The sequence below is a fragment of the Allolucifera butyrica genome, assembly GCF_900476375.1.
GTDB classification, from domain to species: Bacteria; Bacillota; Negativicutes; order Sporomusales; family UPPP01; genus Lucifera; species Lucifera butyrica.
Genome location: NZ_UPPP01000053.1, coordinates 57,672 through 115,342, shown reverse-complemented (window position 1 = coordinate 115,342; position 57,671 = coordinate 57,672). Strand labels below are relative to the sequence as shown.

The 57,671-nt window shown below is 45.2% G+C and carries 55 protein-coding genes and 1 riboswitch (2 of these 56 cut by a window edge); of the genes, 43 read left to right on the top strand and 12 right to left on the bottom strand.

Translation table 11 applies throughout. The features are described 5' to 3' along the window. The 3 genes from LUCIF_RS01905 to LUCIF_RS01895 all read left to right on the top strand — a co-directional run. Positions 1 to 127: the final stretch of a glycosyltransferase family 4 protein gene (locus LUCIF_RS01905; RefSeq protein ID WP_165865848.1), read on the top strand. Its footprint begins 2,891 nt before the window's first position; only the last 127 of its 3,018 coding nucleotides appear in the window; its start codon lies beyond the left edge, outside the window; the stop codon is at positions 125 to 127. 197 nt (positions 128 to 324) lie between these two features. After that, positions 325 to 1,041, top strand: a complete 717-nt coding sequence (locus LUCIF_RS01900; protein ID WP_243638646.1) for a class I SAM-dependent methyltransferase — start codon at positions 325 to 327, stop codon at positions 1,039 to 1,041. Between the two features lie 125 nt (positions 1,042 to 1,166). Beyond that, positions 1,167 to 2,081, top strand: coding sequence for a DMT family transporter (locus LUCIF_RS01895; protein WP_207856839.1), 915 nt, complete (start codon positions 1,167 to 1,169; stop codon positions 2,079 to 2,081). Positions 2,082 to 2,179: 98 nt separating this feature from the next. Here LUCIF_RS01895 and hcp read toward each other — a convergent pair whose 3' ends face one another. Both hcp and LUCIF_RS01885 read right to left on the bottom strand, forming a co-directional pair. Then, the gene (hcp, locus tag LUCIF_RS01890; RefSeq protein ID WP_122626179.1) at positions 2,180 to 3,745 is read right to left on the bottom strand and encodes a hydroxylamine reductase; all 1,566 of its coding nucleotides are present in this window, start codon (positions 3,743 to 3,745) and stop codon (positions 2,180 to 2,182) included. 56 nt (positions 3,746 to 3,801) lie between these two features. Continuing rightward, positions 3,802 to 4,518 carry an ATP-binding protein gene (locus tag LUCIF_RS01885; RefSeq protein ID WP_122626178.1) on the bottom strand — a complete coding sequence of 239 codons (717 nt, stop codon included), beginning with the start codon at positions 4,516 to 4,518 and terminating at the stop codon, positions 3,802 to 3,804. A 103-nt stretch (positions 4,519 to 4,621) separates the two neighbouring features. Here LUCIF_RS01885 and LUCIF_RS01880 point away from each other — a divergent pair, with 103 nt between their 5' ends. Beyond that, positions 4,622 to 5,314: a Crp/Fnr family transcriptional regulator gene (locus LUCIF_RS01880; protein ID WP_122626177.1), complete on the top strand. Its 693-nt coding sequence runs from the start codon at positions 4,622 to 4,624 to the stop codon at positions 5,312 to 5,314. A gap of 1 nt (position 5,315) precedes the next feature. Here the strand turns inward: LUCIF_RS01880 and LUCIF_RS01875 are convergent, their stop codons facing one another. Further along, positions 5,316 to 6,464: a GGDEF domain-containing protein gene (locus tag LUCIF_RS01875; protein WP_165865847.1), complete on the bottom strand. Its 1,149-nt coding sequence runs from the start codon at positions 6,462 to 6,464 to the stop codon at positions 5,316 to 5,318. A gap of 429 nt (positions 6,465 to 6,893) precedes the next feature. Between LUCIF_RS01875 and LUCIF_RS01870 the strand changes: the two genes are divergently transcribed. The 16 genes from LUCIF_RS01870 (at position 6,894) to LUCIF_RS01795 (ending at position 25,858) form a co-directional block, all read left to right on the top strand. Continuing rightward, positions 6,894 to 8,720: a cation:proton antiporter domain-containing protein gene (locus LUCIF_RS01870; RefSeq protein ID WP_122626175.1), complete on the top strand. Its 1,827-nt coding sequence runs from the start codon at positions 6,894 to 6,896 to the stop codon at positions 8,718 to 8,720. A gap of 186 nt (positions 8,721 to 8,906) precedes the next feature. Further along, positions 8,907 to 10,961 carry a urocanate hydratase gene (gene hutU, locus LUCIF_RS01865; RefSeq protein ID WP_122626174.1) on the top strand — a complete coding sequence of 685 codons (2,055 nt, stop codon included), beginning with the start codon at positions 8,907 to 8,909 and terminating at the stop codon, positions 10,959 to 10,961. Position 10,962: 1 nt separating this feature from the next. Then, positions 10,963 to 11,871, top strand: coding sequence for a glutamate formimidoyltransferase (gene ftcD, locus LUCIF_RS01860; protein WP_122626173.1), 909 nt, complete (start codon positions 10,963 to 10,965; stop codon positions 11,869 to 11,871). Positions 11,872 to 11,883: 12 nt separating this feature from the next. Then, on the top strand, positions 11,884 to 13,122 hold the full coding sequence (gene hutI, locus LUCIF_RS01855) for an imidazolonepropionase (protein ID WP_122626172.1): 1,239 nt from the start codon (positions 11,884 to 11,886) through the stop codon (positions 13,120 to 13,122). Positions 13,123 to 13,159: 37 nt separating this feature from the next. After that, entirely contained in the window at positions 13,160 to 13,786 is a 627-nt protein-coding gene (locus LUCIF_RS01850; RefSeq protein WP_122626171.1) for a cyclodeaminase/cyclohydrolase family protein, read from the top strand. Between the two features lie 66 nt (positions 13,787 to 13,852). Beyond that, complete coding sequence (locus LUCIF_RS01845; protein WP_207856837.1) at positions 13,853 to 14,965, top strand: nucleoid-associated protein; 1,113 nt, start codon at positions 13,853 to 13,855, stop codon at positions 14,963 to 14,965. Positions 14,966 to 15,001: 36 nt separating this feature from the next. After that, entirely contained in the window at positions 15,002 to 15,502 is a 501-nt protein-coding gene (gene thiW, locus LUCIF_RS01840) for an energy coupling factor transporter S component ThiW (RefSeq protein ID WP_122626169.1), read from the top strand. 43 nt (positions 15,503 to 15,545) lie between these two features. Further along, positions 15,546 to 16,043 (top strand): peptide-methionine (S)-S-oxide reductase MsrA, encoded by a 498-nt coding sequence (gene msrA / locus LUCIF_RS01835; RefSeq protein ID WP_122626168.1) that lies wholly within the window; start codon positions 15,546 to 15,548, stop codon positions 16,041 to 16,043. 20 nt (positions 16,044 to 16,063) lie between these two features. Then, positions 16,064 to 17,302 carry an aminopeptidase gene (locus LUCIF_RS01830; protein WP_243638643.1) on the top strand — a complete coding sequence of 413 codons (1,239 nt, stop codon included), beginning with the start codon at positions 16,064 to 16,066 and terminating at the stop codon, positions 17,300 to 17,302. A 734-nt stretch (positions 17,303 to 18,036) separates the two neighbouring features. After that, a complete protein-coding gene (locus tag LUCIF_RS26935; protein ID WP_279386938.1) occupies positions 18,037 to 18,165 on the top strand; it encodes a hypothetical protein in 129 nt (42 codons plus the stop codon). Next, entirely contained in the window at positions 18,152 to 20,860 is a 2,709-nt protein-coding gene (locus tag LUCIF_RS01820; RefSeq protein WP_122626166.1) for a sigma-54-dependent transcriptional regulator, read from the top strand. Before LUCIF_RS26935 ends, LUCIF_RS01820 begins: the two co-directional genes overlap by 14 nt. Positions 20,861 to 21,042: 182 nt before the next feature. Beyond that, the gene (locus LUCIF_RS01815; protein WP_122626165.1) at positions 21,043 to 21,357 is read left to right on the top strand and encodes a PTS sugar transporter subunit IIB; all 315 of its coding nucleotides are present in this window, start codon (positions 21,043 to 21,045) and stop codon (positions 21,355 to 21,357) included. 52 nt (positions 21,358 to 21,409) lie between these two features. Then, positions 21,410 to 22,708, top strand: coding sequence for a PTS sugar transporter subunit IIC (locus tag LUCIF_RS01810; RefSeq protein ID WP_122626164.1), 1,299 nt, complete (start codon positions 21,410 to 21,412; stop codon positions 22,706 to 22,708). After that, positions 22,653 to 23,012, top strand: a complete 360-nt coding sequence (locus LUCIF_RS01805) for a PTS lactose/cellobiose transporter subunit IIA (RefSeq protein WP_306438779.1) — start codon at positions 22,653 to 22,655, stop codon at positions 23,010 to 23,012. Before LUCIF_RS01810 ends, LUCIF_RS01805 begins: the two co-directional genes overlap by 56 nt. A gap of 73 nt (positions 23,013 to 23,085) precedes the next feature. Further along, a complete protein-coding gene (locus tag LUCIF_RS01800; RefSeq protein ID WP_122626162.1) occupies positions 23,086 to 24,174 on the top strand; it encodes a DUF871 domain-containing protein in 1,089 nt (362 codons plus the stop codon). A 457-nt stretch (positions 24,175 to 24,631) separates the two neighbouring features. Then, on the top strand, positions 24,632 to 25,858 hold the full coding sequence (locus LUCIF_RS01795) for an S-layer homology domain-containing protein (RefSeq protein WP_122626161.1): 1,227 nt from the start codon (positions 24,632 to 24,634) through the stop codon (positions 25,856 to 25,858). An 84-nt stretch (positions 25,859 to 25,942) separates the two neighbouring features. Here the strand turns inward: LUCIF_RS01795 and rpoZ are convergent, their stop codons facing one another. After that, a complete protein-coding gene (rpoZ, locus tag LUCIF_RS01790) occupies positions 25,943 to 26,155 on the bottom strand; it encodes a DNA-directed RNA polymerase subunit omega (RefSeq protein ID WP_279386937.1) in 213 nt (70 codons plus the stop codon). A gap of 543 nt (positions 26,156 to 26,698) precedes the next feature. On the opposite strand from rpoZ, the gene LUCIF_RS01785 reads away from it, so the two are divergent. From LUCIF_RS01785 to LUCIF_RS01765, 5 genes are all read left to right on the top strand, one after another. Beyond that, positions 26,699 to 27,382 (top strand): TVP38/TMEM64 family protein, encoded by a 684-nt coding sequence (locus LUCIF_RS01785; RefSeq protein ID WP_122626160.1) that lies wholly within the window; start codon positions 26,699 to 26,701, stop codon positions 27,380 to 27,382. A 24-nt stretch (positions 27,383 to 27,406) separates the two neighbouring features. Beyond that, positions 27,407 to 28,348 (top strand): flagellin lysine-N-methylase, encoded by a 942-nt coding sequence (fliB, locus tag LUCIF_RS01780; RefSeq protein WP_122626159.1) that lies wholly within the window; start codon positions 27,407 to 27,409, stop codon positions 28,346 to 28,348. 212 nt (positions 28,349 to 28,560) lie between these two features. Next, the gene (locus LUCIF_RS01775) at positions 28,561 to 29,670 is read left to right on the top strand and encodes a citrate/2-methylcitrate synthase (RefSeq protein ID WP_122626158.1); all 1,110 of its coding nucleotides are present in this window, start codon (positions 28,561 to 28,563) and stop codon (positions 29,668 to 29,670) included. Between the two features lie 186 nt (positions 29,671 to 29,856). Continuing rightward, complete coding sequence (trhA, locus tag LUCIF_RS01770; RefSeq protein ID WP_122626157.1) at positions 29,857 to 30,486, top strand: PAQR family membrane homeostasis protein TrhA; 630 nt, start codon at positions 29,857 to 29,859, stop codon at positions 30,484 to 30,486. 37 nt (positions 30,487 to 30,523) lie between these two features. Further along, positions 30,524 to 31,489, top strand: coding sequence for an L-lactate dehydrogenase (locus LUCIF_RS01765; protein ID WP_122626156.1), 966 nt, complete (start codon positions 30,524 to 30,526; stop codon positions 31,487 to 31,489). Positions 31,490 to 31,575: 86 nt separating this feature from the next. Here the strand turns inward: LUCIF_RS01765 and LUCIF_RS01760 are convergent, their stop codons facing one another. After that, positions 31,576 to 31,962, bottom strand: a complete 387-nt coding sequence (locus tag LUCIF_RS01760) for a DUF1634 domain-containing protein (protein WP_122626155.1) — start codon at positions 31,960 to 31,962, stop codon at positions 31,576 to 31,578. Next, positions 31,962 to 32,798: a sulfite exporter TauE/SafE family protein gene (locus LUCIF_RS01755; RefSeq protein WP_122626154.1), complete on the bottom strand. Its 837-nt coding sequence runs from the start codon at positions 32,796 to 32,798 to the stop codon at positions 31,962 to 31,964. Before LUCIF_RS01755 ends, LUCIF_RS01760 begins: the two co-directional genes overlap by 1 nt. 165 nt (positions 32,799 to 32,963) lie before the next feature. Here LUCIF_RS01755 and LUCIF_RS01750 point away from each other — a divergent pair, with 165 nt between their 5' ends. Continuing rightward, positions 32,964 to 33,419 carry an Lrp/AsnC family transcriptional regulator gene (locus LUCIF_RS01750; RefSeq protein WP_122626153.1) on the top strand — a complete coding sequence of 152 codons (456 nt, stop codon included), beginning with the start codon at positions 32,964 to 32,966 and terminating at the stop codon, positions 33,417 to 33,419. Positions 33,420 to 33,679: 260 nt separating this feature from the next. On the opposite strand, the gene LUCIF_RS01745 is transcribed toward LUCIF_RS01750, so the two are convergent. From LUCIF_RS01745 to LUCIF_RS01725, 5 genes are all read right to left on the bottom strand, one after another. After that, a complete protein-coding gene (locus LUCIF_RS01745; protein ID WP_122626152.1) occupies positions 33,680 to 34,783 on the bottom strand; it encodes a GerAB/ArcD/ProY family transporter in 1,104 nt (367 codons plus the stop codon). 98 nt (positions 34,784 to 34,881) lie between these two features. Continuing rightward, positions 34,882 to 35,094 (bottom strand): hypothetical protein, encoded by a 213-nt coding sequence (locus LUCIF_RS01740; protein ID WP_122626151.1) that lies wholly within the window; start codon positions 35,092 to 35,094, stop codon positions 34,882 to 34,884. Next, positions 35,091 to 36,323: a Ger(x)C family spore germination protein gene (locus LUCIF_RS01735; RefSeq protein WP_165865846.1), complete on the bottom strand. Its 1,233-nt coding sequence runs from the start codon at positions 36,321 to 36,323 to the stop codon at positions 35,091 to 35,093. Before LUCIF_RS01735 ends, LUCIF_RS01740 begins: the two co-directional genes overlap by 4 nt. Positions 36,324 to 36,355: 32 nt before the next feature. Next, positions 36,356 to 38,056: a spore germination protein gene (locus LUCIF_RS01730; RefSeq protein ID WP_207856835.1), complete on the bottom strand. Its 1,701-nt coding sequence runs from the start codon at positions 38,054 to 38,056 to the stop codon at positions 36,356 to 36,358. 158 nt (positions 38,057 to 38,214) lie between these two features. Beyond that, positions 38,215 to 38,922, bottom strand: a complete 708-nt coding sequence (locus tag LUCIF_RS01725) for an epoxyqueuosine reductase (protein ID WP_207856833.1) — start codon at positions 38,920 to 38,922, stop codon at positions 38,215 to 38,217. Between the two features lie 139 nt (positions 38,923 to 39,061). Between LUCIF_RS01725 and LUCIF_RS01720 the strand changes: the two genes are divergently transcribed. The 16 genes from LUCIF_RS01720 to LUCIF_RS01645 all read left to right on the top strand — a co-directional run bounded on the left by LUCIF_RS01720 (position 39,062) and on the right by LUCIF_RS01645 (position 55,529). Further along, on the top strand, positions 39,062 to 39,964 hold the full coding sequence (locus LUCIF_RS01720; protein WP_122626148.1) for a LysR family transcriptional regulator: 903 nt from the start codon (positions 39,062 to 39,064) through the stop codon (positions 39,962 to 39,964). Between the two features lie 298 nt (positions 39,965 to 40,262). Further along, positions 40,263 to 41,189, top strand: a complete 927-nt coding sequence (locus LUCIF_RS01715) for a hypothetical protein (protein WP_122626147.1) — start codon at positions 40,263 to 40,265, stop codon at positions 41,187 to 41,189. An 87-nt stretch (positions 41,190 to 41,276) separates the two neighbouring features. Next, positions 41,277 to 41,364, top strand: a riboswitch (cyclic di-GMP riboswitch). 271 nt (positions 41,365 to 41,635) lie between these two features. Then, positions 41,636 to 43,018 (top strand): sensor histidine kinase, encoded by a 1,383-nt coding sequence (locus LUCIF_RS01710; protein WP_122626146.1) that lies wholly within the window; start codon positions 41,636 to 41,638, stop codon positions 43,016 to 43,018. Positions 43,019 to 43,098: 80 nt separating this feature from the next. Next, entirely contained in the window at positions 43,099 to 44,415 is a 1,317-nt protein-coding gene (locus LUCIF_RS01705; RefSeq protein WP_122626145.1) for a sensor histidine kinase, read from the top strand. Between the two features lie 40 nt (positions 44,416 to 44,455). Continuing rightward, positions 44,456 to 45,106 (top strand): accessory gene regulator ArgB-like protein, encoded by a 651-nt coding sequence (locus LUCIF_RS01700; RefSeq protein ID WP_122626144.1) that lies wholly within the window; start codon positions 44,456 to 44,458, stop codon positions 45,104 to 45,106. A 102-nt stretch (positions 45,107 to 45,208) separates the two neighbouring features. Then, positions 45,209 to 45,385 carry a cyclic lactone autoinducer peptide gene (locus tag LUCIF_RS27260; protein ID WP_370744506.1) on the top strand — a complete coding sequence of 59 codons (177 nt, stop codon included), beginning with the start codon at positions 45,209 to 45,211 and terminating at the stop codon, positions 45,383 to 45,385. A gap of 34 nt (positions 45,386 to 45,419) precedes the next feature. Next, a complete protein-coding gene (locus tag LUCIF_RS01690) occupies positions 45,420 to 46,169 on the top strand; it encodes a LytR/AlgR family response regulator transcription factor (RefSeq protein WP_122626142.1) in 750 nt (249 codons plus the stop codon). A 374-nt stretch (positions 46,170 to 46,543) separates the two neighbouring features. Next, entirely contained in the window at positions 46,544 to 47,710 is a 1,167-nt protein-coding gene (locus LUCIF_RS01685; protein WP_243638648.1) for an MFS transporter, read from the top strand. 26 nt (positions 47,711 to 47,736) lie between these two features. Continuing rightward, complete coding sequence (locus LUCIF_RS01680; RefSeq protein ID WP_122626140.1) at positions 47,737 to 48,447, top strand: helix-turn-helix transcriptional regulator; 711 nt, start codon at positions 47,737 to 47,739, stop codon at positions 48,445 to 48,447. Between the two features lie 106 nt (positions 48,448 to 48,553). After that, positions 48,554 to 49,747, top strand: a complete 1,194-nt coding sequence (locus LUCIF_RS01675; protein ID WP_122626139.1) for an MFS transporter — start codon at positions 48,554 to 48,556, stop codon at positions 49,745 to 49,747. 168 nt (positions 49,748 to 49,915) lie between these two features. Then, positions 49,916 to 50,950 carry a radical SAM protein gene (locus LUCIF_RS01670; RefSeq protein ID WP_122626138.1) on the top strand — a complete coding sequence of 345 codons (1,035 nt, stop codon included), beginning with the start codon at positions 49,916 to 49,918 and terminating at the stop codon, positions 50,948 to 50,950. A gap of 92 nt (positions 50,951 to 51,042) precedes the next feature. Next, complete coding sequence (locus LUCIF_RS26420; protein WP_207856831.1) at positions 51,043 to 51,405, top strand: hypothetical protein; 363 nt, start codon at positions 51,043 to 51,045, stop codon at positions 51,403 to 51,405. Further along, positions 51,384 to 52,397: an aminotransferase class III-fold pyridoxal phosphate-dependent enzyme gene (locus LUCIF_RS01665; protein WP_207856829.1), complete on the top strand. Its 1,014-nt coding sequence runs from the start codon at positions 51,384 to 51,386 to the stop codon at positions 52,395 to 52,397. The genes LUCIF_RS26420 and LUCIF_RS01665 overlap by 22 nt, the downstream gene beginning before the upstream one ends. A gap of 74 nt (positions 52,398 to 52,471) precedes the next feature. Next, positions 52,472 to 52,756: a LytTR family DNA-binding domain-containing protein gene (locus tag LUCIF_RS01660; protein ID WP_207856827.1), complete on the top strand. Its 285-nt coding sequence runs from the start codon at positions 52,472 to 52,474 to the stop codon at positions 52,754 to 52,756. 999 nt (positions 52,757 to 53,755) lie between these two features. Next, entirely contained in the window at positions 53,756 to 54,184 is a 429-nt protein-coding gene (locus LUCIF_RS01650) for a hypothetical protein (protein WP_126720562.1), read from the top strand. A gap of 259 nt (positions 54,185 to 54,443) precedes the next feature. After that, positions 54,444 to 55,529, top strand: coding sequence for a right-handed parallel beta-helix repeat-containing protein (locus LUCIF_RS01645; protein WP_122626136.1), 1,086 nt, complete (start codon positions 54,444 to 54,446; stop codon positions 55,527 to 55,529). A 99-nt stretch (positions 55,530 to 55,628) separates the two neighbouring features. Here LUCIF_RS01645 and LUCIF_RS01640 read toward each other — a convergent pair whose 3' ends face one another. After that, complete coding sequence (locus LUCIF_RS01640; protein ID WP_165865844.1) at positions 55,629 to 56,600, bottom strand: D-aminoacyl-tRNA deacylase; 972 nt, start codon at positions 56,598 to 56,600, stop codon at positions 55,629 to 55,631. Between the two features lie 298 nt (positions 56,601 to 56,898). On the opposite strand from LUCIF_RS01640, the gene LUCIF_RS01635 reads away from it, so the two are divergent. After that, on the top strand, positions 56,899 to 57,671 hold the 5' portion of the coding sequence (locus tag LUCIF_RS01635) for a DMT family transporter (protein ID WP_122626134.1). Its footprint extends 175 nt past the window's final position; 773 of the gene's 948 nt are visible here — the first part of the coding sequence; the start codon lies at positions 56,899 to 56,901; its stop codon lies off the right edge, out of view.

Here is a 57,671-nt window from a genome sequence, read left to right as displayed (position 1 = left end):
AAAGCAGTGGCTTAACCAGCCGGGATGTCTCAAGCCTGCTGCCAGACCGGGAATTACGTGGAAACAATCGGCAGGTCAATTGCTTGACATTATTTTACATGGTAATTGGTATAAAACGTTACCATGACACCCGCATTTCGCACTTTGAACTTATAACGGCAATAGAATGATTGCCGAATGACAAAGGAATGCGAAAGTGGGATAACAGGAAAGTGTGGGATGAAAATGGAAACACGCCTCCAATCTTGTGTATGTACCCAAAAACAATTGGCAAGCCCGGATTTTCAGCTATGGTGTGAAAAAATGGGTGAGCCTAAAATGCGTATGCACCGGAAAATTTGGGAATGGTGTTTTATTTGCCAGGCGCTCTATGAACGGGGTATGCTGGAAAATGGCCGGAAAGGACTGGGATTTGCCGTAGGCCGGGAGCCGCTGGCCGCATTATTTGCAAGCCTGGGCTGTACGGTTGTGGCAACGGATTTAGATCTGGAGAGCGCTCAAAAACCCGGTGCAAACTGGGTGGCTACGGGAGAGCACGCGGCAGGGATGGAAGCCTTGAATGAACTGGGCCTTTGCGACGAGGAAAGTTTCCGGCGCAATGTTTCTTTCCGGGCAGTGAATATGAATTGTATCCCCGGCGACCTGGAAGGTTTTGATTTTTGCTGGTCCTCCTGTGCGTTTGAGCACCTTGGTTCCATCGAAAACGGCAAGCAGTTTATTTACAATATGGTTAAATGCTTAAAGCCGGGGGGATTCGCGGTTCATACCACGGAATATAACGTTTCTTCCAATGAAGCGACAATGGATTATTTGCCGAGTGTATTATTCCGTAAATGCGATTTTGAAGAAATGACCGAAAATTTACGACGCCGGGGATGCTCGATTGATATTGATTTTACTCTTGGTGACGGAGAAGCGGACCGTTTCGTCGACTCTCCGCCCTATAAGCATAATCCTCACCTTAAATTTTTATTTAACGGGTATGTTTCAACTTCCATGAGCCTCATCATTCAAAAAGAGCTTGCTCAAAAGGAAAAATAACAGATTTAGCTTTTTTCGTTGTCAAACGTATGTTATGATAAAACTTATCGTGATAAGGGTTGTTGTTTTAGGAGGAGTGGCCTATCGTAACGGCAAGAGGCTCACGTCGTGACATATATCTGCTGTTGTTGCTGGTAGTTGTTCTTTGGGGAATTAATGTAGTCATGATTAAGTATCTGCTGCGCTTTTTTCCGCCCCTGGCGCTGGCGCCAATTCGCCTGTCCCTGGCGGCCGGCCTGTTGCTGCCGGTTGTTTGGCGCCAGTACGGGTTTTACCGGTTATCTGGAAAGGAATGGCTTTTTGTAGCCGGCGTGGCCTTCTTTTCCATTTTTGTCCACCAGATTGTATTAAGCTTAGGCGTTGCCGCTACCAGCGGCACCCATGCCGTACTTATTTTAGGATTAAACCCGTTGCTTACGACGGTACTTGCCAGCTATCTGATGAAAGAAGCCTTTACTTGGGCGAAAGGAGCCGGAATTGCCCTGGGGTTTTCTGGTGTGGCCCTGGTTGTTTACGGCAATGCCCAGGGAACAGCGACCCCTGCCGGTGACCTGTTAATCCTGGTTGCTATGATTGTTTTTGTTATTGGTTCCTTATTTGTCAAGAAGAGTACCGTGTCCGTTCCGCCACTGGTAGTGACCGCCTACAGCCATGCTCTGGCATCCATTGGCTTAGTCCTGCTGGGTATCATGATGAATCCGGTATGGACCTACGGAAATGCAGCGGGTTTTGGGTCTGTCGCCGTGCTGCTTTTTTCCAGCTTGGTCAATACGGCGCTGGGAGCCTTATGGTGGAATATGGGGATTCAACAAGTCGGAGCTTCCACGACCTCTCTGTTTCAGAATGTTTCCCCGATTGTGGGAGTCTTCGCTTCCGCCGTATGGCTGAATGAGCAATTGAACTGGCATCACATAGCCGCGCTGTGTCTGGTAGTTATGGCGGTGAGTCTGGGAACCGGCGTTGCTTCGAATCTGAATTTCCCGTCCCGGTTTAAACCGGCCGCCGCGACTAAACCCACATTTCGCACCCCGAACTTATAGCGACAATATTTTTCCCAATTACAGCCACAAAGTAAAATTAAAAAAACAGAGTCTCATCCTAATAAAGGACGAGACTCTCTGTTTTTTATGGAATTATCCTAGCCAAGAATGGCTTTTAGGTCTTGTTCCGGCGTTGTGATTGGTTTCAGGTTGAACTTTTCCACCAGAATGCTTAATACGTTGCCTGAGAGGAAAGCCGGCAGGGAGGGACCGATATAGATATTTTTTATGCCGAGCGCCAGCAGGGTCAGCAAGATGCAGACTGCTTTCTGTTCGTACCAGGACAGTACCAGCGTCAGGGGAAGATCATTTACGCCGCAGTCAAAGGCTTTGGCCAGGGCCAGCGCCACCTGAATCGCGGAGTAGGCGTCATTGCATTGGCCCATATCAAGGATCCGGGGAATGCCGCCGATTTCACCGATATTGAGGTCGTTGAAGCGGTATTTGCCGCAGGCTAAGGTAAGGATCATCGTGTCGGACGGCGCTTTTTTAACAAAATCGGTGTAGTAGTTGCGGCCCGGTCTGGCGCCGTCACAGCCGCCAACCAGGAAGAAGTGTTTGATTGCGCCTGCTTTTATGGCGTCAATTACTTTATCGGCGACTCCTAAAACAGTATTGCGGGCAAATCCGGTTGTTACCTCCGTACCGCCATTAATGCCGGTGAAAGAACGGTCTTCCTGCCAACCGCCCAGTTCCAGCGCTTTTTGAATCACCGGGGAGAAATCCTTTTTGCCGTTTACGGTGTTAATGTGGGTCAGTCCGGGATAGGCGACGACCGAGGTAGTGAAGATGCGGTCGGCATACGAGGGCTTGAGCGGCATGAGACAATTGGTAGTGAATAAAACCGGACCGGCAATTTGGTCGAATTCTTTTTGCTGATTTTGCCAGGCCGTACCGAAATTGCCTTTTAAATGCGGATATTTTTTCAATTCGGGATACGCATGAGCCGGCAGCATTTCCCCATGAGTATAGATATTGATTCCTTTTCCCGCGGTTTGGTCCAAAAGTTGTTTTAAATCATGCAGGTCATGGCCGCTGATCACGATGAACGGGCCTTTTTCAATTTTAAGCGGAACCTTGACCGGTACGGGATGGCCATACGCAGAGGTATTGGCCTCATCCAGGAGCGCCATGCAGGCCAGATTCACCTGGCCGAATTCCATAAGCAGGGCCAGCCATTCTTCGGCTGTGTGATTTTCTCCCAGAGCGCGCATCCCTTTATAAAACCAGGCAGTGACTGCCGGATCTTCTTTGCCTAACACGGAGGCATGCAAGGCATAAGCAGCCATGCCCCGCAAGCCGAGCAGCAAGGTGGAACGGAGGGAAACAATGTCTTCGTTGCCGCTCCATAATTCGGCGACGGGAAAATCCTGAGCCTGCCGGTCTAATTTTTCTTTTTCGGCATGAATGCGGCCAATCAGGGCGTCGGTGGGCACCGTATCAAAACTGACGTTGGTTACGGTGGTAAATAAACCTTGCAGCATGAGTTCGTTAACCGCTGCGTCCGGCGTGCCGTGAGCGGCGGCACGGGCCAGACCAATCAAAGCACAGGTCAGTTCATCCTGCTTGTTGGCCACCTCCGGTTTTTTGCCGCAGACACCGATTTTAGTACAGCCTTTTCCTCCCGCAGTTTGTTCGCATTGAAAACAAAACATGTCTGACATATTTTTTTCCTCCTTAAGATTTATATTATTTTTTGCTTACGCAAACTGACTAACGTTTACCCGGCCACAATACGGCCATCCGTACCGATGGTAACTACCTGCCAGGGAATGATTTTACCGCTTTGCCGCAACCCTTCCTTAACGGCATTTACCAGGCCGCCGCAGCAGGGAACTTCCATCCGGAGCACGGTAATACTTTTCAGATCGTGCAGGCACAATATTTCAGCCAATTTTCCGGCATAATCGGCATGGTCTAATTTGGGACAACCAATTAAGGTGATTTTGTCCCGCATGAAGTCGGCATGCACATTGGCATAGGCATAGGCCGTACAGTCGGCGGCGATTAATAAGTTGGCATTGTCAAAATAAGGAGCGGTAACGGGTACAAGCTGAATTTGACACGGCCATTGCCGGAGCTGAGAGGCAGCGGCAGTTGAACTTTCCTTGGCCGCAGCTGCCGGCGCCGGGGTAATCAGTCTGGCATTATGGCCGGGACAGCCGCTTTGAATGGCGGACGGCGCAGATTGTGTTTTCTGCCGAGCCAAGTGTGTTTCTACCGCTGCTTCATCAAATTGTTGAGCTTCCCGTTCTTCGACAGTGATGGCCCCGGTAGGACAGTCGGGCAGACAAGCACCAAGGCCGTCACAATATGAATCGGACAACAGGCGGGCCTTACCGTCGACCAGTTGGAGAGCTCCTTCCTGACAGGCCGTGACACAAAGACCGCAGCCATTACATTTGGTTTCATCTATTTTCACGATTTTACGGATCATTTCCATTCCTCCCATCAACTTGACTTGTTTTTTCCAAATTTATTGTATTACAATAAAAATAAAAAAGCGGTAGCCATGGCTACCAAAGGGAGGGGAACCAATATTGAATGGTAACTTGGGGGAGGTTTTGCAGAACTCACCGCTGTTTGGCGGAATTCCGGTTCCGGAGATCGAAGCGATGCTGGCCTGTTTACAGCCGAAAATGCAAACGTTTTTAAAGAATACTTATATTACCATGGAGGGAGAGGCTTTTACGGGACTGGGAATTATCCTGGCGGGAGAAGCTTTGGTGACGAAAGAGAATGCCGCCGGCCGCCGGATTGTCATGACATCGCTGCAGGCCGGCGGCATGTTTGGCGAAATGGTCGCGTTCAGCGGCAAACCATTCTGGCCTGCTTCCGTTTTTGCGCAAACGGAATGCAGCGTCCTGTTTCTGCCGCCGGCCAAAATTACGGAAGGCTGCGGCAATGCCTGTGAATGCCATACCCGGTTGATTCGAAATCTGTTGTCCATTATTTCCGAAAGAGCCTTGCTGCTGAATCGCAAGGTAGAGTACCTGGCAATTAAAAGCATGCGCGGCAAAATTAGCGCCTACCTGCTGGAACAGCATAAATTAACCGGAAAAAAAGTGTTTGTTTTACCGCTCAGCCGGCATGAACTGGCTGATTTTCTGAATGTTTCCCGCACGGCTCTTTCCCGTGAAATGGGACGGATGCGGGATGAAGGAGTGATTGAGTTTTTCCGGTCCTCTGTAAAAGTGAAAGATATAGAGACATTGAAACGGGAGTGGGATTGAATTACTGTTTTATGCAGTTCCGCCCATTTTCCTTGGCCCGGTACAGGGCCTTGTCGGCATTTTTTATAACCATGTCGCCGGTTTTGCGGCTGTCGCTATTTTCGGCCAGACCCATGCTCACTGTTACAAACAGCCGTTTTGGCAAGCGTTTTTTCTTTTGTCCTTTACTGTGGGACACGTACGGGGTTTTGGCAATTTTTTGCCGTAATGCTTCGAGATGGGGCAGAGCCTCCTTGGCCGTTTGGCCGGGAAAGATAATGGAGAATTCCTCCCCGCCGTAGCGGAAGGGTTTGCCGCCGCCTTCAATTTCTTTCATGACCGTCGCCACTAATCGTAAGACATCGTCCCCGGTATCATGCCCGTAGGTATCGTTGAATTTTTTAAAATGGTCAATATCCAGCATGGCGATAGCGTATTGCCCCCGGAGTGTCAGCAGCTCTTGGTTGAGGGCGCGGCGGCCCGGCAGGCCGGTCAATTCATCGATATAGGCCATGGCGTAAGAGTCCTGCATAACCGCTATAATCAACAGGATTATGGCAGTAGAGAGAAAAAAGGGAACGGCATTGGGAACGGCAATATAGTGAAAAGCGGCGCCGGCGGCCAGTAACACGGCAAGCAAGGCGCGGTCGATATAAGACCGCGATGTTCCCTGGCGCAGCAAGAACAGGAAAACTGCCAGGAAGAGAAACAATGCCGTTTGTGGCAGCGGGGTGAAGAATGGCAACGGCGGCGGCAGAATGGCGTAGCGGACCGGCGTGGTCAATTCGGCGTCATGGGAAAAAATAGCCAGAGCAATGTAAAACCCCTGCAACAGGATCAAACCCAAACGGGCGAAGCCCCAAAAACTGAGCAATCCCCGCTCTTTGACCCGGGAGAAAAAGATTATATTCAGGGGAAGAAAAAAACAAATCAAGGGATATATCACCAGCCGGTAAAACCGGAAAGCGCCGTCCGGTGCCGGATGGACTGTCAATGCCAGTTGGCTTAAACCAAGGATAAGAATGATAAAAAAAGCCCGGCTGCGATGAAAACAGGCGCTGAGCAGCAGGCCAAGAAAAAATACCCCATAAGAAAATAAGTTGAGTGACGCTGCCGGCACCATGGATGGTTTGGCTAGCGAAAAAAAGGTTAAAAGGGATACTAAAAACAAACTGAAATGAAAGTTAAACAAAGAGAAAATTTTTTTTGTAATCAACCGAATGTGTCCTTTCTATATAGGAACTGGGCTTTATTTTATTATAACATTACTTTTTTCTCTTAAAAAATCCTTTGGATTTTTCTGGAAGACTAAGCAGAGCTGACAGTCCGGACAGACACTTAGGTTCTTACTCAAAAGGAGGGAATTTCTATATTTGTGGAGAACGATTATTAATATGCTTATGAATTGCGGCTATAAGGAACTTTGGAAAGCATGGAGGGTCCATGCTTTTGTTATTCAATGAGCTTTAAAAAAATCTGACGGGAAGATTATTGGGATCTACAGCGTACTGTGAAAATGAATGGAAACGATATTTCCCTGGCAACTTATTAACGGAATGATTAACCGGGAGCAGAATGAGAGCGAAAGTGAGTGAGAGGTATGGAAACGAATTTATTGCTGGTTGTCGGCATTTCTTTTGTTGTTCCTATTTTGATAACGAGAATGCGGCTGCACGTAATTCCCGTCGTGGTAGCGGAAATTCTGGCCGGTATGGTCATTGGCGGCAGCGGGTTTAATCTTATTCATCCCGATAGCTGGCTGGAACATTTGTCTACGTTAGGGCTTATCTTTTTAATGTTTCTAAGCGGTCTGGAAATTGACTTTTCCGTATTTACGGGGCGTAAAAAGCCGGGGCCGGTCAATAGGACGGTAAATCCTTTTTGGCTTGCTGTGGCCATACTAGCCGGCATATTTATAGTATCCTTTGTGCTTGCTGCCTATATAGTTTCCTGGGGAATGGTAAAAGACCGCTTTTGGCTGACCCTGATGCTGGCTACGATATCCCTGGGCGTGGTTATGCCCGTGTTGAAAGAGCGAAAGCTGAGTGAGACCGGCGTTGGTCAGGCTCTTTTAATGACGGCGACCCTGGCCGATTTTTTTACGGTTGTGCTGCTTTCCGTTTATGTGTCCTGGCTGAGAAGCGGCGGTGTTTTCGGTCAGTTGACTATCCTTATATTGTTTGTGGCGGCGGTGGTTTTATATTATGTTCTGCGCCGGGTGCTGGAAGGGGAAGGATACCGGAAACTGCACTGGGGGACCGTGCATATCGGGACCCGGGCGGTGTTTGTTATTTTACTGCTGCTGGTTGTACTGGCCCAATCTTTTGGCGTGGAATATATTCTGGGCGCCTTTCTGGCCGGAACGGTGGTTTCCCTGGTGTCACCGCAAAAGGAATTTATCCGGCAGTTGGATTCAATCGGTTACGGCTTTCTGATCCCCATCTTTTTCGTGATGGTGGGCGTGCGGCTGAATTTACAATCACTCCTAAAAGACCCCTCCAGTCTATTACTCACGCTTACCCTGCTGGCCGGCTTTTTTATCACTAAATTGATTCCGGCGCTAATCATGCGGCAATGGTATTCCTGGAAGAAGACCCTGGGAGCCGGTGCTCTGTTAAGTTCTACCCTCAGTTTGATCGTCGCCGGTACCGCCGTCGCGCTAAAGATGAATATCATTGACGAAAGCGGCAGAAACGCCTTTATTCTGGCGGCTGTAATCAGCGTTATTATTGCGCCGGTTATTTTTAACCATATTTATCCCTTTCCGGCGCCGCGGAAAAAGGTGGTTGCCTTTCTTGGCGCCAATCATATTACCCTGCCGGTGGCCAGCCGGCTGATGCCGGAATATGAAGTGATTCTAATGGATACCCGGCGGGAAAATCCGGATCAGGATACCGAAGTCAACACGGTGCGAAAGGCGGTTGTGACGGTTCCGTCCTGGGCTTTGGCGGAGCAGGACTGGCGGCGGATTGCCGGCGCCGATGTCGTCATTATTGCGACGGATAATGACCGGCAGAACCGGGAACTGGCTGAACAGGCGAAACGGCTGGGCGCTGAGAATGTGATTGTGCAGGTGGAGGAACAGTTGAATGAAAATTTAGCGGACCTGGAACAGCCGGGATTGCGGGTATTTTCCGGTTCCTACGCCGCCTGGACGCTGTTGCAGTCTATGATCGTATATCCCGGCTTAATGAAAAAAATAGCCGGTCCGGAGGATACGGTTACTGAAGTGGTGATTCAAAACGCTGAATATGACGGCGCGCTGTTGCGGGATATTCCCTGCATGGGGGACAGCTTGGTCTTGCGGATTCTCCGGGACGACCTGATTATTACACCGCATGGCAATACGGTGGTGCGTTTGGGGGACCGTCTGTTTGTAAGCGGCAGCATTCAATGCCGGGTCATTATGAAAGAGGCTATGGAATAGATGCCAATAGCGTGGCGATGCCGGATTTGCCGGCAGCCTGAAAAAAATTTTCCGTTATCTTAAAAAAATAACCTTGTTTTGACGTTTGTATGACATTTCCATGGTAAAATAATGTCAATGATTTTTTTAGGGCGGTTATCAGTATGCGGACTGCCTACTAGTTTGCAACAGGGAGGCGCTTGGTTTATGCTTACAAACGACACGATTCAAAAAGCCATGACGGTCAGACTGGACGGTGAATTACCGCCGGAACCGGAATTTTTGCCCGGTATCCGGCGGGCGCCGAGCCGCGGTTTTAAACTGACGCCGGCTCAGACGCAGACCGCATTGAAAAACGCGCTGCGCTATGTGCCGGAAGAACTGCATTCCCTTCTGGCACCGGAATTTATGGCGGAACTGATGCAGTACGGGCGTATTTATGCTTACCGGTACCGGCCGCAGGGCCGGATTTACGGCCGGCCCATTGATGAATACGAAGGGAATTGTCTCGAGGGAAAAGCGTTTCAGGTAATGATCGACAATAACCTTGATTTTGAGATCGCCCTGTATCCCTATGAACTGGTTACCTATGGCGAGACCGGACAAGTCTGTCAGAACTGGCTCCAGTACAGGCTGATAAAAAGATACCTGCAGGTTATGACCGACCGTCAAACGCTGGTGGTCGCCTCGGGTCATCCGCTGGGACTCTTTCCCTCCAAACCGGATGCGCCGCGGGTTATCATTACAAATGCTTTAATGGTTGGTTTGTTTGACAATCAGAACGACTGGGAGATTGCCGAGGAAATGGGTGTTGCCAATTACGGACAGATGACTGCCGGCGGCTGGATGTATATTGGCCCTCAGGGAATTGTCCACGGCACGTTTAATACCTTATTGACGGCAGGTCGGCAGAAACTGGGAATTCCCGGCGACGGCGACTTACGCGGCAAGCTGTTTGTCAGTTCCGGCATGGGCGGCATGAGTGGCGCGCAGCCCAAGGCTGTCGAAATTGCCAACGGAGTGGGAATTATAGCGGAAGTGGATTTTTCCCGCATCAAGACCCGGTTTGAACAAGGCTGGGTGAAAAAGTATTCCGCCGATTTGCCGGAAGTCTTTGCCTGGGCCCGGGAAGCCATTGCCGGCAAGGAGGTCCTTTCCATTGCCTATCATGGCAATATTGTTGATTTATTGGCGTATGCCGCAGACCACGCTATTCATATCGACCTTTTGTCCGACCAGACCTCCTGCCACGTGGTTTATGATGGCGGGTACTGTCCGCAGGGCATATCGTTTGAAGAACGGACCCGGATGCTGGCCACCGACCGGGAAACCTTTAAAACGGCCGTGGATAAAAGCCTGCGGCGGCACTTTGAACTCATTCAGGTCCTGGTGAAACGGGGCACTTACTTCTTTGATTACGGCAATTCCTTCATGAAAGCGATATATGACGCCGGCGTTAAAGAAATTTCGAAAAACGGCATCGATGAAAAAGACGGCTTTATTTTGCCGTCCTATGTAGAAGATATTATGGGACCGGAGCTGTTTGACTACGGGTACGGCCCGTTCCGCTGGGTTTGCCTGAGCGGCAAGGTGGAAGACCTGGCCAGGACCGATCAGGCGGCAATGGCTTGCATTGATCCTAACCGCCGCGGTCAGGACCGGGATAATTATATTTGGATCCGGGATGCGCAGAAGAACCGGCTGGTTGTCGGTACGAAAGCCAGAATTTTGTACCAGGACGCCGAAGGCAGGAAACGGATTGCCCTGGCCTTTAATGAACTGGTCCGGCGAGGCGAGATCGGCCCGGTTATGCTGGGGCGGGATCATCATGACGTCAGCGGCACCGATTCACCGTTCCGGGAGACGGCCAATATCAAAGACGGCAGTAATGTGATGGCCGACATGGCAACCCAGTGTTTCGCCGGCAATGCCGCCAGGGGTATGAGCCTGGTTGCGCTGCACAACGGTGGCGGTGTCGGTATCGGTAAGGCCGTGAACGGCGGTTTCGGCCTGGTTCTGGACGGCAGCAAACGGGTGGATGCCATTATTGAGTCGGCGATGCTGTGGGACGTTATGGGCGGCGTGGCCCGCCGGTCCTGGGCCCGCAATAGTCATGCCATGGAGACCTGTGTGGAATTCAACCGCAATTACGCCGGTCAGGGGCATATTACGCTGCCCTATTTGCCGTCCGAGGAATTGATCCGGCAGACGGTAGAGCAGGCCTTTACCAAACAAAACAAGGAAAATGCAGGAGGAAAATAAAATGGCTAAATTAGTGGAATGCATTCCTAATTTTAGTGAAGGGCGAAGAACAACGGTAATTGAAGCCATTGCCGGCGCTATAAAAGAGGTCCCCGGCGTGATTCTGCTCGATTATTCCGCCGATGCGAGCCACAACCGCAGTGTCTTTACCTTGGTGGGAACGCCGGAACAGGTTAAAAAGGCGGTATTGCAGGCGGCACAGCAGGCGGTGAATTTGATTGATATGACCCAGCACCGCGGCGAACATCCCCGGATGGGAGCGGTGGATGTCATCCCCTTTGTGCCGATTCAGAATGTGACCATGGACGAATGCGTGATTCTTTCCCGGGAAGCAGGGGCGGCTATCGCCCGGGAATTGGGCATGCCCGTTTTCCTCTATGAAGAATCGGCTACCGCGGCATCGAGGAAAAATTTAGCCGAGGTTCGCCGCGGCGAATTTGAGGGAATGGCAGAAAAAATGCAAAAAACGGAGTGGCGGCCCGATTTCGGCGACAAGCTGCACCCCACGGCCGGTGCTGTTGCCGTGGGCGCCCGGATGCCGCTCATCGCTTACAACATTAACTTGAATACAAGCGACCTCAATATTGCCAAGGCAATTGCCAAAATTATCCGGGAAAGCAGCGGCGGCCTCAAGTTTGTCAAGGCTCTCGGCGTAATGCTGGAAGACAGGAATTTGGCCCAGGTATCCATTAATATGACCAACTATGAGCAGACACCGCTCTATCGGGTGCTGGAACTGGTGAAAGCCGAAGCAAAACGGTACGGCGTTGGCGTAGTTGGTACGGAAATTATCGGACTCACTCCGGCTAAAGCTTTGGTGGATTCAGCAAAATATTATCTGCAATTGGAAGGATTTGACGGTGATAAGCAAGTGCTGGAGAATCATTTGTTACGCAGCAACAACGGCTAAGGAGAGGTTCGTGTGAAAACAGTTGTGAAAAATATCGGTCTGTTGGCCACCGCCCGGGGAAAAGAGGCCCGGAAAGGACGGGAACAGGGTGAAATCCAACAGATTGCCGGTACCTATATTGTAATCATTGACGGACGGATCGCCACCGTGGGCGGGGAGCATACCGCACCGGACCCGATGATCTGTGAAGATGCGACGATAATTGACGCCGGCGGCGCCTTGGTGACTCCGGGACTGGTGGATGCTCACACCCATTTGCTTTTCGCTGGCTGGCGGCAAAAGGAACTGGCCCTGAAATTGCAAGGGGTTTCTTATCTTGAGATTTTAAAGCAAGGCGGTGGCATTCTCCACACGGTCAATGCCACGCGCCGGGCGACACCGGCTGATTTGGTGGCCGCCGGCCAAGAGTCGCTTGGTCGGATGCTGCGGCACGGGACGACTACCTGCGAGGTCAAAAGCGGTTACGGACTGACTGTGGAGGACGAACTGAAATCGCTGGCGGCGGTCCGGGAACTGAACGGGTTGCAGCCCGTGGATCTGGTGGCCACCTTTATGGGGGCTCATGCCATACCGGTTGAATACCAAAACCGGCAGCAGGAATATGTCCGGCTGGTCTGTGACGAAATGATTCCGGCTGTGGCTGAACAGCAACTGGCGGTATTTTGTGATGTTTTTTGTGAAGATCATGTGTTTAATCTGGCCGAATCGGGCGAAATTCTCGCCTGCGGGCGTCGGTATGGCCTGTTGCCCAAAATTCATGCCGATGAAATCACCCCCTTGGGCGGCGCCGCTTTGGCCGGCGAAGTCCGGGCCGTTTCCGCGGAACACCTGATTTACGCCGACGACAAAGGCCTGGCGAAAATGGCGGCAAGCGGAACCGTTGCGGTACTGCTGCCGGGAACTTCCTTTTATCTGGGGGAAGACTTCGCCCGGGCCCGGGCTATGGTCGAAATGGGAATCCCCGTGGCCATTGCGACGGATTTCAATCCCGGGTCCTGTCCTAATGAATCGCTGCAACTGCCGATGAATCTGGCCTGTTTGAAATACCGTCTGACACCGGCGGAGGTTCTGACGGCGGTTACACTGAATGGCGCGGCCGCTCTCTGTTGTGCCCATGACCGGGGGACGGTTGAAGAAGGCAAGGCTGGCGACCTGGTAATCTGGCAGGCGCCGGATCTGGAGTTTCTTTTTTACCATTGGGGTGTGAATTTAGTCAAAACGGTTATTAAAGGCGGCGAACCGGTTTTATGAACCCTTAGTTCGGCCGCCCGATAGGAGGAGTCTGGCAATGAAACTGATTGAATATCCGGTTCAGGAATTTATTGAGACGTTGGCTTCCGCGAGTCCTGCTCCCGGCGGCGGGTCGGCAGCCGCGCTGGCGGCAGCGGTTGGCGCCGCGCTTACCGAGATGGTAGCCAATCTTACAACCGGTAAGGAGAAATTTAAAGAAAAGGAAACGCTGGTTCAGGAAATCCTGGCGGCCGGACAGGAACTAAAACAGGAATTCCTGGTTCTGATTGACCGGGATACGGCGGCGTTTACGAAAGTAACGGCAGCGCTCAGCCTGCCCAAGACGACGGAAGAAGAGAAAAAAATCCGTCAGGAGGCAATGCAGCAGGCCCTTAAGTTTGCAACGGAGGTCCCGTTCACCCTGATGGAAAAATCGCTGGAGGCGTTAAAGCTGACCGCCAGGGCGCTCAATAATACCAACCCGCACGCATTAAGCGATTTAGGAGTTGCCGCTCATTGCCTGCTCGCCGCCATGCATGGTGGCTGGCTGAATGTATTGATTAATCTTGGCGGGATTAAGGACGAAGGCTTTGCCGGACAATACCGGCAGCAAGGAAAGGGTTTGTTGGCGGAAGGCATACGGCTGGCAGGTAAATTACAGGCCGAAATAGAAAACGCACTCTAGAAAAAAGTCGACTCGCCCTGCCGGCGAATTTCGCCAGGCAGGGCGGCTGTTTATTTTACAAAATATATGGCAGGAATTGCCGGCTGTAATGTGGTAGAAAGGATGTTAGCACCCATGTTTGATCTTTCCCAGGCTGATTTGGAACAGTTAGTAATTCATAAAGTGGGCAACAAAATGCGAGAAGAAGGATTTATTGTTTCTCCCGGTTTGTGCAGACTAGCAGATGCCAATGTGGAAGAACTGCTGCTGAAGTATTTCTTATCTTCCTTTAAGGATAAAACGGTTTATAAATTTTCCCATGAAACGGATCTTCACCTGCATGAAGTATATATGTACGCCAGTGCCATCTTTATTAACAAACAGGTCTTTTATGAACAGTCGGTTAATATTTTAAAGCACTTATATGAAAAATCATCCCATCCCCAGGTTAAGGGCGGCGAATGTTACCTGGCCTATCTAAGCGGCTGCGTGGTGGAGGGGCAGGTCGTTGATGCCGTCGGCATTTTCAAGACGGAAAATAAGGATAATTATTTGAAGGTTGCCAATCACGGCAATACGTTTGCCCTGTACGCGGAACAGGGAATTAATATAAAAAAACTGGATAAAGGCTGTCTTATTTTTAATTTGGAATCGGTGGACGGTTACCGCATCGCCCTTGTCGATAATGTAAACAAAGGAAATGAAGCGGCGGTGTATTGGCAAGAGGAATTTTTGCACCTGGCGAATGTGCAGGATGAATACTTTCATACCCAGCATTATCTGGACTGCTGCCACGATTTTGCAACCAATATTTATGGTCCGCTGCATCAGGCGGATAAAAAGGACCAAGTGGTTTTTATGAATGATGCGGTTGCCTATTTTGACCAAAACAGGGAATTTACCATGGAAGGTTTTATTCAGTCCGTAGTCAAAGAACCGGAGTTGGCGGCGCAGTTCCGGGAACATAAGGAAATGTTCGACCAGAATCAGGGGGTGCCGCCGGCGGAGTCGTTCAGCATTTCCAGCGAAGCCGTAAAAACAGTCAGGCGAAAGCTGAAAAATTTGATTAAACTGGATACGTCCATTGAGATCCGGGTCAAAACACCGGCCGAAAGCGACAATGCCGGTTATATTGAACGGGGTTATGACGCGCAAAAAGGAATGCATTTTTATAAGGTGTTTTTTAATGCGGAGGAATAATTTTAGATTATTTTTTGTGCAGGAAGGAGGGATACTATGCATATTAAAAAATTGACGTTTACCGCTCTGTTTATTGCGATTGGCGTATTGTCCGCCCATTTGATTTATATTCCCATCGGTATAGCCAAATGCTTTCCGGTTCAGGCGGCGATTAATGTCCTTCTTGCCGCTTTGTTCGGTACCCGCTATGCCGTCAGTGCCGCTTTCGCCATTTCACTCCTGCGCAATATACTGGGCACGGGCTCTTTGCTGGCGTTTCCCGGCAGCATGGTCGGAGCGGCGCTGGCCGGCATTTTGTACAAACAGACCCGCCATATAGCGGGCGCCGTCGTCGGTGAAGTGATCGGCACAGGGATTCTGGGCGCGCTTCTGGCATATCCGGTAGCGAAATATATCGTAGGGTCGCCGGTGGGAGCCTTCTTCTTTATCGTGCCGTTTTTTGTCAGTACGGCCGGCGGCAGTATTCTTGCCTATTTACTGTATCTGACGCCGGTAACCGGTATTTTACGGGAAAAAACAGGCCGGAGACTGCTGTGAGAGTTTGGCGGGCCGAACGATTCAGATGAAAGGAGCGGAGAAAATGCGAAAAATATGGCTGGCAGGGGGCTGCTTTTGGGGGGTAGAAGCCTATTTTCAGCAACTAAAAGGCGTGGTTAATACGACGGTAGGCTATGGACAGGGTGTGACGGAGGCGCCGGTTTATAAAGAGGTGTGCACCGGCGATACGGGACATGCGGAAATATGTGAAGTTACCTATGATGAAGGGATCCTCTCCCTGCGCAACATTCTGGAACACTATTTCCGGATTATTGACCCCACGACCCTGAACCGCCAGGGACCGGACCGGGGAACTCAATACCGTACCGGCATTTATTATGCGGACGAAGCGGAAAAAGCAGCCATCGAGGGATTCTTGCGGGAACGGCAGGCCGGTTATACCAGGCCGATTGTTGTGGAAGTGGGGCCGCTGCGCAATTTCTTTCCCGCGGAAGAGTATCATCAGGATTATCTGCAGAAAACAGCGGGCGGTTATTGCCATGTTAATCTCGGCCTGGCTAAGCCTGAAGAAAGAAAATAATGGAAAGGTTGCCGAAAGGGGTGTTTGTCTTGTACGAAGAACAACTGGAGAAATATGCGCGTTTGGTTGTACATACAGGGATCAATCTGCAGCAAAATCAGACCCTGGTCATTAATTCACCGCTTGAGTGCGCTCCCTTTAGCCGCATGATCGCCGAAGCGGCGTACCGGGCGGGAGCCAGAGATGTTGTAATAAATTGGAAAGACGAGCTATTTTCCAAAATCCGGTTTTTACATGCGCCGGAAGAAGTATTTGATGAGTATCCGGAATGGCAGCAGCAGTTTTATTTATCCTATGTAAAAGAGGGAGCCGCTTTTGTTTCGATTGCCGCCAGTGACCCGGAACTGTTAAAGGATGTAAACCCCGAGAGGGTGGCCAAGCAGCAGAAAGCGGGTAATACGGCGCTGAAAGAATACCGGGAACGGCTGATGAGCAACAAGAACGTATGGTGTGTTGTCTCCATACCGACCAAACCGTGGGCCCAAAAAGTATTTCCCCAGCTTTCGGCCGAGAAAGCGGTAGACGCGTTATGGCAGGCGATTTTTAAAACCGTGCGGGTTGACACCGAAGATCCGGTAGCGGCCTGGGAAGGTCACAAGCAAACCTTAAAGGCGCGCATGGATTTTCTCAACTCCCATAATTTTCAATTCCTGCGCTACCGGAATGCCCTGGGAACGGATTTACAGATCGAATTGCCGGAGAACCACATATGGCTGGGAGGGTCCGAATTTACGCCGGCGGGGGTGGAATTTATCGCTAATATGCCGACGGAAGAGGTTTTTACCTTGCCGAAGAAAACGGGTGTCAACGGTACGGTAGTGAGTTCCAAACCGCTGAATTATAATGGAAATCTAATAGAGAATTTTGCCTTCACTTTTAGGGACGGCAAAGTGACGGATTTTACGGCGGAAAAAGGCTATGACATACTTAAAAAGCTGATAGGAACCGACGCGGGTTCCTGCTATCTCGGCGAGGTGGCGCTGGTACCGTATGATTCGCCCATTTCGAACTCAAGTATTTTGTTTTTTAATACTCTTTTCGACGAAAACGCGTCCTGCCATTTGGCGTTGGGCAAAGCGTATCCCGTGTGCATTAAGAACGGACCCAGCATGACGCCGGAAGGACTGGCGACGGCAGGGGTTAATGATTCCCTGGTCCACGTGGATTTTATGGTGGGAACGGCGGACCTTGCCATTACCGGCATTACTGCGGACGAAAAGGAAATTCCCGTATTCCGGGACGGAAATTTCGCTTTTTAACACGGCTCCTTTCCTCGATTTCCCAGGTATGGCGACGCGATATGGAGCCATACTATGAGCGTAAGGGTTCGTAATGGTTGAGCCAAGACTGGTGCCGGATCTTAAAGGGTTCGGTATTGGTCGGCCAAAGAGTAGCGTCGGATCGCAAGGCTCGGCGTTAGTCGGCGGGCAGATGGTCATATGTCTTGTAAGGCTGTACGGTAGCCCAACTGTTATCGTGTGGTCAAAAGGGATGTATGGCTGTCGAGCTAAGACTGCCAGGAGTTCCGGAGAGTTTCCCCGGAAACGTTTAAATGGGTCTATTGCAATCGGGAGACTGCAGTAGGTTCGGCAGGTATTTCTGGTAGTCGAGCAAAGGTCAGTGCCGGTTGTGTAATGCTTGTGGGTAGTCGAAAGATTGCGTATAGGTATGTAATGATCGGTATTGGCTGTAGCGTAGATCATTATGGGCTCTTGCCTATGATTAACAAACAGAATTTTTTAAAAAATTCTATTGTATATTTTCTTTGGCTATGCTATTATTAAATCAGGCACCATCCTTACAGCGACTTTAGGTTTTGGATTTTGCAACCAAGGGAAGAATGTTTCCAACGTATTGCAAGATGTCCGCCAGTCAAAAGGGTTGTGTTTTTTTGTTTGAGAAATCTCATTGTATGAATGTATTGTTTAATGGAGGCCTACGAACCGTCTGAAATGACCATTTACGATGTCTGTTACTCGTGGGGGCTGTAGGGATGGAGGCTTTAGTAAAGGAGAAGGGAACAATCCCTTCTCCTTTGTATTGGTTGTACCCATTCTTGATGGAAGGAACAATTGAGCGGGAGCAAATGGGCTGGAAGGGGATGCTGGATGAGAAGAATTGATGTAATCTACCAGGCATTAACGGAACTGGAATTCCCGGACAAAGGTATTTCCGCATTCAAACTGAGTGATTACTTAAAGATGGACCGGGCGAATGTCAGCCGTTATTTAAATCAACTTTGCAATGAAAGAAGAATTAGGAAGATTGACGGACGGCCCGTACTGTATTGTCTTGTCCGGGAGGCTAAGCCTGATAACCGCCGGAACCAGTCTCATTCCTGTCTGGAACTGATGGTGGGGGCAGAGCTGAGTTTGCAGATTTCCATTCAGCAGGCCAAAGCAGCCATTCTTTATCCGCCGCGCGGGTTGCACACCTTGATTTTAGGCGAAACCGGCGTAGGGAAATCGATGTTTGCCGAATTTATGTACCAATTTGCCGTTGAGTCGCAGGTGATCGGGGAAGATGCACCGTTTGTCCGTTTTAACTGCGCCGATTATGCCGATAATCCTCAATTGCTTTTAGCCCAGATTTTTGGTGTGAAAAAGGGGGCTTATAGCGGAGCGGACAGTGATAAAGAAGGATTAATGAAAAAAGCCGACGGCGGTATACTTTTTTTGGATGAAATCCACCGGTTGCCGCCGCAAGGACAAGAAATGTTATTTACTTTTATTGATAAAGGATATTTCCGGCCTTTAGGAGAAACGCAAAAATTAGTTCCGGCGGCTGTTCAAATTATTGCCGCCACTACGGAAGAGCCTCAATCTTATTTGCTAAAGACCTTTACCCGCAGAATTCCCATGACTATAACGTTGCCGCCGCTGCGGGAACGGAGTTTAAAAGAGCGGTATCTGCTGGTGGAAGAATTTATAAGAACAGAAGCAAAACGGATCGGTACAGAAGTGTATATTACGAAAAGTGCTTTAACTTCTTTATTGCTTTATGACTGTCCGCATAATACGGGACAGTTAAAGAGCGACATTCAACTGGCCTGTGCCAAGTCTTTTTTGAACTTTAAGGCGCAAAAAAGGGACTATATTTTGATAGAGCAAGCCGATTTGCATCAGCGGGTTAAACGCGGCTTGCTGAAGCTGCAGGAAAAACGGGAAGAGATTAATGATTTACTGCAGGATAAAGGCGACATTTTGTTTTTTTATCAGCAGGAGGACGGCGGGTTAAGCGAGTATGTGTCGGAAGAAGATTACGGCAGTGAATACTTTTATGATATCATCGAGAAAAAATTGAACAAGCTGAAAGAGGAAGGCTTGTATGAACAACAAATTAATGACATTTTAAACATTGAGATTGAAAATTACTTTAAAAAGTACCTTAGTGATTTGCCGGCAAAGTTCCGGAAAGAAGAAATTGCTAAAGTCGTAAATAGACAAATTGTAAATATGGTGGAAGAAATTTTGACATTTGCGCAAACCCGGCTGAATAAAGAGTTTGACGAAAAAGTTTATTACGGTCTGGCACTGCATTTACATAAAAGCGTTGAGCGGATCCGGCACGGTGCCAAGATTTATCATCCCAAATTAAACTTGATTCGGACCCAATATGCCGATGAATTTTTGACAGCCATAGAAATAGCCAGGTTGATTGACGCCAGGCTGGAAATCGAAACGCCGCTGGATGAAATCGGCTATTTGACCATGTTTTTAGCATCCGATTGTTATCAAATAAAGTCCCGGGAAGATGGTAAGGTAGGCGTTTTGGTTATTATGCATGGACAAGCCACGGCCAGCAGCATGTGCCATGTGGCCAACAGCCTGATTGGCGGGGAATATGCCCAAGCCCTGGATATGCCGTTAAATATGAAGCCGGAAAAAATGTATGAACAAGCCAAACAAAAAGTTTTACAAATGGATGCCGGCAAGGGAGTGATCCTGCTGATTGATATGGGGTCATTAAATAACTTTGGGGAAATGCTCCGGGAAGAAACGGGAATCCGGACCCGGATTATCGATATGGCCAGTACTCCCGTTGTTATTGAGGCTTGCCGCAAGACTATCGCCGGCTGCAGTCTTGATTCGATTTATTTTTCCTGCCAGGAACTTAGCCGCTATCGGATTCAGACAAATACTAAAAAACAGAATTATAATAAATTTCTAATTATTACGGCTTGTTTCACCGGCGATGGGGCGGCGGAACGGTTGAAAGAAGTTATTCAAAAACAGTTGAATTCAAAATGGGGAATTCATGTTGCCCCGTTAACGCTGCTTGACCATAATGACTTTTTCGCCAAGGTGCAGCTGCTGAATAAGGAATATCAAATAGTGGCTGTCGTCAGTACCGTAAATATTTTCATCGAAAATGTACCTTTTATTTCGGCGTCTGAGATTTTAGCGGGAGAAGGCATTGCGAAATTAGAGACCTTACTCAGCGAAGAACAGGAATATTTAAAAATAAAAAAATCCCTTAGAACGCATATTAAGTCGGCGCCTGTAGAGACTTTAATTGAAGATATACGGAAAATCATTCGCCGTATTGAGCAAGAATTAAATTTGCTTATTTCGCAAGATGTGAAAATGGGAATGATTCTTCACATTAGTTTTATGGTTGACAAGCTAAGAAACAGTGACAGCCAAAGTCAAAGTGTTTTTGCCGATTTGCCGGCTTATTGCAGTCAATATGGCAAGGAATTCTCCATCATTCAGGAAACGCTGAAAATTTTGGAGAAAAACTATCAAATTCATATTACGCAGGATGAAATAGCTTATATAGTGCGAATGGTAGTTGAGAACAGTGACAGTGTGTAAGTCATGGGAGACTGTGTGAGGACAGAAGTCATAGTGTGTAGTAAACTGCACACTATTTTTTTATGGGAGGAAAGCGCAACTGAGTTGGTGCATCCGGATATTTGTGCCTGAAGCGGTAATTGGCATATAACTTGCGTTATTTTTCAATGCAGTGTAATTACAAAGAAGGGGGGAATAAAACCATGAAACGAATTATGCTGGTTTGTTCGTCGGGTATGTCAACCAGTTTGCTGGTTGATAAAATGAACCAGGCCGCTGCTGTAATGGGGGTTGACGCCGAGATAAACGCAGCGGCGGAAGCGGATTTCTACAAGCATGTTAATCAGGTTGACGTTTTGTTGTTAGGACCGCAGGTGAAATTTTTGTTGGAAAAAATGAAGAACATGCTGGAGCCGAAGGGGATTGCCGTAGGGGTCATTGACCGTATCGACTACGGTACGATGAATGGCGAAAACGTGCTGCGTCATGCGCTGAATTTAGGTAAAAAGGAAGTTTGAAACTCTGAAAGAATTACCTGCATTTTAAAATCGCAAAGGTGGGAAGAGGATTATGGGAAAAATCATTAATTTTCTGGAAAAATATTTTGTGCCTTTTGCCGGGAGAATGGGTTCACAACGTCATTTGGTTGCTATTCGTGACGGATTTGTAGCGATTATGCCGTTGATCCTAGTCGGAGCTTTAGCCGTATTGATAAACAGTTTGCCCGTTCCGGCCTATCAAAATTTAATGACGGACATTTTCGGCAAATCATGGAAGAGCTTTGGCGGAAATTTGTGGACAGGAACCTTTGCCGTGATGTCATTGCTTGTTGTGGTAAGCACAAGCTACAGCCTGGCTAAATCCTATGATAAAGACGGCCTGGCCGCAGCGCTGGTTTCTTTCGGTTCGCTAATCATGCTGTATAACGGTTCAGCGAAAGACTGGGCCATTCCGTTCGGGTTTCTGGGTGCCCAAGGATTATTTGTGGCCTTGTTCGCCGCTTTGATTGCCACCGAATTATTTGTCAGACTGATGGGGAATCCAAAACTGATCATCAAGATGCCGGCAGGGGTGCCGCCTGCTGTCGGGAAATCCTTCGCCGCATTGATTCCTTCGGTCGTTGTATTGACCTTGTTCGGAATTGTCCGGTGTCTGACAACCGCCTTTGGCGTGCCGGATATTCACCAGGCCATCTTTAAGGCGATTCAAGCCCCGATTTCCGGTTTGGCGGACCATATGGGCTCAGCCATACTGGTCGCTTTTCTGGTTCATATTTTATGGTTTTTCGGTTTGCACGGGACCAATATTTTAGGGCCGATTTTAAATGCGGTCTATTTGCCGGCCATTAACGACAATATTGCCGCTTTTCAAGCCGGACAACCCATCCCGCATATCGTAACCATGCCGTTTTTTGATGCTTTTGTCTGGATGGGCGGAGCGGGCACTACAATTAGTTTAATCATCGCCCTGTTTATTGCCGGCAAACGGAAAAACAACCGGAGTATTGCCAAACTGGCTGCCGCGCCTGCTGTTTTTAATATTAATGAACCGATGATGTTTGGTTTGCCGATCGTTTTAAATCCGATTTATTTAATTCCCTTTGTGCTAAGTCCGGTCGTATTGACAATCATAACCTATACGGCGATTGCGTCGGGGCTTGTACCACGGACTATTGCCATGATGCCGTGGACAACACCCCCGGTTATCGGCGGATTTTTAGTTACCGGTTCCCTGGCGGGCGGATTATTGGCCCTGATGAATCTGGTAATCGGCGTAATTATTTATATACCTTTCATTATTTTAAGCGAGAGATATGAAAATAAAGCGGAACTTTCAGTGCAGGTTCCTATCAATAGTAAAGGAGCATAACAATTACATGGAAGAAACAATTCTCAGCATTATAATACAAAGCGGAGAAGCCAGGAGCTGTGCAATGGAAGCGATTCAATGCGCCAAACGGGGCGAGTTTGATAAAGCGAGAGAACTGATCGGTCAGTCGGCAGATAAACTGGGTAACGCCCATGCTGAGCAAACCAAACTGATTCAAGCCGAAGCAAACGGCAAGAAAACAGAAATTTCGCTGCTGTTAATTCATGCACAAGACCATTTGATGACGGCGATAACCGTTAAATCACTTGCCAATGAGCTAGTTGAGGTGTATGCCCGTTTATAATGTCCCATAAAGAGCTCTGGCGGGTTAATACCCCGCGAGAGCTCCTTATACATAATGAGAGGATGAAGATTATATGAGACGGTTGGGAATATCCGTTTATCCTGGTCAGACAGGATTGGAGGAGATTTTAGAATATATCGGACTCGCTGCGAAGTATGGTTTCCAAAGAGTATTTACCTGCCTGATATCGATGGACGGCAGGGATATTCAGGTTGTCATCGAGGAATTTAAACGAATTACCGCCTTGGCCAATCAATATAATATGGAGGTCATTGCCGATGTGGAGCCGGCAATTTTTCAAAGTTTCGGGGTTACTGTGCATGACCTGGCTTTCTTCCACGAGCTAGGCCTTGCCGGCATACGGCTGGATTTAGGGTTCAGCGGCCAGGAAGAATCGATTATGACGTTTAATCCCTATGGCTTAAAAATTGAACTGAATGCCAGCAACGGTACCAAATATCTGGAAAATATCCTGTCCCATCAGGCCAACCCGGAGAATATCCTGGGGTGTCATAATTTTTATCCCCATGTTTATACCGGACTGAGTTATGCGCATTTTATGAAATGCAGCCGGCAGTTTAAAGAGCAGGGCATCCGGACGGCGGCGTTCATCAATTCGCAAGCGGCTACCGGAGGGCCATGGCCGGTGACGGAAGGTTTGTGTACGCTGGAAATGCATCGCAGCCTGCCGGTGGAAGTGCAGGCCAAGCACCTCTTTGCCACCGGTGTGATTGACGATGTAATGATTGCCAATGCTTTCGCCTCGGAAGAAGAATTGCGCAGGCTCAGTGGGGTTGATAAATATATGCTGGATTTTACCGTCGAAATTATGGACTGCACGCCGGCGCTGGAGCGGAAAATTATTTTAGAAGAATTCCACTACAATCGGGGGGATGTTTCGGATTTTGTTGTTCGGTCAACCCAATCTAGAGTAAAGTACAAGGAGTATGATTTTCCCTTATTTAATACGCCGGATATAAAACGGGGCGATCTATTAATCGAGTCTTCCTTATATAAACGGTATGCAGGGGAATTACAAATCGCCCTAAGGCCGATGCCGAACAGTGGAAAAACCAATGTTGCCGGCAGGATTACCGAAAAAGAGATTTTTTTGTTGGATTATTTGGAACCGTGGATGAAATTTAAATTTACGGCGCCCTGAAGATTTCTTGTCCGGGCAGTCGCCAAAAAGCTCCTTATGCCGAAAGACCGCAGCAGCGGTCTTTCTTAGTGTGCAGAAAAATACACTGAAAATTATGGATTAGGGAAACAGTGTGTAAGAAAATCGCACACTGTTTTTTTATTTTCAACCGGGTGCTGAACGAAATTAGCCAATTATGGCAATCGGTTCAACCCTGGTTAAAGCGGCAAATTAAATATTTGTTTTTACTAATGCTTGGCATACTTTTTGCACTATACATAAGTGCAAAATTACTGTAAGCGCTGTTGTTGAAAGGTTCTGGGTTAATGCTGCAATCCACGGGTGGCAAGGAGCAAATAAGGGAGGGATCAAAAATGACCAGCGGGATGAGTAACGGAATTTGAGGGGGGATTAGAAGTAAAGGTAAAAAGGTAAAAGTGTGAGTTTCCCTGAATCCATTGAAAAGAGGAGATAGAGAATGAAGAAAAAAATGGCTGCCGGCTTGATTCTGATATTACTGTTTAGTATGAGCACTTCCTTGGCTGCGGTGAACCCTTTTGCCGATGTTTCGCCTGATGACTGGGCGTACGGGGCAGTAAAACAATTAGCGCAGGCCGGATTGATTGACGGATATGGCGATGGTACTTTCCGGGGCAACAAGCCGGTTACCCGCTATGAAATGGCGCAATTAATCGCCCGGGCAATGTACCGGTCGGACAAGGCCAATGCCGAAGAGAAAGCGATGCTTGATCGATTGTCGGTTGAATACAAAGACGAATTAGAGAGCCTGGGAGTCCGGCTGGAAAATGTAGAACGGAATACTGCCGGTGTAAATGGGCTGAAATTCAGCAACTGGATTCAATCGGAAAATGTTTACGGTAATTCGGGTTCACCGTTGCATGAATATGACTGGGAGTACCGGTTTACCGTCGAAAAGCAGGTAACTGATAAAGTGCATACTTTGTATCAAATCCGAACCTATACCGGTCTGGATTCACAAAGACACAACGACCAGTCGCAACGGGGCGCTGTAGAAACCAGGCAGGCTTGGATCAGTTATCAGCCTGCGGCGGATACTACGATGGCCTTTGGAAAACAGGTACTGTGGGATGGCTTTTTGATGGACGACTTTTTCCGGGGAGCCACGATAAATACCAAACTAGGGAAAAATAGCAATTTATTTGCCGCTGCGGGATGGTATGATCTTTCGAATGCCGGCAATGATACGAACGGGCGGGTAAATGCAGCCAGCATTTCAACGAAGCTGGGCAATTTTGATGTTGCCGGACGCTGGATTGAAGGCGAAAAAGATGTGATGGGCAACCGGGGCGGAAATATTGTTGGCGGTACCCTGGGATACACTTTTGACAACGGCCTGGCGATTCAGGCCAATTATGCAAAAAATACCCGCCAGGATACGAATAATACGCTGCAAAAGTATCAAATTTATAAGAACATTAACGGGACCGATGTTTGGCTGCAATATTGGAAACAAGGTCCCAATCTGAATGCGCCCATCGAAAATGGCGATCATATGGCCTGGTGGGGCGATATGTATATTAACGGCGCCAAAGGCTGGCGAATTATTGCCGACCGCCAAATTGACAAAAACTTTGATATCTCTCCCTGGTATGGTGATTATAAAACCATTAATACAAACGTAAAGGCGAAAAAATATGGCGTCGATTTGACCTATAGTTTTTAAAAAAGAGATTCCCTAAAGGCTATGAGGAAAGCCCGCTCAAGATGAGTGGGCTTTTCCAAATTCCTAAGTAAGATGTGTGCTAATTTATTTAATACCTGTCCGGGTCCGTTTAAAGGTAATTTTGTCTTGGGCTATTTCCTCCAACGCAATCGTGACGGGTTTGGCCGAAGCGGATTCTTCCGCCGGGGGCCGGTTGCCGTCCACGATTTCCCGGGCCCGTTTAGCCGCTAGAATGACAAGCGTATACTTACTGTCGATTTTACTCAATAAACTGTCGATCGAGGGATAGATCACCACAGCTCGCCTTCTTTTTGGAAATATTATTTTATAATAATAATATACCATATTTTTCCCGGAAATACGAGGGACCGGAATTTTTTCAGTCGTATTACTTGACCGGGTTTTGTCATTGTTTTGTCACAATTTACCACTAAAATAAATATAGTCCCCACATTTCGCACCTTGAATTTATGGCGACAAATATTATAGAAACAGTATTTTGAGACAGGAGGGATAGGCAATGCTGCTGGATTTTATTTACGGCATTATTACTGTCGGTGGCTTAACCGTCGGTTCAATCTTATATATGTATTTTCACTTGTCCTGATTTTTTCCCGGCTCGCAAGCTCTCAATAGCAAATTGAAAGAACCGGCGGTATAGCAGCGGCCAGGAATGTCTTCTGCTATGCCGGCCGTTTAAATAGATCCCCCTAAAAATCGATTCGTCTAATTGTCCCTCACCTGGGTGAGGGGATTTTTTTTGCATTACTTGATAAAATAGGTCAATCAAGGTACGATAATAGTATTCGCATTCCTGTATACTAAATTAGGGGGCCTCGCATGAAAGATAACAAGCAGACAGTTCGTATAGGTATTGTTGCCGGAGTGGCCATAATAACAGCCGTACTCTGTTTTTTTCAACCCCACTGGGTGACCGGCATAATCCATTTGCTGTTCAAAGGGGATCTTCGCGGCAGCATTCACTTTATCCGTTCGTATGGACCCTACGCTATGGCGGTCAGTTTTTTTATTGTCGTTTTAATTAATGCAACTGCCGTTTTACCGAATATATTTATACTGGCGGCCAATGGAATTATTTTTGGCGTAGTTAGGGGGACACTGATTTCCTGGCTTGCCGAATCGATCGGCGTAATTATTAGTTTTCTTTTGCTGCGCTATTTGCTGCGCGATTATGCGCAGCGAATCATTGCTCACAGTACGGGATTGAAGAAAATTGACGAATACAGCGGCCAAAAAGGGTTCCGGGTTATGCTGGTGGCCCGCAGTATTCCCTACGTTCCTTCCGGACTGATTACGGCGCTGGGGGCGCTCAGCAGCATAAGCATAAGGGATTATGCATTGGCGACATTAATTGGCAAGCTGCCGTCAGCCTGGATTGAGGTCACTTTGGGTCATGACCTTTTGGCGTATCACCAACATTCTTTGCGGTTAGCCCTGTTGATAATCGTTTCGGTTTTGGCCTATTCCTTTTCCCTGTGGTATAAGAAACGGGGAAATTTATAAGTCAAGCGTGGACGTGATGATTTTATGTATATTTATATGGATTTTTGCCGGGAGTTTACTTGCCGGATGTGCGGGACTTGCTGCCGTAACAACTGGCTGGTCACGGTGAGTGAGAAAGCATATCAACGCAATGCCGCTTTCTTTTCCTATAATGGTGGACAAGATGAGTTCCATAAGGCATTTGCTTTGTGCGACCGGCAGGGAGACCCGGGAGAATACGCTTACATCAGAAAAAAGCCGAATGGTGAGTGCTGGTTTTTGGAGGGCGACAGTCTTTGCCGTTTGCACAAAACGGCGGGGCATGACCACCTGGACAGTGTTTGTCAGCTCTTTCCCCGGTATCCTATGAATACGACGCGCGGGGTAGAGATCACTCTTACTTTTAGCTGTCCGGCTGTTGTTGATATGGCGAGCCGGGACAAAACGCTCCGGGTCATCCGTTCGGAGACGCCGCCTTTTTTTATTGGCGGTCAGGAGTGGGTGACAGCCGTTTTTCCGGAGCAGCAGCCGGTTCATAATCCATTGCGGTATTATTTCGAAATGGAAAATCATTTTATTGATATTATGCAGCAACGGGGCTTGCCTATTGACGACCGTCTGGCAATGATTCAAAAAACAGCGCTGGCAATGGATGCTGCCGGAGGAAAGGAAACACTCGGCCAGGATATCAATGACATGGTGCGCCGGAATTACGACTTTTTGGACCGGTATGATACTGCCGTTGCTTCGACAGACTTAACAAGCGATATTTTACTGGAGAACTTTTTTGTAAACTTTATATTTAAAAAGCCATTTTATATTTTGGGGCTTACTGCTGCGGTACGTTTGCTGGACCGGTTCCGGCGGGAACTTGCACCGTCCCGTTACCGGGATTTAAAGAGCGTTCGTGCCGCTATTATGGCCATCGAATTTCAATATAGCCATGCCAGGCAGTCCCTATTGGCTGCTTTGCAGGCTAATAGATGATTCTACTATACAAAACGATGTTCGCGTTTGAAGCATATTTGTTTACTTGAAATGGATTGATATTTCAGGAGTTAGGCGAGTTCGATAAAAAATACTTGTATATTTACACATTTCCCTTGATTAAAGAGAAGTAAGGTATTATAATCAGAAATTAAATACGATATTTTGTTCTTTTTGTTCTTTTTATTTTTTGGGGAAAGGGGTTTTTAAAAATGGCAGGATTAGCCGATATTGTTGCTTGTGAATCGTCTATCTGTTCTATAGAAAATAGCGAATTGCGCTACCGGGGATACTCCATCGACGACTTGGCCCAGAACGCTACGTTTGAGGAAATCATTTATCTGTTATGGTATGGGCGTTTGCCGAACCGGTTGGAGCTTAAGGCATTGAAACAAGACCTGGCGGAAAATGCCGTATTGCCGAAAAAGATATACGAGCTTTTGCATTTATATGCACCATGGGGCAATGCGATGGCTAAACTCCGGACCTGTTTATCTTTTCTTACTCATTTTGACGATGAGGTTATGGACCATTCCTTTGCGGCCGACCATCGCAAAGCGGTCCGCATTATGGCCCGGATTGCGGCTATTGTTGCGGCCATCGACAGGATTCGTAAAGGATTAGAGCCGATTGAATTGAAAACGATCCGTCCAACTTCATTGGCAGAAATGTTTTTGTGGCTGTTGACGGGAGAAAAACCGGCCCCGATTGCGGCCAAAGCATTGGACACCTGTTTTGTTTTGCATGCTGAGCACGAATTGAATGCATCGACTTTTGCCGCCAGAGTGACCGTTTCTACCATGTCCGACATTTATTCCGGCATCGTATCGGCGATTGGCACGCTGAAGGGACCGCTGCACGGCAATGCCAATGAACAGGTCGCCCGGATGTTGGAGGAAATTGGCGAACTGTCCCGGGTAGAAGAATATATTGCGCAGAAGATTGCCAATGGCGAGCGGATCATGGGTTTTGGCCACCGGGTTTATAAAAACGGCGATCCCAGGGCGAAGTATTTGCAGGCTTTATCCGGAGAACTGGCAGAATGGCGGGATGACCGGCGCTGGTATGAATTGTCTCTGAAGATTGAAAAGTTGGTTTATGAGCAGAAAGGATTAAAACCCAACGTAGATTTCTATTCGGCTTCTGTTTACACTTATTTGGAAATTCCCCGGGATCTGTTTACCCTTATGTTTGCGATCAGCCGTACGAGCGGCTGGCTGGCCCACATTCTGGAGCAGCATGAAAATAACCGGATTATTCGTCCCCGGGCAGAATACAGCGGCAAAACCGAAGTCAAATGGAAAGGGATAAGTGAACGGTAAATTTATAATGTAAGCCGTACGGAATAATTTCTGTGCGGTTTTTCTTTTAGATAAAGAAGGAGTATTGTTATTTTGAAAGAATTGATCAATATTAGCTCTTCTACAAACTAGTCCGGTGATTGACTGGCGATAATTAGCAAAGATCGTGTTATAATAAGGCTAAGAACGAGTATAGGAGAACTTGATATGGAAGAACTTTGGAACGCAATTACCCATGGCATTGGCGCGGTATTGGCCTTAGCCGGACTGGTGGTGCTGGTGGTTTCGGCTTCTTTTTACGGCAACGTCTGGCATATAGTGAGTTTTAGTATTTATGGCGCTACCTTGTTGCTATTGTATTTAGCGTCAACGCTGTATCACAGTTTTCAAAAGGAAAAGGTCAAGTATGTTTTCAAGATTATTGACCACTCAGCCATTTATTTGTTTATTGCCGGCACCTATACCCCGTTTACACTTGTTTTGCTGCACGGTGTATGGGGGTGGAGCATTTTTGCCACGATTTGGGCGCTGGCGGTAGCCGGTATTGTCTTCAAGATTTTTTTCGTGAAAAAATTCAAGATTCTTTCCACCTTATGCTACGTGGGGATGGGTTGGTTTGTATTGATCGCCGTGAAGCCTTTAATCGCTTCTTTACCTACCGTGGGGCTATACTGGCTGGTTCTTGGCGGTCTTTTCTACACGGTCGGTACCGTCTTTTATCTCTGGCGCCGGCTGCCGTACCACCATACGGTTTGGCACTTGTTTGTTATGGCCGGGAGTGCCGCTCACTTTATCGTCGTTTTATTATATGTACTGCCGGTGCCGGTTGCGGCATAATATCCGGATTATACATAGGAAGAGGAGGCATGATGTTATGAATCAAAATCAATGGAAGGCTAGAAAAGTTGTAATAGTCGGAGCCGGAGCCGTAGGGGCGACCTTTGCCTATGCGCTTGCGCAAAGCGGCGTGGCTGATGAAATTGCCCTGATTGACTTTAATCAGGATTTAGTGAAGGGACAAGTTTTGGACTTGGCCCATGGCTTACCCTTTTTTCCGCCCCTCCATATTCACGTCGGCAGTTCCGCCGATTACCGGGATGCCAGTGTCATTGTCATAACCGCCGGCGCCAAGCAGCAGCCGGGCGAAACACGGTTGGACCTTCTTAAGCGTAATGCCGGAATTATGAAAAATATAGCCCGTGAGATTGCGGTACAAGAATCGGAGGCTGTTGTGATTGTGACCAGCAATCCGGTTGATATTCTGACATATACCGTTTTACAGGAACTGGGCTGGAAAGCCGGCCGGGTAATCGGCTCCGGAACGGTGCTCGACAGCGCCCGCTTCCGTTATTTACTCGGCCAGCATTGCGGTGTTGACGTTCACAATGTTCATGCCTACATTCTGGGCGAACACGGTGACAGCGAATTTGCCGCCTGGTCGATGACTCATCTTGCCGGCAATGAGATTGACCGGTATTGCGCCATTTGCCGTAAATGTAATAACTGGCAGGCCGTACGGGAAGAGATTGTGAATGAAGTGAAAAAGTCGGCCTATCACATTATTGATTATAAAGGTTCCACCTATTTTGCCATTGGTTTGGCCCTGGTGCGTATTGTCACCGCCATCCTTCGCAATCAGCGGAGTGTATTGACCGTATCTACCTTCCTCGAGGGGCAGTATGGAGTCCGGGACGTCTGTTTAAGCATACCCTGCATTGTGGCTCAGTCCGGAGTTGAAAAAATAGTGGAGGGAAACTTAAGAGAAGAGGAAATGCAGGCTTTGTCCCGTTCCGCCTCTGTTTTGCGAAATACTCTGGATGCTATGAGTAAAGAAAATTAGAAGGCACGGCCCAAAAGCTTCAGCGAAAAGGAAAGTACCAAAAAAACGCACTCATGCGCTATGAGTGCGTTTTTAATTTCGCCGTTTTAAAGAGCCTTGCCAAACAAAAAGCTGGTTATCAGAACCAGAAAGACCACTGACGAGATACCGGCATATAGCCAATCTTTCTCTTTAATGAAAACAAATATGGTAATTCCGACCCGCATAATCGGGGTTAGGATCAAAATAAGCAGCCCCGTTAATATAATGGCAAAAGGCTTTGCCTGCAAGGCGCCGCTAATGATGCCGGCAAAGTTATTGGGATAGGATTGTCCCGGATAGCCGCTGGTGCCGGTAATGAAAAAATAAATGAGCCCTGACAGAATCACGACGGCGCTTAGGATAACGCCAAACCGTAAACAACGGCTGACGACAATATCCAGGGAACGTTGCCGTTTGCCGGAACCAGGATTTTGTACCGACTTTTTCTGCATTATTTACCCCCCATTCCCTGAAGCATCATTTGGACTGCTATGTAGCCTAAGACCGGGATGAACAACTTGCGGATGGTTTTGCTTTTAAGCTTCTGCATGATTCTGGCGCCGGCGGTAGCTCCTATCAGCACGCCAAGAGCCACCGGCGCGGAGATGAGCGGATTGATATCCCCCCGGAACAAATAAATTCCGGCGCTGGCCGCGGCGGTGACTCCCATCATAAAATTGCTGGTGGCACTGGATACTTTCAGCGGCAGCTTCATAAAAATATCCATGGCCATGACTTTAAAACTGCCGCTGCCGATTCCCAGCAGGCCCGAAATGACACCGGCCCCATACATGACGCTAAGTCCACCGAATACATTATCGACATTATAGGGAATGGTTTTTCCCAGTGCTTTGTCGTAATATTCGCCCTGGAGTTTTAGTTTATCCGCCGTTTTACTTAAGGGAACCCCGATAGGAAGTTCCTCTTTGGCTTTCTTTAGCATCGCCAAGGCGGAATACAATAACAGCAGGCCAAAAATAAAATACAAAAAATTGGGAGCGATCAGGCCGCCGATAAACGCCCCGGTAACCGCTCCGACCGTTGTGGCGATTTCCAAAAAGATTCCCGCCCGGACATTGGTGACCTGGTCCCGGATGTAGGCAATGGCCGCACCGCTGGAAGTGGCAATTACCGAGATAAGGCTGGCGCCGATGGCGTGTTCAATATCCACGCCGAATAACAAAGTTAAAGCCGGCGTAACGATGATTCCGCCGCCTAGCCCCAGAATGGAACCGGTGATACCGGCTAAAATGGAAATACATAATATTTTTGCTGCGATAATCGTCAAATTTTTCACCTCGAAATATTATTGCAAATTTAGTGTAAAAGTTACAATTTATTTGTTTTTTCACTATAATCATGAGTATAATATTTAATATACATTTGGTCAATATTTTTATTATTTTTCTTTACTTTGTAAAAAAGTTCTGATTTTAAAAGGAGAGAGATTATAATGCAGCTTAAAAACCTGGATGATACGGATCGGCAAATCCTTAAACACTTGTCGGAAAATGGCCGTTTGAGCAACGCCGACCTTGGGCGTCTTGTCAATTTAACCCGCGCGGCGGTCCGGGAACGGATTAACCGTCTTATAGACAATGAAATTATCGACCGGTTTACTATCGTCGTAAATCCACTTAAGGCCGGCAAAATGCTGTCTATGTATTTTACGGTGGAAGTGGACTGGGCCAGCATGGAGTCCGTCGCTGAAAAACTGATGGCTGCAGACGAAACGACTAATGTTTACCAAATGAGCGGCCAGCCTCATTTGCACGTTCATGTCCTGTTCGACAATCAGGAGCATGCCGACCGTTATGTGCGGGAGTTGCAAGGCATTGACGGAATTACCAGAGTCTGTTCCGAATTCTTAATCCGGCGCTATAAGGAGCGAGGGGCTTTGCTTATTTGAATTTATCGCAAAAAGAAATCTGCAAAACCAACCGGTGCTTGCAGATTTTTTTGCTAGTAATATTTTTTTTCTATTCTTTATCCGGCGAAGGCTTATCGGTAATGGGAGAAATTTTTCCCCGGTACTTACTGAATAAATGTTTTTGAAAGAGATAAGCAATCGTACAGCAGGTTACAATGATACATAGCCCTGTAAAAATGGCAGACAGGTTATAATAGCTGAAATTTCCTATGGTAAGCCCTCCTTCATTATTGGGAACCCTAATGAAGTGTACTTTTTCCCCGCTTGTTGAAAATCAGTGCGGTAATAAAGAGAAAAATTTCCAAACCGGCTTCTATAAAGGCGGCAAAAACGGGATAGGTATATTCGGCGAAACGGGTTTGTTCCATGCTGCTATGAAAGGAGGTTAGGCCAAGCATCATAGCCAGCAGGGCGGTGGGATAAACAAGGGGCTTATAGGTGCGTAAACCTGCAAGCTGAGCTATGCCGACGCTGAAGGCCCAGAGCATGCAGGCTGAGGCAATAATTCCCGCGCCGATGACCAGCATTACCCAAATAATTTCCACCCGTTCCAAATAGCGGCCGATACTGATCATCCGGCTAAGTTCAAGACCGGGAGCGTACATGTTTTCAGCCTGCTTATAACCAAAAACCGCCACGGCGAGAACCACCATAATGATGCTAAAGGCGGCGCCCAGACTGACCGAAATAAACTTGGCCACAAAACCATTTTCCGGCCGGTTGCAGAGCGGGATAAACATGGACATCATGATACAAATGCCGAAATAGGTAAGTATAAAGGGAGCGCCCGTCAGAAACGGCCGCACACCGTAATCAAACTGCGGTTTAAGCAGGTTGACTTCCACGTCGGGAGTGATTAACAGAGCGACGATGAGGATGCTAAAGATATACAAGGGCCCCAGCAGTTCGGAATTGCGGACGATCACTTCCAGTCCCTGGCGGGCGGCGTAGGCGGCGACGAACAAACTGGAAAGCAGAATTGCTGCGAGAGGAGCTGTCGGCAGAAAGAAGTCGATGATTAATTGACCGAAACCGCGCATGATAATCGTACATACTACCAAAAAGAATAACGGGAACAGAACTCCTACGAGTTTTCCCGCTCTTTTGCCCAGAATGGTGCTGCTGTATTGCACAAAATTCTCACCGGGAAAGCGGAGCCCCATGTAGGCATAAATCACAGCCAGCAGGACATCCAGCAGCCAGCCGCCGAGTACGGACAGCCAGGCGTCACGTCCTGCCTGGGCGATTAGCATTGCCGGCAACTGCATGGAAGTAATGGAAGTGATCAGAATGAACAACATCCAGACAAATTGGTTGGTCGTGATGATTTCTCTTTCCTGCATATCTTTTTTACCTCTTTTTTAGTTTTTGGCCGGATGCCGTGTTCGCGCCCTGAGCCCTGCGCCATGGACTGAAAAACCGCGCAGCGGTCTTTCTCACGCTACTTAAAGAACTGCCTTCCAACGGGGCCAAGGATTTGTTCGAGCCAGTTGAGCGGGGTTGACAGACCCAGCACCTGGACAATTCCCAATAACCCGGCCGATCCGAGGAGTAAACCCAATATGGCCAATTCCCGCCAAAGTCTTTTTCTAAATAGCGGCAGCCCCTCATAGACGGCGGTCAGGAGGCCTGCCAGGATTAGCAGCAGTGTCATAACTCAGACCCCGCATTCTCCGGAATGGCGGAACCCCGGATGGTTCCGGCCCGCAAAAGGGTTATATGGAAGGTAACTCGGTATGGGATTTGCGGAAAGGTCTGGTCCCAGTCGTTTTGAAGCCGGTGCCACACAGGCGGGTTGTAATTGTGGATTTGATTGCCGAAACCGAGATAATCCGCTTTTAATTCCTGCTGTGCCCGGTTAACCGTTTGCTCCATCCGCGCTTGCAGCAGTTCCTCCGTCTTCTGTTCAATTTGATTATACTGCTGCAAATCTTTTAACTGCGGACTGAAAGAACCGGTTTCGCGCAGCGTAGCATTGCCGGTACAAATGATATCCATGGTAATGCCGTGATTGGTAAAGTGGGGAATGATTTCACTGTTTCCCTTAGTGATATCTACGGCAATTTCACCGTCGCCTTTTGCCGTTAAGGCGGGAACGGTTACCATATCTCTTTGCAATTTGTTGGTGAGCCAAAGCAGGTCTCTCGATTCCTTATCATTGAGTGTGCCGATCAGGCGATTGTGCCTGAAGACGGCCATTCCGTCCAGGTCAATTTTGGCGGGACTTTTGGCAGTGGACGTTGGCATCGGCTTTCCTGCGGCTTGTTCCAACTGCCGGTTGCTTTCCTGGTTGAGATCTTTTAAATTCACTAATGGGGCATAGCTTACACCGATACCATTCTGCAGATTCAACAAAAATTCATTGAGATTGACCGGATAAACAAATTCCTGGCTTTTGCCAGTCAGAGTGGTAAACAGTCCGAGCGCCGGCAGCATTTCAATATCCGTTTTTGTTTCCAGAATTTCTTTCGCGGTTTGTTCCGCAACAACGACGAGATTCGTCCGGCGGAATTCCCGGTCCCGTTCAATGTAATCCATAACTTCGGCTATGTCCGATTCGGCCAGGGTTTTGCCCAGGACAATGATTTTATTGTGGGAAAATAACAACTTCCGAGGAGAAGTCCTGGTTAGATTTCGAACTGCTTCCAGAACAGTTTTTCCTTGGCTGGTTAAGATAATAAAGGGTTTATTCTGGCCGCCGCTGCCACCGCCGCCTTCCGTGCCGGGACTTTTGGTCGCGGCGGGATTTACAACCTGGACGGTTAACAGGATGGGTTCCGCTCCCTTTACCTGGTCAATGCCTACCCCGATGACAATGGCCAGTTCATCCACATCATAGCGGTCCCGGCAGCCGCTGACAGACAGCAATAAAAAAAGGAACATAAGTAAAAATAAAGATTTATGTATCATTTTAACTACCAACCGCTATTGCCGGGAGGACGGGGTTTGAGAAAATACTTTTGTCTGCGCCGGTTGGCGTCAGAACCGGAGATGGAAACAGGCCGCTCGTCCATTGACCACCAGGGTGCCCTGGTGAAGACATCCTTAATATCCTGGCGTTTAAAGGGTGCCAGGGGGGTAAAGTAAGGTACGCCAAAAGAACGCAGGGAAGTAATATGAATCAGCAGGATAAGCAAGCCCAGCAGAATTCCATATAAGCCGGAGATGAATCCCAGAAAGCCGAATACAAAACGCAGGAGACGCAGGCTCCAGCCCAAATTGTAAGCAGGAAGGGCGAACGAGGAGATGCCGGTAATGGCAACAACAATGATCGTTGAGGGCGAGACGATTCCAGCCCGTACAGCGGCTTCTCCGATTACCAGACCGCCGACGATACTGACTGCCTGGCCTACAGGCTGAGGCAGCCGCACACCGGCTTCCCGCAAGGTCTCAAAGGTGATTTCCATCAGTAAGGCTTCGACGTAAATCGGGAAGGGAACGCCCGCATGGGAGGCTGCGATGTTAATCAGCAGGGCCGTAGGCAACATTTCCTGATGAAAGTTGGTGATTGCCACGTAAATGCCGGGAAGCAGCAACGCGAGAGTGCTGTAAACGAACCGGACCGTACGAACCAGCCAGGCCGTAGGATAACGTTCGTAGTAATCTTCACTGGATTGCCAAAACTGGATCATCACTGTCGGCACAATTAAGACAAACGGGGTGCCGTCAATCACAATCGCGACCCGGCCTTCCAGGATCGCAGCGGCAACTTTGTCCGGCCGTTCGCTGTGTTCGATTTGAGGGAACATCGAATAGGGAGCATCCTCGATTAATTCTTCGATATAGGCGCTTTCCAGAATGGAGTCGACATCAATTCGCTCGATTCTGCGGCGTACTTCTTCCAAGACGCTGTCGTCGGCTGTGCCTGTTAGATAGGCGAGATTGACCTCCGTTTTGGTCATCCTGCCGACAATGTATTTTTCCAACCGGAGGCGGGGGGTTTTAATTCTTCGCCGCAACAAAGCGGTATTGGTCCGGATGTTTTCGGTGAATCCCTCACGGGGACCTCTGACCACGCTTTCCGTAATCGGTTCCGAAACATCGCGGGACTCCCAACCCCGTGTATCGATGTGTAAAGCGGTAACCGCTCCATCCAGCAGCAAAACGCTGTCTCCAGTCAGTATGGTTTCGGTGATTTCGCCGATGGTTGCGATTTCCCTAACTTCAGCGGCCGCCAAAAAAAGTTTCTTAATAGATTGGATTGCAATGCCCTGGGTCGGTGCCAGGGGTGAGCATTGAACGGCCATTAACGACTTCACGATGTGACCGTCAATTCTATTTTTATCGGCAAGTCCGTCAATAAAAATGAGCATGGCCGTTACTTGTTCCCTGCCGATAGCCAGATCACGGAACTGTACATCAATACAATGGAAAAACAATTGCTGCAGTATTTGCAAATTATCGGCAAGTATAGGGCTTATAGGCAGCTTTTCCTGCTTTTCAAAAGAATCCGGCGTGATGAGTTTTTTGGTGATCTGGTTAATTTCGGCGGCGACTGAATCACTATGGCCGATTAAATTCGTAAGGTCATCCAGCTTCTTTTTGGTAAGCGTAAGCGAGGCCCCTGGCAGCCGGGCCGATAATTTTTTCAAGCATGGGGTCCATAATTTTTTCACGGTACTTTCCCCTGTCTTTGCGAATTCCATTATTTAGCATTCGAAATTAGGGATTTTTTATGTATGGTTAGGGAGAATTTATAAAACAAAACAGGACGCTGCCGTATCCAGCGTCCTGTTATTACAATTTATAGTTTTAAGAGGCGGTTTATGTTCAACTAAATTCTATTCAGTTGGGGCTGAGAAAATCCCCGGTACTGAGGACAGACTTTTCGGCATACATTGCAGGCATAAACGAAGCCGCCGCCCTCAGTAGATTTACCGCAAATGCTGCGGCACTTGCGCTGTTCGATGGTCTTTCCGTCCAAAGCGCCGGCCGGGCAGGCATCTAAACAAAGCCGGCAGTCCGGGGCGCAAGCCTGATAGGAGGCAACCGGGTCGGGTTCCAGTCCGGCATTGGTTAGGACGGCACTCAACCAGATTAAATTGCCCCAGCGGTCATTGATGAGCAGGGTGTTTTTTCCCATTTGCCCCAGGCCCGCCCGGACGGCGGCGTGTTTTAAGGAAAGAATGCCCTGTCCGTGCCGTCTGTCGCTGTCCCAGTAATCATAGGGGCCGGAAGACGGAACAGGGATTGCCTTCCCGGACAGGTCTTCCAACTCCACGGCGATTTGAAAGGAAATGGCGTCGACTTTGTCAACCAGCCGGTTCCGGACAAAGGTATAGGCGGCCGGCGAGGAAGCCGACAAAGTCGTGGCGGGAAACCGCGCCGCGAAGACAATTACACTTTGACAGCCTATGAGCACCTCGTTGGGATGAAAGCCCGCCGGCGCATCGGCGAAGCGTTCTACCGGCGCGATGCCGCATAAATCCGCACCCAGTTCCCGGATACGCCGCTTTATTTCAGCGGCATTAACTTGTTTCACTGACAATCCCTCCTTATTGAGGCCGGTTCACTTTCTGCTGGACCTCTGTTAAAAGTTATACTATCATAGACTTATTAATAGGTAAAATTGATAATAACGATTCAATGATTCGGCCAAACCGATGAATGGGGAGAGGGAAATGGAACTCCGGCAACTGCAAACGTTTCTTACCATTGCCAAGCAGGCCAGCTTTACAAAAGCCGCGCAAGACCTCGGCTATGCCCAGTCCACCGTTACCAGTCAGATTCAAACGCTGGAAGAAGAATTGGGCACCATGCTGTTTGAACGCTTGGGCAGGCAGATCAAATTAACGAAAGACGGAGAAAATCTATGTGCCTATGCCGCTCAAATTTTGGCGTTAGCCAATGAGGCCAAGGATTTGGTCGCTAATTCGACGGTCCCGAAAGGAACACTGACAATCGGTACGGCGGAATCACTCTGCACCTACCGGCTGCCGGAGCTCTTTCAGGCTTTCCGGGCCCGCTGCCCCAAGGTGGAAATCAGCCTCCGCTTCGATATCTGCAGTGATTATCGCACCCATTTGCGGAAAAATACGGTCGATATTGTTTTCTTCCTGGATGTTCCCTGCGAAGAAGCGGATTTGGTTACCCATGTGCTGTTTGAAGAGCCGATGGCGGTGATTGCTTCGCCGGACCATCCCCTGACCCGGCAGAAACGGGTAGGGCCTCAGGATATCCATGGCCAGGCCCTCATCCTGACGGATTTAGGGTGCAGTTACCGCCGGGTATTTGAAAGTATTTTGGCGCAGGCCGGCGCTAAGCCGTCTTCCGTTCTGGGAGTAAGCAGCAACGAAGTAATTAAACGCTTTGTCGGTGACGGTTGGGGGATCGGTTTCTTGCCGCGAGTAACGGTGGAGCAAGAGTTAAAAAACGGGCAACTGGCCGCCTTGGTCTGGGCCGGTCCGCCGTTCGCCATTAAAGCGCAGCTTATTTATCACAAGGAAAAATGGCTTTCCCCGGCATTGCGGACCTTCATTGAACTGACTCTGGCGCGGCTGGGAAACGGTATAAGCATAATTTAATAAAGATGACGAAAAAGGGTCCTGAACCATGCCGGATATGGTTCAGGACCCTTTTTATGCCGGAAAAATACCTTTTGAGACAATAACTATGGCAATACCGGAAAATTTGTGATAAAAAGAAACTGAATTTTTACAAAAAATGATCATCAAATTATTATAAAATATAATATTGTTATAAATTTAAAGTGACATATTTCTGGTAAATGATGGTCATTGGAAAAATATGGGAGGTGATTAGCGAGCTGGCTAGAAGTATTTAATTAATTTACAAATATTTACATTTAATGAGGTGAGTCGTTTGAGTAAGAAGATCTTTTGTTTATTATTGTTTTTATTATTGTTCACAGGAAGCATTCCCATCGTCCTCGCGGCGGCGACCTACGATTTTTCGATTGGGACTCGCAAGGATGACGCAAGCTGGAACTTTGCCGGCGATACGAACGGCGAAAATCCCAATATACAGTCCGAATTAAAATGGACCAATCTGAGAATTAAAGAAGCGAAATTGAAGTGGCGGAATGATATTGATAATAACAGCTTTTGGGAGGGAAGCGCCGGTTATGGCTGGATCTACAGCGGGCAGAGTGAGGATTCCGATTATGCGGGTGATAACCGGACGGGAATGTACTCGCGATCTATTAGCAACAGTGGTAACGGACATGTAGTTGACGTCACCCTTGGCTATGGCTACTATATCGATAAACAAGAAAAAAGTAAAATCGCTCTTATTGCCGGGTATGCCGTCAATAAACAATATATGGTAATGACAGACGGCAATCAAATCTATTCGGACGGTGTTTATCAGACCCAGCCTCTGGGACCCTTCGACGGTCTAAACAGTACCTATAATGCCCGTTGGAACGGACCCTATTTTGGAATTGATATTGAGCATCAAGCCAACAAGAAGCTGAATTGGTTTACCCGGTTAGAATATCACTTTGCTGAATATCATGGTGAATGCAACTGGAATTTGCAACCTGCTTTGGCGCACCCCAAGAGTTTTGAACAAATTGCCGACGGTTCCGGTACCGTGTTGACGATGGGAGTAAAGTATAAGATGGACCGGGATTGGACGCTGCAAACGAAGGTTAGTTTTTCCCGCTTTAATACGGACACGGGAATCTTTAGGGCATATCTGGCTGACGGAACATCCGCTGAGACCCAGCTAAATGAAGCGGATTGGAATTCCCGGTCAATCAGTCTCAGTATAACGAAAAAATTCTAACACATACTAGTATTTCTAGTATATAATTAAGATACATAAAATTGAATTCTTCATTGACATGATTTGACAAAAGATGTACAATTTAGTCAAATAGGGAGGCAAACCCATCGAAAGGTGGGGACGCAAAGCCGTGGGTCTAAAGGGTTTTTAAACCTAAGATTGCCAGGTTGCAAATTAAAAAAGTGAGATTATGTATCTTGCTTTTTTATTTTTTGATAGTTTTCGTTGACAGGGATATGATTTTCTGTAAACGTTTAATTAATTTTTTATTGATTTTAAAGGTTTTCGAGAACTAAAACGAAAAAGAAAAACAAAAATAAGGAAATTTTTTTATACCTCGGCTGATTTCTTGTGGGGATTTATTGTAGTTAAATGAATTATCAATATCTTCGGTCTTTTATTTTGCGCATAAAAATTTTTGTTATGCTTAAGGAAGGGATAGCAAAGTGCCAGAAATTACATTTCCGATCATCCTCTTCAATTCTTTTCCCGAAGCGATGGTTGTCGCCTGGCTGGGGTTATCCCTGCTGGGTCTTAAACCGAGTTTTCGCCAGATTTTGCTGATCGGATGCTTACAGACTGTTTTTGATGTATTTCTTTTTCTGGGAGTCGGCCGGGTGATTTCTATTCCTTTCGGCGTACATACTGTAATACAAGTTGCCTTTTCTACAATAATATACCGCTTCGCGCGAATCTCGTATAAAAGCAGTTGTTTGGCTGTTTTATTGGGAATTAGCAGCTATATCTGTATCCAAGCTTTAGTATCACCTTTATTTACATTGGTTACAGGATATTCTATTACGGTCGATTTAGGTAATTGGTGGGTACGTATGACATATTTTATCTCTACTGTTATGGTTATCGTATCGATTATCTATTTGGTCCGTCGTTTTAATATTCGAATAATGGATGGATGGGACGTAATTGGGAGTAATCGCTTTCTTTGGTTGGCAGGATTGTTGTTTACTCAAAGTTTAGTAATTGCTCTTTTTTGTTGGCGTTATTTTCTTTACCATACGGAGTTTTTCTCGCCTGGCTATTTTCAGTTTTATTTTGCTATAGTCAATATTATTTTGCCCATTATTACTATCATTGTTATCCGTCAATTTGTTATACTTGTGAGAAGTGAAATAGAGGCCAAAGAGCAGTTAGAGACTCTCCGTCATGTAGAAGAATTATTGTTTACCATGCGGGCACAGCGCCACAATTTCAGCCATGAACTGCAGGTAGTCTACGGTTTACTGGAAGTGGAGGCGTTTCAAGAGGCACAGGATTATTTGGAAAAAAGTGTAACCGAAGTGGCGGCTACTTCGGAATTAGCGAAAACTGATAATATGGGCGTTACGGCTCTGCTATACACTAAAACCGGTTTGGCGGAAGCCCGCAAGATTTCTTTGCATATAACGGTGGAAATAAGCCTGCAAAAGTTTTCCATGGAAATAAGGGATGTTAATCTGGTCCTGGGCAACTTGATCGACAATGCCCTGGACGCAGTAGAACTACTACCGGTACCAGACAGAAAGGTAGAAGTTTTTATTGGGCAAGAGTTAGACGGTTATGTGCTAGAGGTGAAAAATGACGGCCCGCCCATCTCGCCGGATTTAATCAATCAAATCTTTACGCCAGGATTTTCAACCAAAGGGCAAGACCGTGGTATGGGGCTTTATAGTATTCAAAAGCTAGTACAAAAATATTGCGGTGATATTAAAGTGATGAGTGATTGCCACGGTACTTCCTTCCGTGTTCTTATTCCAGATGAAAAAACTGAGTTACAAAAAGTTAAAACAACTAATAAATTGGAAGAATGGCGAAAAAAGTGGCTGTGTTAAATAATGATGGATATTTGCCTACGATGATTTATTTGACAACGATCAATATAGGGTAATAAGCGATTTAGGAGGGAGGAACAGTGCCTGAACTTAATTTGGCAATGATTCTTTTTGTTTCCTTTCCGGAGGTTATGGTACTTGCATGGTTGAGTTTATCACTGCTAGGCCTTAATCCGAATTTTAGACAAATTCTACGGATTGGATATTTACAAAGTATTTTTGATGTCTTTTTATTTCTAGTTGTTGGTAAGCTGATTGCTATCCCTTTTGGTGTACATACTATACTAGAATTAATGGTTTTCGCTGCAATTTTAAAGTGGACTATGCAAATTTCATATAAAAGCAGTTTTTTAGCTATTTTACTAGGATTTAGTATTTATACTAGTATTGAAACATTATCTACAGCTTTATTTGCTGCTGTATCGCCTATCTCTGTTATAAGCCCTAATAACTGGTTAATGGAGATACCTTATCTTTATATAAAATTCACGTTTACCGTACTAGTTACATTCTTACTTCGTCGTTTTAATATTCAAGTGGCTGACGAATGGGAGAGCCTAGGTAGTAATCGATTTCTTTTAGTTGCGGGCCTGTTATTCATACAGAGTTTGTTACTGGCTATTTTTTGCTGGCGCTATTTTCTACAATATAAAGAATTTTTTTTGCCAATTTATTTCTATTTTTATTTTCTTATAGTAAATGTCATATTACCAATTATTAGTGTGATTGTTATCCGACAATTTGCTATTCTTTTTAAAAAGGACATTGGGTCCAAGGCGCAGTTGGATACTTTGCGTCACGTGGAAGAATTATTACATACGGTACGTATACAGCGCCATGATTTTAATCATGAACTGCAGGTGGTTTATGGATTGTTGAGAGTTCAGGCTTTTCCCGAAGCCCGGGACTATTTAAAAAAGAGTGTAAGTGAGGTCGCCGCTACCTCTGAACTGGTAAAGACCGATAATGTGGGCGTTACGGCTTTATTGTATACCAAGACTGGTATGGCGGAAGCACGCAAAGTTGATTTGCGAATTACGGTGGCAGCCAGTCTGCGGCAATTGCCACTGGAAGCAAGAGATATCAATCTGATTCTGGGCAATCTGATCGACAATGCGCTGGATGCGGTGGAACTATTACCAATACTGGACAGAAAGGTAGATGTCTTTATCGGGCAAGATTTAGCCGGCTATGTTTTGGAAGTGAAAAATACCGGACCTCCCATTCCGGCGGCGACCGTTGCTAAAATATTTACACCCGGCTTTTCGACCAAAGGCGAGGGACGGGGCATGGGACTTTATAGTATCAAAAAACTAGTACAGAAATACCATGGTGATGTCCGGGTAATAAGCGAAAATAACGGTACATGCTTTAAAGTTGTAATACCGATAGAGTAATAACCAGACAAATTTATGAGACTAGCGTAGAGGAGATGTAATGAGAATAATAACTGGGGTAAAAGAAATTGCCATAGGCATATCACGCTATTTACAAAAAGAATTGCAGCTTGATGACAAGGATGCCGATGCGGTTCGGTTCGGACTGGAAAGTTTTTTTGATATTTTAATTAGTCTCGGCTTTTTGTTTGGCGTTGCCTGGGGGCTGGGACTCGTACCGTATGTACTGGCTGCGTGGCTTACTACCAGCGGTCTGCGGCTTGTTTCCGGCGGCGCCCACAGTTCTACGCTATTTCGTTGTATTGTTCTCGGTACGGCTATTTTAACGGGAATCGGTCAATTGTCGGCTATGGCCGGGAAGGTACCACCAGCTTCCTTATTCGCTCTCGCTGGTTTTTCTGTCATAGGGGGCTTGTATGCCGTGTATAGATGGGCGCCCGCCGATACGCCGGCTAAGTCGATTGTTTCGCCGCTGAAACGGACTCGGTACCGGCGTCTTTCTTATCAATTTATTACAGGTTGGACTATCGCAGTGAGCACGTGGGTGTTTTTCGGGGGGGAAGAGCCGTTAATTTCCGGGCTGGTTTTAGCAAGTATCGGTGGGATGTGGTGGCAAATTTTCAGCATTACGCCCGCCGGATACCAGTTTGTTGCCGCTATGGATAGATTGTTTGCGAAGTGCTGCCTATAACTTTTGGACAGACAAACAGTCTTTTGGGACAAGCGTACCGACTTTTTGGACAAGGTTACTTGTAGTTGTTAACTATTGCGGTTATGATTTAATTACATAGTGATGCTAAGGCACTGGAACTTGCAAGAAGGGAGAAGACGTAGGTTGAAAAATCTTAAACGAAGCTTTTTATATAGCTTAATGAAATGTATGCTTTCTATGGCGCTCATGTTCCTTATACCAGCTTGTTATACTGGGTTATATCAACCTCAGGTACCGGAGCATCTGCAAGACCGGTAAATCTCCAGTTTAAAGGTGTGAAAGGTATATTACTATGCTAAAGGTTATTATCGCCGAAGACGATTCGATGATGCGGTTGATTTTGCGGCGCACTCTGGCCGAGATGGCCGGAGTCAGCATTGTCGGTGAGGCGGAAAATGGACGGCAGCTTGTACAGATGGTGGAAGAGCGGGAACCGGATGTTGTTTTTCTGGATGTGGACATGCCGGAAATGAACGGTATCGAAGCGTCACGGGAAATTTTCGATATTAATTCCAAAGTTTTTCTCATCTTTGCTACCGGCTATAATTGCTACACGCATGAAGCGTTTGAAGTCTATGCGTTTGATTATCTGGTCAAGCCGTTTGATTTGGAGCGGGTTCAGCGGACAGTACGGCGCATTATCGAGATGAAGGCGGCAAGAGACCAAGTCAGTGTGATAAAACCGGAAAAACCGGCGTTTCGCGGCGAGAACCTTAAACTACGCGTTTTGTCGAATGAGAAAAGTATTTTCATCAACATTCCCGATATCGTTCTGATTACGCGCACTGAGCGCAAAACAATGATCCATGTTACGGGAGAAAGCGTTGTTCAAACCTATGAACCATTGCAAAAGTTGGAAGACCGGCTGAAGGAGCATAATTTCTTCCGTTGCCATAAGGGATTTATTATTAACCCGGACATGGTGGTGGAGATTATTCCCTGGGGAAACAAAACCTATCTGGTAAAGCTGGCCAACACCAAGGAAACAGCGTTGATGACCTGGGATCATGTCAAAGAGTTTCAGAAACGGTATTGTGTTTAATAAACTAACAAACAACTAGCCCTTTTTGGGCAATTCCCCCCCTTATATTGAGTGTGCAGCCTGCATTGCAAGCTGCGCGCTTCTTTTTTGTTTCAACAAATTATGGACGGACTTTTAGAATGATTTATCATACAGTCTGCTAAAATAATTAAAGATGTGGGAATAATTGACAAGTGATTGTGTCCAATATATAATTAGAACAATTATTTGGAATTAGGAATGAAGAAAGGTGGAAAAATGAAAAGAATGTCCATGTCATGAAGAATAAAGAGGTTCTACATTATACAAACCTTGAACGACAAAATATTTTGATGTTAATCTAAACCCGTACAAGATTTGGACGATTTTTTGTTGATGGAGGAGTAGTATGGGTGATGAAAGATAAAACTCTTTTAGGGTTAAATTTATCAGTATTTTTAATGATGATCGGCGTCGGGATGATCGTTACATTACTTCCACAAAAAATAGTTGAATTGGATGGAAATGGCAAACATGTAGGCTATCTCGCATCCATGTTTGCTATCGCCTATATTGTGCTGCAAGTCCCTATAGGCACAATGGCTGACAGGTTTGGCTTCAAATTTTTTCTCATATTAGGCTATTTATTATGTTTTTTAACCGGGCTTTGTTTCTACTTTTCAACTAGTTCTACAATGCTTTTCTTTTCGCGCCTTTTTCAAGGTGCGGGAGAAGCCCCCATTTGGGCTTTAGCTCCTGCTTTGTTATCAGTGAAGTATCCACTGATGAAAGGTAAGGTAATGGGAACTTATAATGCGGTCATTCATATTGGGCTTACCTTGGGACCGATATTGGCAGTGTTTTTGGTAAAAGTGTGGCAACCTAATGATATTTTTTTATTATATGCTTTTGCCTGTTTGTTAAGCGCGGTTTTAATCTATTTGTTTATTGAAAATGTTAACTATGAAGATAAACTAACTAGTTCGTTTACTTTTTCGAGAATTTTAAGCCTTTCTAAAAATAGTAAGGCATTCATTACGCTATTGGGAATTACGCTATATGGAACAGGATATGGTATTTTTCTTACAACTATTCCGGCGTATTTATTACAAGAGAAGGGGTTTAGTTCAATTTATATCGGAGTATTTTTTTCACTGTTTTATGTAGCGACTAGTATTTCTCAGATTATCACAGGCCAATTATCCGATAAATTCGGACCTAGTAGATTTATGATCTTAGGATTACTTATCGCATCGTCGGGGCTATGTATCACTCCAATATTAGATCTTTTCGGGATATTAGTTATGCTCACTATTTCTAGCCTGGGATTAGGTGTTTTTTATCTTGCTTCAATGATCTTCCTAAATGAAACGGTTGATGAACCTTTTAAAGGTACAATTTCAGGCGCGTATTACTTGTTTTGGGGTATTGGCATGTTTTTTGGGCCGCCTGCCTTATCTATGGTATCTCAAGGTGCTTCATTCAAATTGGCATTTATTCTCTATTCTTCAATTTTATTTGTAATCGCAATGGGAATGCTTTTTGTCATGTGTCAAAACAAGAAAGACATGGAATCCTTTTGAAGAATAAACTATTAAAAGGAGGAAAAATGGAACAGATAAATTTGCCCTATTTAGAAAGTATTTGCTTTGAAGAAACTCTGCATAAGCATGTGCATGATTCTGGGCATCTAATTTTACCATTGCAAGGTACGTTAAATTTGCAAACGGACAACCAATTAATAATTGTTGATTCTCAGCATATTCTATTTCTACCTCCCGTACTTGAACATAGTTATTTTTCTAAGGAGCGAAATAAATTTTTAGTATTTTTTATTCCAAGCTATATTTCTTATAGTTGTTCAAACGAAGTGAAATTTTTAGATTTTAATGCACAATGGTACGCATTGCGTTTTTTGATGCTTAGTGAATGTCAAAATAAAAAAACGAATACTACAGCAATAAAACAATTACTTTACTATTCTTTTCATTTAATACAGCAATCTCAAGAACCACCGTCACTTCGTTATTTACGGGAAAACTATCATTCTCATATATCACTTAAAACATTGGCCCAATTAGAACATTATCAGGTAAATTATTATAGTCAGTGGTTCGAAAAAAAAGTGGGGACCAATGTGCAAACATTTATTCATAAATTAAGATTAGAAGAGGCTAAGCGTCTACTAAGAGAAACAAACTTTACCATTTTAGATATTGCTCAACAAGTCGGTTATGAATACCAAGCATCATTGACGAGATTATTTAAACAGTACGAAGGAACCACGCCACGTGTATATCGTGATAACTTCAAAAAATAAGAGAAAAAGATCATATATACAGTTAAAAATTAACCCTCTAACAGTGGTTATAATGAAGTAAGGTAAATGCCTTACTTTTTTATTTGGGCAATTTAGGAGGGTATACATGTCTACACATCGTCAGTTAATAATTTTAAGTCTTTCTGCTTTTTTACTTATGCTCGGTGATGGAATGGTTCTCGCTTTACTACCAAAAACAGTCATATCTTTATCTCATACGGCCTCTTTAGTTTGGTATTTGGCAGCAACATATGCTTTGGCTCAAGTAATTTCACAACTTCCGATAGGGGTAGTTGCTGATCGGCAGGGTGCTAAGCTTTTCCTATTTATGGGGTATATATTTAGCGTTATCGCTGGGTTATTATTCTTTTTTACGAATAACATGATTTTGGTATTTTTAGGAAGAATACTACAAGGGATAGGGGAGGCTCCTATTCTGGGATTGGCTCCTGCCGCATTATCTATTCGGTATTCCGATAATAAAGGAAAAGCGATTGGTATATATAATGCCTCAATTTATTTAGGCATGACTGTCGGTCCTCTTTTACGAATGACATTATTTCAAAGTTGGTCAGATAAACAAATATTTTTACTTTATGCTTTTCTATGCGCTATTGGAGTTATACTGATTACTTGCTTCATAGAAAATAGCCCTAAGTTGAAAAATCAAGATATGCTTAACAAAGCTATCCATATTAAGAGCTTCCTAACTATAATAAAAAATCCACAGATATTAGTTGTGTTCTACGGTATTACATTATATGGAGCGGGGTTTGGTATATTTATGACGATAATTCCAGCATTTTTATTGACTGAAAAAGGATATAATCAATCCTATATTAATACTTTTTTTTCACTGTTTTATATTGCTATTAGTACAGCTCAAATCATTATTGGTTGGCTATCTGATAGATTGGGACGACAAATATTTATGATCATCGGTATGTTGATAGCAGCTTTGGGCCTATCTATATTTTTAGATTATGAATATTTTATTCTTATCCTTCTTCTATGCTTCTCTAGTTTTGGATTAGGAACTTATTACTTAGCATCTATGGCATTTCTAAATGAAAAAGTTTCAGAAAATCACAAAGGAACAATGACAGCCACATTTTACCTATTTTGGGGAGTAGGCATGTTCTTTGGGCCAATGCTTTTAACCCGCTATATACAAGATAATAATTATTTATCGGGATTTTATATCTCTTCACAAATATTAATTCTACAAGCCATTTTACTTATTGCTATGAGGCTTTTTCAAAATTACTGTAAAAATAAGCCTGAAAAAATTATAACTTAAACTATATTGAACTCACTAAACGTAATGACGATATCTAAAATTAGTAAATCATTACTATATGTTGAGATGAGATAAAACGGATAAAAAAATATTATTTTTAAACAAAATGGTTATGTGAAAATTTGCTACATTTATGTAAAGAAAGATTTTTAAAAGGAGGATATTTAGATGGCACATAAACATTTTCCGGGCTCCGCTTGGGTATATACCAGGCAAGAAATAGAAGAGGCAAGAAATAATGGCAAATTGCTAAATTGTGATATTGAGGTATCTCGCAAATGTAACTTACGATGTCAATTTTGTTATTCAGAGTCAGGAAATCAATTAAAAGATGAAATGAATTTGTACGAAATAAAAGGAATTATTCAAGAAGTTGCAAATCTCGGAGGAAAAACAATTACCTTAACCGGTGGTGAACCAACTATTTATCCGCATTTTTTTGAGTTAGCGAAATACATTAATAGTTTAGGCATGATAACCCTATGTTTTACCAATGGAACATGCATAACTCCAGATATAGCAAAGAAGATGTTGGAACTAAGTATACATCCTTGCGTTAGTCTCGAATCTGTTAATCCGGATATACATGATGATATGGTTGGTTGTAAAGGGGCTTTTCAAAGAACACTTGAAGGAATTAATAATTTGATTAACGTAGGATATACGGATAAACTTCCACTTACAACTAATTCAGTAATAACTAGTAAAAACTATGCATATTTGCATGAATTATGGGATTATGTCAAAAGTAAAAATATTGATCCATTCTTTTTGAGATTAATTTCTAGTGGAAGAAGCAGGGAACATGATGAATTATATGTTTCCAAAGAAGAAATTGAAAAACTGGCAGAAAAAATATCAGGTTTAAAAAATCAGGATTTAGCGATATGTTTACCGTCAATGGGTGAAGAAGGCTGTGTAAAACATTTTTTCAGTTGTCATATTGATACCCAAGGATATGTACAACTTTGCTCAGGAGTAAATATTCACTGCGGAAATATACGTCAAAAAAGGCTATCGGATATAATTCACGAATCACCACTTATAAATTTAATGCGTAATATTGATAAAAATATCCAAGGAAAATGTAAATCATGTACTTATCACGAAAAATGTTATGGTTGTAGAGGAGTAACTTATGCGCAGACGGGAGATTTAGTTGGAGCTGATCCTCTTTGCTGGCATGAGAAAATTGTAAGCTAAATCCTAGCCTTAGTTATTTTTGATTATAAATTAGATTAACTAATAACTCTCTTTACAGAGGCAGTTAATTTTTTTATAAAGGTGGAACTATTGTGGCTACTACAACTTTATTAAAAGATTTAAGGGAAAATATGCTAGTTGATGGATTTCCGCTAATTATGGACTTAGATAGGAGCAACGGAAACAATATTTACGATACTGTTTCCAATACGGAATATATTGATTTTTTTACGGGTTTTGCTTCTATTCCCATAGCGTATAATCATCCTAAGATGAATAATCCAGAATTTATACAAGAAATAGGGAAATATGCGCTAGTCAAAATTACTAACTCTGATATTTATACAAAGCAATTCATAGTGGCTGTTCTGGCGTTCAAAGACTTTGCCGTACCAGAATATCTAAAATACATTTTTTTATTGACGGAGGAGCTTTGGCAGTCGAAAATGCATTAAAAATTGCCTTCGACTGGAAATTAAGGAAAAACGCCAGAAAGGGGATTAATAAACCCGCTAATAAGTTAAAGATTATTCATTTTAAAGAGGCATTTCATGGACGTTCTGGGTATACCTTGTCATTGACTAATACCGATCCAATAAAAGTCGATGGATTTCCAAAGTTTAATTGGCCCAGAGTGAGTAATCCTAAAATAAAATTTCCTCTTGAAGAAAATATTCGTTCTGTGGAAATGGAAGAAAGCAAAGCGTTACAGGAAATTAGAATGATTTTAGAATCAAACTCACAAGAAGTTGCTGGCATCATTATTGAACCAATTCAAGGTGAAGGGGGAGATAATCATTTTAGAAAAGAATTTTTACAAAAATTGCAGAAATTTGCAGCTAAATATGATGTATTATTTATAGTTGATGAAGTCCAGACTGGTATGTGTGTGACAGGAAAGATATGGGCGCATCAGCATTTTGATCTAACCCCTGATATTGTATGCTTTGGTAAGAAGACACAAGTTTGTGGTGTTTTAGCGGGAAAACGACTGGATGAAGTAGATAATCACGTTTTTAAATTATCGAGTCGTATTAGCTCAACCTGGGGTGGAAATATAGTCGATTTTATAAGACTAAAACAATATATCAAAATAATTAAAGAAGAAAATTTGCTGCTGAACGCTGAAGTGCAAGGAAAATACTTGCTAAAGAAACTGACCTATTTACAGGAAAGATTTCCATTAATTATATCAAATGTTCGCGGGCTGGGACTACTTGTGGCTTTAGATTTGCCAAATCAAATAATTAGAGATACTATTTTAAAGATGCTGTTCAAAAGAAAAGTAATTTTTGTTGGCTGTGGTCTCAAATCCATTCGTTTTCGACCAGCACTAGACGTAACGGAAGAACAAATTGATATTGTAATTCATAAATGGTATGAAGTTTTAGTAGAGTTTAGTAATAACAATGTCAAGTTTAAAGCCGAAGTATATAATTACGCATAAGATTAACAAAACAGAGGACTAAAACTCCTTTGTTTCTTTTTTGCAAGCCTTTATAATTATACATTCCGTAAGGCATGAGAATCGGCAGATGGAATCGGAAAAACTATTCTTCATACGGTCTACCGTCACCGCGTTGCGTCTTTGTTCAAACCTATGAACCATTGCAAAAGTTGGAGGACCGGCTGAAGGAGCATAATTTCTTCCGTTGCCACAAGGGCTTTATTATTAACCCGGACATGGTGGTGGAGATTATTCCCTGGGGAAACAAAACCTATCTGGTAAAGCTGGCCAACACCAAGGAAACAGCGTTGATGACCTGGGATCATGTCAAAGAGTTTCAGAAACGGTATTGTGTTTAATAAACTAACAAACAACTAGCCCTTTTTGGGCAATTCCCCCCCTTATATTGAGTGTGCAGCCTGCATTGCAAGCTGCGCACTTCTTTTTTTGTTTCAACGCGCTGGTCTTTTGCGACCGGTATTAAAAAATTTGGGGTACAACCCGAATGGGATGATTTGATAGATCATCCAGAGAAAGTCGCTTGAGACGGTTAGTGTAAACCATTTCGTCTTAAAGCGCATCGGTATCACATCTTGTATTCGGTTTTGGGACGAGGGACCGCTCGTCCCATTAACATTATAGCAACAGACTGGAAAAACGTCCTAATTACAGGACGTTTTTTATGCTTAAATTAAAGCCGGTTATGGATGAATTTGAACGGATGAGTTCAATGGAAGTATGATAACCGGCGGTAATTAAAAGATTGATTGTTATATAATTTAGATACTATACTTGAGATGTGTGCATTTGCAGGATATAGTCCATTACTGGAATTATTTAAAGTTTCGGAGGATAAGGTGATAACAGGTGCCGTTATGGTTGGATATCCTAAATACTCGTACAGACGGCTTGTAAATAGGAATCCATTAGACGTCACTTGGCTGTAATATGCACAGTGGCAGGACGCGCTGACTGACCGCTGTTTGGTATCGAGTGATCCCATTTTTTTATTCCAAGAGTAAGCCAGGCAGGAGAGTCGTGAACTGGGCGGCAGGGAAAATGAAAAGGCCCTTCCTTTCTCGGAAGGGGGTGGTATGATGACAATCTTTGAAGCATTGACATTTGCTGTCGCATTCGCCACGCTTATGGTATTGGTCACAACCAAAAAGAAATAGCCGCCCCTCCCCAAGGTGTGCGACTATTTCTTAATAGTTTGTAACATATGGGCTAACCGTTTCCCGGTTAGGCAACCTGTGGGGCTGGCGTGTGTCGAGCACGTCAGTCCTTTTCTTATATTATACCCACTGGAATAAGAATATGCAACCAGTGAGGAAAAAATCCTGCCGGGACGGTATATTTTGCAAGGAATTAATATCTATAAAGAGAATTATAAAAACGGCTTGTTTAAAGAAAACTATTATATATTTTTATGTAGGCGAATATTTGGAGGTCATATGGGCGACAACTTACCAGTTGAAATCATAGTAGATAGCTTTCCAAATCTGAAAGTTAGAGAATTCCACATAAACCGCATAGTTAGCGAATCTTTTGCGCTAATAGAAATACCGCACCAAGACTTTGAGCACCCGATAGATATAGGTATTCTCGGTACAAAGATTAAAAAGCAATTATTTAACCTTATTGGGGTTGACAAGCTTATTGTTAAACGTCATTCTGTTTTAGTTTATATCGATAATGTCAACGATTGGGACGGAATGGAACCGAAAATTAGGAGTGAGATAACCCTGACAATTAAATATTATGAGAATCATTCTAGGAAAAACTAATTACCGGTATCTCTTGATACCGGTTTTTTTTATTTCCCGGCAAGTAAATGGCAGTTTTTGGTATCCTGCTGGAGCTATCTTACTTGCGAAATATCCGTTGTAATACTTTTATTACAAATTTAAGCTATACTGGGATAAAAAGGAAGGAGGTAATGGGTATGGGCAGCAATAGGCGGCGGGGAAAGGAGGGCGGTTTATTTGACGATGGCCGGTGCTGCCGGAAAAGGGAAATTTAATTTTATTGTGAGGAGGAAACAGAATGAGAACGGAGAGATCGATGCGAAATATTATGCGAGTGGTTGTAATCCTGGCAGTGCTCTTATTGGCCGCTTCGCCGGCGAGTTTTGCCAAAGCGACGACTGTGAGCGATTACACTGCCTTAAAAACGGCCGTCACGTCCGCAAAAGCGGGGGATGTCATTACCATTGGCTCTTCCATTGCCTGTTCCGGCCAGATTGTATTGAGCGCCAGCGGGGTAACGCTGCAAGCCAAAAGCGGTGTAACGCCGGTTCTTGACTTTTCCGCGATTGGCGATAAACATACGGGCACGGCCGGGATCGGCATTTATGTAACCGGCAGCAACAATACGATTCAGGGACTGATTATTCAAAAGGCCGGCGATAATGGGATCAAAATTGAGGGAGCCGGCAATACGATAGAAAATTGCATTTTGCGTTACAATGGCGATACAGGATTGCAGATATCCAAGTCTACCGCTGCCAATAACACCATAAAGTATTGTGACTCCTACCGGAATTGCGATACGGCGACCAAAGGGGAAAATGCCGACGGGTTTGCCTGCAAATTGAGCGCCGGCAAAGGGAATCAATTTATTGGCTGCCGCGCTTTTCAAAATTCCGACGACGGCTGGGACAGTTACGGCATGAATAATGACGTTACATATATTGATTGCATTACCTGGCACAACGGGGATAAGAGCATTACGGGCTATGCCGGCAACGGCAACGGCTTTAAACTGGGCTCCAAAGGCAGCACCGGTAAACGGACGATGACCCGCTGTATCGCTTTTGACACAGAGTACAGCGGTACCAAGGGGTTTGACCAGAACAACGGTGTGGGCAGCGTCATTTTAACGGACTGTCTTTCCTTCGATAACGTTGAGGGTTATCAGTTGGATAAAGTCAAGAGCGCGGTCATGAAAAACTGCCGGGAATTTGGCTGTCAAAAGAATGAGCTTCCCAATGGCGGCTCGATAACCATAGTAACCGACAAAAGCAAACAAGCGGCAATACGCAAGGCGGTAAAAGCGGTATGCAGCAAAATTGAAGCCAACTGCGAGGCCGACATTATTACCGGACAGGTCAACCTGGATTTACCAAACTAAAAGAAAACGGGATGACTAGCAATTTTTATTTGTAAAAACGGCGGTTTGCACTCAAAAGAGAGTGTAAACCACCGTTTTTTTGTTTTATGAACAAGAAACTTACACAGTCTGCCGTTTTTTTGACAATGCTTTAAATATATCAATTGGCTTGCGTAATAACTGATGTTTAAATATTGGGATATCATATTTTTTAGCTAATATTCGACATTGTTCTTTATAACCACTTTTTAAGCTATCATGAAAAATAATGCCGTCTACAGTATCTTGAATTGATTTTAAACATGTTTCCAGTTTTACAAGTCCTTCTTCAGTGTCGTATTTACCGGCAATTAGCCAACGGCCCGCTAAAATGTGAGATATAGCAAACGCATATCCATCCCAGTTCTGGAAAAGCACATTGGCAAAAGCCGGCTCAAAATGAATTCCCCCAATACATAATAAATTTAGTAGTTTGTTTGAATCTCCCGTGAAAACATTTGATAAAGCACTGGCAATAACTCGGGCAGCGCCTTGGTCTGCCCAACGTATAGGGCTACTACCAATTTCAATATCAATAATTGGTACCTGAAATAAAGGAATCATGCTAGCGTTTCCGTTATGGGGTATACCAGACCAATGAGTCGCCTCGCATGTGACAATAAAATCACGAATTGAAAGCTTCTCACAATTTTGTTTAAGCGATAACAAAAGATTTCGCATATAAAGAGGTTTAACTGGACTAAAAAAACCTGTTTCAACATCCCCTGTTGTATGGACTGTGAGAATACCGTCGGGTGCGTTTTGACCACCATGCCAGTTCACAATGCCAGCAATGTCAAAATCGGCAAAATGATAGTTCAATATAGGAAGATATTTGGGATAATTGTGGCTAAGAACTTCACTGGTTTGTACATAGCAAAATAAGTTACCATTTTTGTCGGTATGCTTAAACATGGGAAATTTATCAATTATAATATCAGTTTCGTCAAAATTATATAATTTTAATGCTTCTCTTAGTACATGCCCGGCGACAGGATCTTTTGTTTCATCGGAACAGAAGAAATACACAGCTTTACCTGATGTCATTACCATAAAAATCCTCCACATCAAAGTGTGAGTGGTAAAAATATCCAATATATAAAAAGAATATCATGATTGCAAGAGTTAATCAAGTAATATAAAAAGTTTTAAATACCACTATATATGTTATTTGAAAACAATTTTCTAAAAATTACAACTTCAGTAAGTGCATTTACAAATAAATACCAATGTCTTACAATTGAGGAAAGTAAATCCTTATTATATCCAATAAAAAATTAGGAGTGCTACTATTTTTAAGTAATAATGAAAGGAGGGTACTATTTAATAAATCTTTTAAAGGAAGAGTGAAATGACGGAGGCTGATGCAATTATACTTGATGGAAAAACATTTAATCTTTCACGCTATAAAGGATATATTATGGTATTAATTGGGGCAACATTATGGGGATTATCAGGGACTGTTGCCCAAGCTTTGTTTCAATACGAAGGTTTTCATCCGCAATGGTTAGTAGTTGTGAGAATGGTTTTATCCGGCTTATTACTATTGCTAATTGCGAGCATTAAGCAAAACAAATGCCAAGTATGGGCTATTTGGAAGAATGAAAATGATCGTTTCCGTTTAATTATTTTTAGTTTTATAGGGATGCTGGGCGTTCAATATACGTACTTTGAAGCTATTCAAACCGGTAATGCAGCAACCGCTACTTTATTGCAATATCTCGGACCCGCGTTTATTGTTTTATTTTTAGCAGTGCGATTTCGGAGATTCCCAAACTTTCGGGAGTTAGTTGCAGTTAGTTTAGCACTCTTCGGGACATTTCTGCTCGTGACAGATGGTTCTGTACAGAAGCTAACAATATCTACAGTGGCGGTAGCTTGGGGATTAGGTTCAGCTGTTTCATTAGCATTTTATACATTATATCCGGCAGGTTTATTGGAACGATGGGGCTCTGTTGTTGTCGTCGGCTGGAGCATGGTCGTTGGCGGGGTAGGGTTAAGCGTAATTAATCCGCTGTGGCAATTTCAAGGGCAACATTGGTCCCTATTGTCTGTCTTATTTGTAAGTTTTGTAGTTTTATTTGGCACTTTAATTGCATTTTATCTCTATATCGATAGCTTACG

What these genes read in the sequence shown, in the direction of transcription:
- LUCIF_RS01900 (WP_243638646.1), top strand. Translation starts at nt 325, where the DNA reads ATGCACCGGAAAATTTGGGAATGGTGTTTTATTTGCCAGGCGCTCTAT.
- hcp (WP_122626179.1), bottom strand. Translation starts at nt 3,745, where the DNA reads ATGTCAGACATGTTTTGTTTTCAATGCGAACAAACTGCGGGAGGAAAA.
- LUCIF_RS01885 (WP_122626178.1), bottom strand. Translation starts at nt 4,518, where the DNA reads ATGATCCGTAAAATCGTGAAAATAGATGAAACCAAATGTAATGGCTGC.
- LUCIF_RS01870 (WP_122626175.1), top strand. Translation starts at nt 6,894, where the DNA reads ATGGAAACGAATTTATTGCTGGTTGTCGGCATTTCTTTTGTTGTTCCT.
- hutU (WP_122626174.1), top strand. Translation starts at nt 8,907, where the DNA reads ATGCTTACAAACGACACGATTCAAAAAGCCATGACGGTCAGACTGGAC.
- ftcD (WP_122626173.1), top strand. Translation starts at nt 10,963, where the DNA reads ATGGCTAAATTAGTGGAATGCATTCCTAATTTTAGTGAAGGGCGAAGA.
- LUCIF_RS01850 (WP_122626171.1), top strand. Translation starts at nt 13,160, where the DNA reads ATGAAACTGATTGAATATCCGGTTCAGGAATTTATTGAGACGTTGGCT.
- LUCIF_RS01845 (WP_207856837.1), top strand. Translation starts at nt 13,853, where the DNA reads ATGGCAGGAATTGCCGGCTGTAATGTGGTAGAAAGGATGTTAGCACCC.
- thiW (WP_122626169.1), top strand. Translation starts at nt 15,002, where the DNA reads ATGCATATTAAAAAATTGACGTTTACCGCTCTGTTTATTGCGATTGGC.
- msrA (WP_122626168.1), top strand. Translation starts at nt 15,546, where the DNA reads ATGCGAAAAATATGGCTGGCAGGGGGCTGCTTTTGGGGGGTAGAAGCC.
- LUCIF_RS26935 (WP_279386938.1), top strand. Translation starts at nt 18,037, where the DNA reads ATGGAGGCTTTAGTAAAGGAGAAGGGAACAATCCCTTCTCCTTTGTAT.
- LUCIF_RS01820 (WP_122626166.1), top strand. Translation starts at nt 18,152, where the DNA reads ATGAGAAGAATTGATGTAATCTACCAGGCATTAACGGAACTGGAATTC.
- LUCIF_RS01815 (WP_122626165.1), top strand. Translation starts at nt 21,043, where the DNA reads ATGAAACGAATTATGCTGGTTTGTTCGTCGGGTATGTCAACCAGTTTG.
- LUCIF_RS01810 (WP_122626164.1), top strand. Translation starts at nt 21,410, where the DNA reads ATGGGAAAAATCATTAATTTTCTGGAAAAATATTTTGTGCCTTTTGCC.
- LUCIF_RS01805 (WP_306438779.1), top strand. Translation starts at nt 22,653, where the DNA reads ATGAAAATAAAGCGGAACTTTCAGTGCAGGTTCCTATCAATAGTAAAG.
- LUCIF_RS01800 (WP_122626162.1), top strand. Translation starts at nt 23,086, where the DNA reads ATGAGACGGTTGGGAATATCCGTTTATCCTGGTCAGACAGGATTGGAG.
- LUCIF_RS01795 (WP_122626161.1), top strand. Translation starts at nt 24,632, where the DNA reads ATGAAGAAAAAAATGGCTGCCGGCTTGATTCTGATATTACTGTTTAGT.
- LUCIF_RS01785 (WP_122626160.1), top strand. Translation starts at nt 26,699, where the DNA reads ATGAAAGATAACAAGCAGACAGTTCGTATAGGTATTGTTGCCGGAGTG.
- fliB (WP_122626159.1), top strand. Translation starts at nt 27,407, where the DNA reads ATGTATATTTATATGGATTTTTGCCGGGAGTTTACTTGCCGGATGTGC.
- LUCIF_RS01775 (WP_122626158.1), top strand. Translation starts at nt 28,561, where the DNA reads ATGGCAGGATTAGCCGATATTGTTGCTTGTGAATCGTCTATCTGTTCT.
- trhA (WP_122626157.1), top strand. Translation starts at nt 29,857, where the DNA reads ATGGAAGAACTTTGGAACGCAATTACCCATGGCATTGGCGCGGTATTG.
- LUCIF_RS01765 (WP_122626156.1), top strand. Translation starts at nt 30,524, where the DNA reads ATGAATCAAAATCAATGGAAGGCTAGAAAAGTTGTAATAGTCGGAGCC.
- LUCIF_RS01760 (WP_122626155.1), bottom strand. Translation starts at nt 31,962, where the DNA reads ATGCAGAAAAAGTCGGTACAAAATCCTGGTTCCGGCAAACGGCAACGT.
- LUCIF_RS01750 (WP_122626153.1), top strand. Translation starts at nt 32,964, where the DNA reads ATGCAGCTTAAAAACCTGGATGATACGGATCGGCAAATCCTTAAACAC.
- LUCIF_RS01745 (WP_122626152.1), bottom strand. Translation starts at nt 34,783, where the DNA reads ATGCAGGAAAGAGAAATCATCACGACCAACCAATTTGTCTGGATGTTG.
- LUCIF_RS01740 (WP_122626151.1), bottom strand. Translation starts at nt 35,094, where the DNA reads ATGACACTGCTGCTAATCCTGGCAGGCCTCCTGACCGCCGTCTATGAG.
- LUCIF_RS01735 (WP_165865846.1), bottom strand. Translation starts at nt 36,323, where the DNA reads ATGTTCCTTTTTTTATTGCTGTCTGTCAGCGGCTGCCGGGACCGCTAT.
- LUCIF_RS01720 (WP_122626148.1), top strand. Translation starts at nt 39,062, where the DNA reads ATGGAACTCCGGCAACTGCAAACGTTTCTTACCATTGCCAAGCAGGCC.
- LUCIF_RS01700 (WP_122626144.1), top strand. Translation starts at nt 44,456, where the DNA reads ATGAGAATAATAACTGGGGTAAAAGAAATTGCCATAGGCATATCACGC.
- LUCIF_RS27260 (WP_370744506.1), top strand. Translation starts at nt 45,209, where the DNA reads ATGCTAAGGCACTGGAACTTGCAAGAAGGGAGAAGACGTAGGTTGAAA.
- LUCIF_RS01690 (WP_122626142.1), top strand. Translation starts at nt 45,420, where the DNA reads ATGCTAAAGGTTATTATCGCCGAAGACGATTCGATGATGCGGTTGATT.
- LUCIF_RS01685 (WP_243638648.1), top strand. Translation starts at nt 46,544, where the DNA reads ATGAAAGATAAAACTCTTTTAGGGTTAAATTTATCAGTATTTTTAATG.
- LUCIF_RS01680 (WP_122626140.1), top strand. Translation starts at nt 47,737, where the DNA reads ATGGAACAGATAAATTTGCCCTATTTAGAAAGTATTTGCTTTGAAGAA.
- LUCIF_RS01675 (WP_122626139.1), top strand. Translation starts at nt 48,554, where the DNA reads ATGTCTACACATCGTCAGTTAATAATTTTAAGTCTTTCTGCTTTTTTA.
- LUCIF_RS01670 (WP_122626138.1), top strand. Translation starts at nt 49,916, where the DNA reads ATGGCACATAAACATTTTCCGGGCTCCGCTTGGGTATATACCAGGCAA.
- LUCIF_RS01660 (WP_207856827.1), top strand. Translation starts at nt 52,472, where the DNA reads ATGAGAATCGGCAGATGGAATCGGAAAAACTATTCTTCATACGGTCTA.
- LUCIF_RS01645 (WP_122626136.1), top strand. Translation starts at nt 54,444, where the DNA reads ATGAGAACGGAGAGATCGATGCGAAATATTATGCGAGTGGTTGTAATC.
- LUCIF_RS01640 (WP_165865844.1), bottom strand. Translation starts at nt 56,600, where the DNA reads ATGGTAATGACATCAGGTAAAGCTGTGTATTTCTTCTGTTCCGATGAA.